At 36.6% G+C, this 57,671-nt stretch carries 50 protein-coding genes and 2 pseudogenes (2 of these 52 cut by a window edge); 32 read left to right on the top strand and 20 right to left on the bottom strand.

Annotated elements, in window-relative coordinates:
* On the bottom strand, positions 1 to 656 hold the 5' portion of the coding sequence (lpxD, locus tag OVA16_RS05515) for a UDP-3-O-(3-hydroxymyristoyl)glucosamine N-acyltransferase (protein WP_267764052.1). Its footprint begins 418 nt before the window's first position; the window shows 656 of its 1,074 coding nt (coding positions 1–656); it begins with the start codon at positions 654 to 656; its stop codon lies off the left edge, out of view.
* Positions 657 to 758: 102 nt separating this feature from the next.
* Complete coding sequence (locus tag OVA16_RS05510) at positions 759 to 1,982, bottom strand: HD domain-containing protein (protein ID WP_267764051.1); 1,224 nt, start codon at positions 1,980 to 1,982, stop codon at positions 759 to 761.
* 166 nt (positions 1,983 to 2,148) lie between these two features.
* Here OVA16_RS05510 and OVA16_RS05505 point away from each other — a divergent pair.
* From OVA16_RS05505 to OVA16_RS05490, 4 genes and pseudogenes are all read left to right on the top strand, one after another.
* Positions 2,149 to 3,701, top strand: a pseudogene (locus OVA16_RS05505) (PglZ domain-containing protein).
* Positions 3,702 to 3,771: 70 nt separating this feature from the next.
* Positions 3,772 to 4,197 carry a tRNA (adenosine(37)-N6)-threonylcarbamoyltransferase complex ATPase subunit type 1 TsaE gene (tsaE, locus tag OVA16_RS05500; RefSeq protein WP_267764049.1) on the top strand — a complete coding sequence of 142 codons (426 nt, stop codon included), beginning with the start codon at positions 3,772 to 3,774 and terminating at the stop codon, positions 4,195 to 4,197.
* A 74-nt stretch (positions 4,198 to 4,271) separates the two neighbouring features.
* Positions 4,272 to 5,496 (top strand): annotated as a pseudogene (locus tag OVA16_RS05495) (alanine dehydrogenase).
* Between the two features lie 11 nt (positions 5,497 to 5,507).
* On the top strand, positions 5,508 to 6,194 hold the full coding sequence (locus OVA16_RS05490; protein ID WP_267764048.1) for a M15 family metallopeptidase: 687 nt from the start codon (positions 5,508 to 5,510) through the stop codon (positions 6,192 to 6,194).
* Between the two features lie 85 nt (positions 6,195 to 6,279).
* On the opposite strand, the gene OVA16_RS05485 is transcribed toward OVA16_RS05490, so the two are convergent.
* The 6 genes from OVA16_RS05485 to OVA16_RS05460 all read right to left on the bottom strand — a co-directional run bounded on the left by OVA16_RS05485 (position 6,280) and on the right by OVA16_RS05460 (position 10,624).
* Positions 6,280 to 6,831: a SixA phosphatase family protein gene (locus tag OVA16_RS05485; protein ID WP_267764047.1), complete on the bottom strand. Its 552-nt coding sequence runs from the start codon at positions 6,829 to 6,831 to the stop codon at positions 6,280 to 6,282.
* 32 nt (positions 6,832 to 6,863) lie between these two features.
* A complete protein-coding gene (locus OVA16_RS05480; RefSeq protein ID WP_267764045.1) occupies positions 6,864 to 7,907 on the bottom strand; it encodes an aminotransferase class I/II-fold pyridoxal phosphate-dependent enzyme in 1,044 nt (347 codons plus the stop codon).
* On the bottom strand, positions 7,907 to 8,971 hold the full coding sequence (locus tag OVA16_RS05475) for a glycosyl hydrolase family 18 protein (RefSeq protein ID WP_267764044.1): 1,065 nt from the start codon (positions 8,969 to 8,971) through the stop codon (positions 7,907 to 7,909). Before OVA16_RS05475 ends, OVA16_RS05480 begins: the two co-directional genes overlap by 1 nt.
* 324 nt (positions 8,972 to 9,295) lie before the next feature.
* The gene (locus tag OVA16_RS05470; protein ID WP_267764043.1) at positions 9,296 to 9,505 is read right to left on the bottom strand and encodes a D-alanyl-D-alanine carboxypeptidase; all 210 of its coding nucleotides are present in this window, start codon (positions 9,503 to 9,505) and stop codon (positions 9,296 to 9,298) included.
* The gene (locus tag OVA16_RS05465) at positions 9,502 to 10,284 is read right to left on the bottom strand and encodes a D-alanyl-D-alanine carboxypeptidase (protein WP_267764042.1); all 783 of its coding nucleotides are present in this window, start codon (positions 10,282 to 10,284) and stop codon (positions 9,502 to 9,504) included. Before OVA16_RS05465 ends, OVA16_RS05470 begins: the two co-directional genes overlap by 4 nt.
* Entirely contained in the window at positions 10,229 to 10,624 is a 396-nt protein-coding gene (locus tag OVA16_RS05460) for a D-alanyl-D-alanine carboxypeptidase (protein WP_267764041.1), read from the bottom strand. Before OVA16_RS05460 ends, OVA16_RS05465 begins: the two co-directional genes overlap by 56 nt.
* 99 nt (positions 10,625 to 10,723) lie before the next feature.
* Here OVA16_RS05460 and OVA16_RS05455 point away from each other — a divergent pair, with 99 nt between their 5' ends.
* From OVA16_RS05455 to OVA16_RS05440, 4 genes are all read left to right on the top strand, one after another.
* The gene (locus OVA16_RS05455; protein WP_267764040.1) at positions 10,724 to 11,962 is read left to right on the top strand and encodes an aspartyl protease family protein; all 1,239 of its coding nucleotides are present in this window, start codon (positions 10,724 to 10,726) and stop codon (positions 11,960 to 11,962) included.
* A 5-nt stretch (positions 11,963 to 11,967) separates the two neighbouring features.
* On the top strand, positions 11,968 to 12,834 hold the full coding sequence (locus OVA16_RS05450; protein WP_267764038.1) for a phosphodiester glycosidase family protein: 867 nt from the start codon (positions 11,968 to 11,970) through the stop codon (positions 12,832 to 12,834).
* A 32-nt stretch (positions 12,835 to 12,866) separates the two neighbouring features.
* On the top strand, positions 12,867 to 13,796 hold the full coding sequence (locus OVA16_RS05445; protein ID WP_267764036.1) for a hypothetical protein: 930 nt from the start codon (positions 12,867 to 12,869) through the stop codon (positions 13,794 to 13,796).
* Positions 13,797 to 13,882: 86 nt separating this feature from the next.
* Positions 13,883 to 14,074 carry a cold-shock protein gene (locus tag OVA16_RS05440; protein WP_097133796.1) on the top strand — a complete coding sequence of 64 codons (192 nt, stop codon included), beginning with the start codon at positions 13,883 to 13,885 and terminating at the stop codon, positions 14,072 to 14,074.
* Positions 14,075 to 14,142: 68 nt separating this feature from the next.
* On the opposite strand, the gene OVA16_RS05435 is transcribed toward OVA16_RS05440, so the two are convergent.
* From OVA16_RS05435 to OVA16_RS05420, 4 genes are all read right to left on the bottom strand, one after another.
* Complete coding sequence (locus OVA16_RS05435) at positions 14,143 to 14,898, bottom strand: DUF3575 domain-containing protein (protein WP_267764034.1); 756 nt, start codon at positions 14,896 to 14,898, stop codon at positions 14,143 to 14,145.
* A 135-nt stretch (positions 14,899 to 15,033) separates the two neighbouring features.
* Positions 15,034 to 15,855: an alpha/beta fold hydrolase gene (locus tag OVA16_RS05430; protein ID WP_267764032.1), complete on the bottom strand. Its 822-nt coding sequence runs from the start codon at positions 15,853 to 15,855 to the stop codon at positions 15,034 to 15,036.
* A gap of 191 nt (positions 15,856 to 16,046) precedes the next feature.
* Positions 16,047 to 16,478, bottom strand: a complete 432-nt coding sequence (locus OVA16_RS05425) for a glycerophosphodiester phosphodiesterase family protein (RefSeq protein ID WP_324288597.1) — start codon at positions 16,476 to 16,478, stop codon at positions 16,047 to 16,049.
* Complete coding sequence (locus OVA16_RS05420) at positions 16,381 to 16,833, bottom strand: glycerophosphodiester phosphodiesterase family protein (RefSeq protein WP_267764030.1); 453 nt, start codon at positions 16,831 to 16,833, stop codon at positions 16,381 to 16,383. Before OVA16_RS05420 ends, OVA16_RS05425 begins: the two co-directional genes overlap by 98 nt.
* Positions 16,834 to 17,023: 190 nt before the next feature.
* Between OVA16_RS05420 and OVA16_RS05415 the strand changes: the two genes are divergently transcribed.
* The 7 genes from OVA16_RS05415 (at position 17,024) to OVA16_RS05385 (ending at position 29,034) form a co-directional block, all read left to right on the top strand.
* A complete protein-coding gene (locus OVA16_RS05415; protein WP_267764029.1) occupies positions 17,024 to 20,344 on the top strand; it encodes a DUF4175 family protein in 3,321 nt (1,106 codons plus the stop codon).
* 180 nt (positions 20,345 to 20,524) lie between these two features.
* Positions 20,525 to 20,947, top strand: coding sequence for an rRNA maturation RNase YbeY (gene ybeY, locus OVA16_RS05410; RefSeq protein ID WP_267764027.1), 423 nt, complete (start codon positions 20,525 to 20,527; stop codon positions 20,945 to 20,947).
* Positions 20,948 to 21,231: 284 nt separating this feature from the next.
* Positions 21,232 to 21,864, top strand: coding sequence for a GIN domain-containing protein (locus OVA16_RS05405; RefSeq protein WP_267764026.1), 633 nt, complete (start codon positions 21,232 to 21,234; stop codon positions 21,862 to 21,864).
* Positions 21,865 to 22,447: 583 nt separating this feature from the next.
* Positions 22,448 to 23,134, top strand: a complete 687-nt coding sequence (locus OVA16_RS05400; protein ID WP_267764024.1) for an MCP four helix bundle domain-containing protein — start codon at positions 22,448 to 22,450, stop codon at positions 23,132 to 23,134.
* Between the two features lie 228 nt (positions 23,135 to 23,362).
* On the top strand, positions 23,363 to 25,225 hold the full coding sequence (locus OVA16_RS05395) for an ABC-F family ATP-binding cassette domain-containing protein (protein WP_267764023.1): 1,863 nt from the start codon (positions 23,363 to 23,365) through the stop codon (positions 25,223 to 25,225).
* 79 nt (positions 25,226 to 25,304) lie between these two features.
* Positions 25,305 to 27,167, top strand: coding sequence for a tRNA uridine-5-carboxymethylaminomethyl(34) synthesis enzyme MnmG (gene mnmG / locus OVA16_RS05390; protein WP_267764022.1), 1,863 nt, complete (start codon positions 25,305 to 25,307; stop codon positions 27,165 to 27,167).
* A gap of 121 nt (positions 27,168 to 27,288) precedes the next feature.
* On the top strand, positions 27,289 to 29,034 hold the full coding sequence (locus tag OVA16_RS05385) for an Ig-like domain-containing domain (RefSeq protein WP_267764021.1): 1,746 nt from the start codon (positions 27,289 to 27,291) through the stop codon (positions 29,032 to 29,034).
* Here the strand turns inward: OVA16_RS05385 and OVA16_RS05380 are convergent, their stop codons facing one another.
* The gene (locus OVA16_RS05380; RefSeq protein WP_267764020.1) at positions 29,035 to 29,544 is read right to left on the bottom strand and encodes a gamma carbonic anhydrase family protein; all 510 of its coding nucleotides are present in this window, start codon (positions 29,542 to 29,544) and stop codon (positions 29,035 to 29,037) included. It abuts the gene before it with no gap.
* Between the two features lie 61 nt (positions 29,545 to 29,605).
* Positions 29,606 to 31,192: an L-aspartate oxidase gene (gene nadB / locus OVA16_RS05375; RefSeq protein WP_267764018.1), complete on the bottom strand. Its 1,587-nt coding sequence runs from the start codon at positions 31,190 to 31,192 to the stop codon at positions 29,606 to 29,608.
* Between the two features lie 475 nt (positions 31,193 to 31,667).
* On the opposite strand from nadB, the gene nadA reads away from it, so the two are divergent.
* From nadA to OVA16_RS05355, 4 genes are all read left to right on the top strand, one after another.
* Positions 31,668 to 32,660 (top strand): quinolinate synthase NadA, encoded by a 993-nt coding sequence (gene nadA, locus OVA16_RS05370; protein ID WP_267764017.1) that lies wholly within the window; start codon positions 31,668 to 31,670, stop codon positions 32,658 to 32,660.
* 31 nt (positions 32,661 to 32,691) lie between these two features.
* Positions 32,692 to 34,215, top strand: coding sequence for a S41 family peptidase (locus tag OVA16_RS05365; RefSeq protein WP_267764016.1), 1,524 nt, complete (start codon positions 32,692 to 32,694; stop codon positions 34,213 to 34,215).
* A complete protein-coding gene (gene thiL, locus OVA16_RS05360; protein ID WP_267764014.1) occupies positions 34,215 to 35,255 on the top strand; it encodes a thiamine-phosphate kinase in 1,041 nt (346 codons plus the stop codon). The genes OVA16_RS05365 and thiL overlap by 1 nt, the downstream gene beginning before the upstream one ends.
* 91 nt (positions 35,256 to 35,346) lie before the next feature.
* On the top strand, positions 35,347 to 36,594 hold the full coding sequence (locus OVA16_RS05355) for a hypothetical protein (protein WP_267764012.1): 1,248 nt from the start codon (positions 35,347 to 35,349) through the stop codon (positions 36,592 to 36,594).
* Here the strand turns inward: OVA16_RS05355 and OVA16_RS05350 are convergent.
* The gene (locus OVA16_RS05350) at positions 36,589 to 37,866 is read right to left on the bottom strand and encodes a DNA recombination protein RmuC (RefSeq protein ID WP_267764011.1); all 1,278 of its coding nucleotides are present in this window, start codon (positions 37,864 to 37,866) and stop codon (positions 36,589 to 36,591) included. The genes OVA16_RS05355 and OVA16_RS05350 overlap by 6 nt on opposite strands.
* A gap of 165 nt (positions 37,867 to 38,031) precedes the next feature.
* Here OVA16_RS05350 and purU point away from each other — a divergent pair, with 165 nt between their 5' ends.
* Positions 38,032 to 38,871 (top strand): formyltetrahydrofolate deformylase, encoded by an 840-nt coding sequence (gene purU, locus OVA16_RS05345; RefSeq protein WP_267764010.1) that lies wholly within the window; start codon positions 38,032 to 38,034, stop codon positions 38,869 to 38,871.
* 66 nt (positions 38,872 to 38,937) lie between these two features.
* Here purU and OVA16_RS05340 read toward each other — a convergent pair whose 3' ends face one another.
* Positions 38,938 to 40,080 carry an NAD(P)/FAD-dependent oxidoreductase gene (locus OVA16_RS05340; RefSeq protein WP_267764009.1) on the bottom strand — a complete coding sequence of 381 codons (1,143 nt, stop codon included), beginning with the start codon at positions 40,078 to 40,080 and terminating at the stop codon, positions 38,938 to 38,940.
* An 83-nt stretch (positions 40,081 to 40,163) separates the two neighbouring features.
* Between OVA16_RS05340 and OVA16_RS05335 the strand changes: the two genes are divergently transcribed.
* The 3 genes from OVA16_RS05335 (at position 40,164) to OVA16_RS05325 (ending at position 43,764) form a co-directional block, all read left to right on the top strand.
* Positions 40,164 to 40,859: a zinc metallopeptidase gene (locus tag OVA16_RS05335; RefSeq protein WP_267764007.1), complete on the top strand. Its 696-nt coding sequence runs from the start codon at positions 40,164 to 40,166 to the stop codon at positions 40,857 to 40,859.
* A 134-nt stretch (positions 40,860 to 40,993) separates the two neighbouring features.
* Positions 40,994 to 41,284 carry a hypothetical protein gene (locus tag OVA16_RS05330; protein WP_267764006.1) on the top strand — a complete coding sequence of 97 codons (291 nt, stop codon included), beginning with the start codon at positions 40,994 to 40,996 and terminating at the stop codon, positions 41,282 to 41,284.
* A gap of 2 nt (positions 41,285 to 41,286) precedes the next feature.
* Positions 41,287 to 43,764, top strand: a complete 2,478-nt coding sequence (locus OVA16_RS05325) for an Hsp70 family protein (protein ID WP_267764005.1) — start codon at positions 41,287 to 41,289, stop codon at positions 43,762 to 43,764.
* Here OVA16_RS05325 and OVA16_RS05320 read toward each other — a convergent pair.
* The 3 genes from OVA16_RS05320 to dusB all read right to left on the bottom strand — a co-directional run bounded on the left by OVA16_RS05320 (position 43,756) and on the right by dusB (position 46,287).
* Entirely contained in the window at positions 43,756 to 44,676 is a 921-nt protein-coding gene (locus tag OVA16_RS05320; protein WP_267764004.1) for a hypothetical protein, read from the bottom strand. The two genes, OVA16_RS05325 and OVA16_RS05320, sit on opposite strands and share 9 nt — an antisense overlap.
* Before the next feature lie 182 nt (positions 44,677 to 44,858).
* Positions 44,859 to 45,245 carry a Co2+/Mg2+ efflux protein ApaG gene (gene apaG, locus OVA16_RS05315; RefSeq protein ID WP_267764002.1) on the bottom strand — a complete coding sequence of 129 codons (387 nt, stop codon included), beginning with the start codon at positions 45,243 to 45,245 and terminating at the stop codon, positions 44,859 to 44,861.
* A 34-nt stretch (positions 45,246 to 45,279) separates the two neighbouring features.
* A complete protein-coding gene (gene dusB, locus OVA16_RS05310; protein WP_267764001.1) occupies positions 45,280 to 46,287 on the bottom strand; it encodes a tRNA dihydrouridine synthase DusB in 1,008 nt (335 codons plus the stop codon).
* 54 nt (positions 46,288 to 46,341) lie between these two features.
* On the opposite strand from dusB, the gene OVA16_RS05305 reads away from it, so the two are divergent.
* From OVA16_RS05305 to OVA16_RS05275, 7 genes are all read left to right on the top strand, one after another.
* Positions 46,342 to 47,283, top strand: a complete 942-nt coding sequence (locus tag OVA16_RS05305; protein WP_267763999.1) for a CPBP family intramembrane glutamic endopeptidase — start codon at positions 46,342 to 46,344, stop codon at positions 47,281 to 47,283.
* Between the two features lie 54 nt (positions 47,284 to 47,337).
* Positions 47,338 to 48,144: a phosphatidate cytidylyltransferase gene (locus OVA16_RS05300; protein ID WP_267763997.1), complete on the top strand. Its 807-nt coding sequence runs from the start codon at positions 47,338 to 47,340 to the stop codon at positions 48,142 to 48,144.
* Positions 48,145 to 48,310: 166 nt separating this feature from the next.
* Positions 48,311 to 48,526 carry a hypothetical protein gene (locus OVA16_RS05295; RefSeq protein ID WP_267763996.1) on the top strand — a complete coding sequence of 72 codons (216 nt, stop codon included), beginning with the start codon at positions 48,311 to 48,313 and terminating at the stop codon, positions 48,524 to 48,526.
* Complete coding sequence (locus OVA16_RS05290; RefSeq protein WP_267763994.1) at positions 48,523 to 48,774, top strand: DUF4920 domain-containing protein; 252 nt, start codon at positions 48,523 to 48,525, stop codon at positions 48,772 to 48,774. Before OVA16_RS05295 ends, OVA16_RS05290 begins: the two co-directional genes overlap by 4 nt.
* A 259-nt stretch (positions 48,775 to 49,033) precedes the next feature.
* Positions 49,034 to 50,233: a copper amine oxidase gene (locus OVA16_RS05285; protein WP_267763992.1), complete on the top strand. Its 1,200-nt coding sequence runs from the start codon at positions 49,034 to 49,036 to the stop codon at positions 50,231 to 50,233.
* Between the two features lie 10 nt (positions 50,234 to 50,243).
* Positions 50,244 to 51,047 carry an alpha/beta hydrolase gene (locus tag OVA16_RS05280; RefSeq protein ID WP_267763991.1) on the top strand — a complete coding sequence of 268 codons (804 nt, stop codon included), beginning with the start codon at positions 50,244 to 50,246 and terminating at the stop codon, positions 51,045 to 51,047.
* A gap of 4 nt (positions 51,048 to 51,051) precedes the next feature.
* Complete coding sequence (locus OVA16_RS05275) at positions 51,052 to 52,899, top strand: beta-N-acetylhexosaminidase (RefSeq protein ID WP_267763990.1); 1,848 nt, start codon at positions 51,052 to 51,054, stop codon at positions 52,897 to 52,899.
* 370 nt (positions 52,900 to 53,269) lie between these two features.
* On the opposite strand, the gene OVA16_RS05270 is transcribed toward OVA16_RS05275, so the two are convergent.
* Entirely contained in the window at positions 53,270 to 54,484 is a 1,215-nt protein-coding gene (locus OVA16_RS05270; RefSeq protein ID WP_267763988.1) for an ROK family transcriptional regulator, read from the bottom strand.
* A gap of 214 nt (positions 54,485 to 54,698) precedes the next feature.
* Between OVA16_RS05270 and OVA16_RS05265 the strand changes: the two genes are divergently transcribed.
* Together OVA16_RS05265 and OVA16_RS05260 are read left to right on the top strand one after the other, a co-directional pair.
* On the top strand, positions 54,699 to 56,552 hold the full coding sequence (locus tag OVA16_RS05265; protein WP_267763987.1) for an FAD-dependent oxidoreductase: 1,854 nt from the start codon (positions 54,699 to 54,701) through the stop codon (positions 56,550 to 56,552).
* A gap of 26 nt (positions 56,553 to 56,578) precedes the next feature.
* Positions 56,579 to 57,671 carry the beginning of a SusC/RagA family TonB-linked outer membrane protein gene (locus OVA16_RS05260; protein WP_267763986.1) on the top strand. It continues 2,087 nt past the right edge of the window, so 1,093 of the gene's 3,180 nt are visible here — the first part of the coding sequence; the start codon lies at positions 56,579 to 56,581; the stop codon falls past the right edge of the window.

Below are 57,671 nucleotides of genomic sequence, written 5' to 3'. Positions count from 1 at the left end.
CTGGTATTGGCACCAATTTCTACATCATCTTCTATTACTACATTTCCAATTTGAGGAATTTTGTTGTAAGAGCCATCTTTTTGTGGGGCAAAACCAAACCCATCGCTACCTATTACGGTATTAGAATGTACGGTTACCCTATCGCCAACAATGGTGTGCTTATATAGTTTAACACCCGGAAAAAACCTACAGTCTTTACCTATTTTACTATCGGCACCAATGTAAGTTTGCGGGTAAATTTTCGTGTTATCGCCAATTACTACATTTTGTTCGATACAGCAAAAAGCGCCAATGTATACGTTTTTACCTATGGTAGCTGTGGGATGAACAAAAGACGAACTATGAATTCCTACTTCCTCGCTGTTCATGCTCGCAACTTCGTTGTATTTATCTAACAGTACCGAAAAAGCACTGTAAGGATCTTGTACCTTAACCAAAGTTGCTGCTGTAGGTTGCGTGGGCACAAAATCTTTAGCTACTATAACCACAGACGCAGCGGTTGTATAAAGAAAGTTCTCGTATTTTGGATTAGATAAAAAGCAAAGTGCGCCAGCTGTGCCGTCTTCTATTTTAGAAAGCGTACTCACTTGAGCGTTTTCATCGCCTTCTATTGTTCCGTTTAAAAATTCGCCTATCTGCTTGGCAGTAAATTGCATGTTACAAAGTTAAATGTTAAATTGATATGAACAAATTATCAATCTTAGGTATTAGTAAGACGAATTAACGGCGAATTTGTCTCATTATTTTGTTAAAAAATGCTAAATCCCTCTTAGGTAGCACAGTATATGTTTCTTAACCGTTCTATCTAATGATTCTAAATTAGATAAATCTGATGCCTTTGCAATATCAGACAATGTTCCGTTTTTCATTAAAATATTGATATTGCTACTCTCTGCATTATAAGCCCTATTGGTAATGCTATCTGTAAATACGAAGTAATGTATGTTTTCGCTACCGATGCCTAGAAATTTCGCAGTTTCTGTTTTCAGATGAGCTAATCTTTCTGCACTTGGCGCTTCATTAGTAATCTCAACCTTATAAAGCTTACGTGCATTTAACATTTTGCAAAGCTGCGATAAAACAAAATCTTCACTGTCTTCCCAAACTTTTACCGAAGCGTAAATATCCTGATCATCCAGCTTAGAGAACTGCTGCAAATGAATTTCTTCCTTAAAAAAACTTTCTTCGCTGATATCGTTTTGAAGAAAATGCTGTAAAGCAGGCGTAGCAAATAACTTAACTCCTTGGTGAGCCAATTCTTTTGCACGCTCTAATATTTTTACCAACAGCTGCTCGCCCGCAATCACTGTTTTGTGTAAATAAACTTGCCAGTACATTAACCTACGGGCAATTAAGAACTTCTCTACCGAGTAAATTCCTTTTTCTTCAACCACCAATTGGTCATCAACAATGTTGAACATTTTAATGATCCGATCAAAACTGATTACACCTTCGCTAACGCCGGTAAAAAAGCTATCGCGATTAAGGTAATCCATCCTGTCTAAATCTACCTGACCAGAAATCAACTGACAAAAGAATTTCCGGTGGTATTTCCCTCTAAAAATTTGGATGGCCAAGGTTAACCTACCTCCAAACTCTTCGTTCAGCTTGTCCATCATTAACAAAGAAATATCTTCGTGCTTAATACCTTGAGCCAAAGTATGTTCTAGGGCATGGGAAAATGGCCCGTGACCAATATCATGTAATAAGATGGCTATGGTTGCCGCCTCTTCTTCTTCTGCGCTAATCTGGTGTCCCTTACTTTTTAACACTTCTAGTGCTAAACTCATTAAATGCATCGCACCCAAAGCATGATGAAACCTTGTATTTAATGCTCCAGGATATACAATGTGCGTCATCGCTAGCTGCTTAATGTACCTTAAACGTTGGAAATAGCGATGAGAAATAAGATCAAAAACAAGTTCTGAAGGTATAGTGATGAACCCATAAACTGGGTCGTTAATGATTTTCTTTTTGTTCATTCTGTAATCTGTTGGAACGTTGAAAGGTTATTAATGTTGGAACGTTGCCAACTGCAAACTAAAAACTGCCAACTGTAATTATTGCGGTACAAAAATTGCTAAATTTATCGACAGTAGAAAAGCCGAGCGCTTTTTAATCTCTTAAATTACACAAAAACGATATAAAATGCAGGAAACGAAGATATTATGGGCTGATGATGAAATTAACCTACTAAAACCTCATATTTTGTTACTGAACGAAAAAGGCTACGCTGTTAGCACTTTTACAAATGGTAACGATGCCTTAGAGGCGTTTGGAAAAGAACATTTCGATTTGGTTTTTTTAGACGAAAATATGCCTGGACTAACAGGTTTGGAAACGCTTTCTGCCATTAAAAACATCCGTTCTGATGTGCCAGTAGTGCTGATTACCAAAAGCGAAGAAGAAAACTTAATGGAAGATGCCATTGGTTCTAAAATAGATGATTACTTAATTAAGCCGGAAACCCTAAGCAGGTTTTATTGACCATCAAAAAGCTGATCGACAACAAACGCTTGGTAAGCGAAAAAACTTCATCGGCTTATCAGCAAGATTTTAGGAACATTGGAATGACCTTAAATGACAAATTGACTTACGAAGAATGGGTAGATGTTTATAAGAAGCTGATTTTTTGGGAACTGGAACTCGAAAAACTAGATGACCCACAAATGCATGAAATTTTAACCATGCAAAAGGCAGAGGCGAACAAGCAGTACTCGAAATTTGTAGAAAATAATTACATAGATTGGATTAATGGAAGTAGCGATGCACCGTTGTTTTCTCATGAGCTGATCAAGAAAAAAGTGTTTCCGTTGATTAATGATAGTACGCCGGTATTTTTTATATTAATTGACAACCTAAGGTACGACCAGTGGAAAATTATTAATCCGCTGATAGCAGAACATTTCCGTTTAGAAGAAGAAGACACCTATTCTAGTATTTTACCCACAGCTACACAATATGCTAGAAACGCGATTTTCTCTGGTTTAACACCTTTGGACATGGAGAAAAAGTTTCCGTCCCTTTGGCAAAATGATGACGATGAAGGCGGTAAAAACCTGCACGAAGAAACTTTTTTGGGTGAACAGATCAAGCGTAGCTTAAGGAAAGACTGCAAGTTTAGCTACCATAAAATCCTCACGTTTGACCAAGGAAAGGACTTAGTAGATCAAGTGAACAACTTAATGCATAATGAACTAAATGCCATCGTTTTCAACTTTGTTGATATGCTTTCGCATGCAAGAACAGATATGCAGATGATCAGAGAACTGGCTAACGATGATGCCGCTTACCGTTCGTTAACCCTATCGTGGTTTGAGCACTCTCCTTTGTTAGAGTTGATTAAAAAATTAGCCCAACAACGTGTTAAATTAGTAATCACTACAGATCACGGCACCATTCGTGTTAAAAATCCTAGCAAAGTAATTGGCGACAGAAGTACCAATACCAACCTACGTTACAAACAAGGCAAAAACCTTAATTTCAATGCAAAAGAGGTATTTCTGATTAAAAACCCTCACGAAGCCAAATTACCAAAAATCAATATCAGTTCTAATTATATTTTTGCTAAGGAAGATCAGTATTTCGTTTACCAGAACAACTATAACCAGTTTGTGAATTATTATAACGAAACATTCCAGCATGGCGGTATTTCTATGGAAGAAATGATTATCCCGATAGTGACTTATGGTAATAAATAGCCATCAACCACATAGGCGCATAGATAATTGTCTTATGTATCTATGTGGTTAAAGTATATCTTTGTATAGAATGAAATCTATTACTATCAATAGCCTAGCAGAATTACCTCATGTTGCCGAAGAATTATTAAAATTTGCCAACGATCAAAAGTTTTTCATTTTTGAGGGAGACATGGCAGCCGGGAAAACTACCTTTATCAAATCACTTTGTGAGGCTTTAGGGGTGGAAGATGTGGTTAGCAGCCCAACTTTTTCTATTGTTAACGAATACGATAGTGCTAAAGGTGCTGTTTATCATTTCGATTTCTATAGATTGAAAAACCTACAAGAAGCCTACGATATTGGCTACGAAGAATATTTTTACAGCGGTAATTATTGCTTAATAGAATGGCCATCTAAAGTGGCCGAATTACTGCCCGAAGAATATGTAAAAGTTGAAATATCCGTTAATGGTAATGAGCAACGGATATTTCAATTCACTAAAATTGAAGTATAAAGGTTGATATCACGCATAGTTAAGATTTTCATTATCTTTTCGTATCTTCATTTTCTTAAACTACACCATAAATAATGGCTACAGGACTACGCGATGAAATGGCGGCAATTGCCCAAAGAGGTTTAATGCAAACCCAAGAAGCAATGCTAGAAACTGGAAAAAAAGCAACAGCTTATTTATTGGAATACCGAAGGAAACTTCTCATCAGGAATGTAGAATTGCGTTAACGCCACTCTCTGTAGCGCTTTTGGTTAATAACGGCCACAAAGTGATAATGGAAACTGGTGCGGGCGATGGCGCTAATTTCAGCGACAAAGATTATAGCGAGCAAGGTGCACAAATATCTTTCGACAAAAAAGATGTTTGGGCTGCCGATATCATTGTAAAAATTGCTCCGCCAACGATAGCAGAAATTGCTCTAATGCACAAAGGCCAAACATTGATTTCGGCACTACAAATTGGCACATTAAAAGCAGAAATATTGAAAGCCTTGCTAGCAAAAAAATTAATGCTTTGTGTTTCGAAAACATCCGCGATGAAGGCAATGTACTTACCGTAGTACGTGCCATGAGCGAAATTGTGGGTGCCACTTCTATTTTTATTGCAGCCGAATACTTGAGCAGTGCTTTTGGAGGCAAAGGCTTAATGCTAGGTGGTTTTACAGGCGTACCACCCACCGAAATTGTAATTTTAGGCGCTGGTACCGTTGGCGAATACGCAGCTAGAACAGCCCTTTCTTTGGGCGCCGAGGTAAAAGTGTTCGACAGCTCCATTTTCAAGCTGAGGCGACTGCAAAACAACTTAGGAAGCAGGGTTTTTACATCGGTAATGCAGCCCATAGTGTTAGCAAAAGCCATTACCACTTGCGACGTAGTGATTGGAGCCATACGCTCTGATCATGGCCGCAGCCCTTGTGTAGTAATGGAAGAAACCGTAGCCAAAATGAAACCGCACTCTGTGGTGGTTGATGTAAGTATAGACCAAGGCGGTTGCTTCGAAACTTCGGAAGTAACCAGCCATAAAGACCCTGTTTTTGTAAAGCACGATGTGATACATTATTGTGTGCCTAATATAGCTTCTAGAGTGCCTCGCACAGCTTCTTATGCGCTAACCAATATCTTTGCGCCTATACTGGTAGATATTGGCGACATGGGCGGTTTAATGAATATGGTATGGAATAGACCAGGAATTAGAGATGGCCTTTATTGCTACCAAGGACACTTGACCAATAAAGATTTAGCCAATATGTTTAACCTACCCTATAAAGATTTAGAGCTGCTGGTGCTTTCTAACCAATAACCGTCAGGAAAATGAAAAGGCTTTTGTTATTTTTATTACTGCTTACAACCTGTGTAACTGCATGCGCTCAAAAAAATGCACAAAGCAAGTATGGTTTAAAGATTGTCGACGACTTTGAGGTTTACAAGGCAGATGTAGCCCAAAATCCAAATTTGGAACTGGTTGATATCAAAAAAGCCATCCCATCTGTTGTGCTTGATATCCGCTATGCAACAAAAAACAACTTCATGAAGCAGGTAATGTACAAGCAGGCCCGTGCTTTTGCCCGCAAACCAGTGGTAGAAAAGCTAAAGTTGATACAAGCAGAGCTGAAGAAAAAGGGCTACGGTCTTAAAATTTATGATGGATACAGGCCTTACGCGGTAACCGTTTCTTTCTATGAAAAAGCTAGTGATAAAAACTTTGTCGCTAATCCGGCGAAAGGATCTAAACACAATCGCGGTTGTGCGGTTGATTTAAGTATCATCGATTTAAAAACGGGTAAAGATGTGCCCATGCCCACCCCTTATGATAGTTTTGAAGCTGCTGCAGCGGCACATTACACCAACCTTCCGCCTCAAATCATCAAAAATCGAGATTTATTGATCAACACCATGCAAGCAAATGGTTTTAAAGTGATCTATAACGAGTGGTGGCACTTTGATTTTATAGGCTGGCAAGATTATCCTTTAATGGATATTCCATTTGAAAAACTGTAAAACGCTACACAAGTTGGCATTATGATAAGGCAAACCCGTTAAACCAATAAAGGATAATATTCCGAAGATTTAGCCCGGCTAAATCCTACATTTTCATTTCTTTCTGCTCTGCTCCCGGCTTACTACGGCTTTCTTCGCCATAATGATCCGTTTTTACATCCACTTTATCGCCCTTTATAGTAAGCTCAAAAATATAGTCATAATCATCATCAGAGAGCTTAGCTACAGGTCTTTTGCCTCCAAAAGCTTCTATCAATTCTAAAACAGTGTTAGAGTGTCCAACAATCAGTATTTTCTTACCTCCGGCATTTGCTTTTAGGTTGGCCGAAAGCTCTGAAGCCTTGCTTGGCTCATAGGTTTTCAACGAAATGCCAATCCTATCGGCCAACGGAAAACCTGTAAGCTTTGTTCTTTTGTAGTCTGTAACAAAAATTGAATCTATCTTCTGCCCTTTTAGCCTTTTCATTAAAGCTTCAGCTCTTTTTGCCCCGTCTGCCGATAAATCCGGATCTTTATCTTGAGGGTCTAAAGCATCTTTTTCAGCGTGTCTTACCACCCAAACTTTTAGCGTTTTTTGAGCATACAAAACCTGCTGTAAACTAAGAGCCAACACAAATAACAAAAGTAATTTCTTCATTTCAATTTTTATGTAACGTAAGTAAAAGCCGGCTATAATGCTGTAACCAGCTGCAAAATATCTGTTTCGCTATGCCAACTAGAAAGTACAATTCGGTTTAAATTCTTTCCGTTTCTATCTGGATAAGGGAAAGAAGAAATCAGAATTTTTTGCTCCAATAACCGCTGCTCAATAGCTGGCTGCTTGCACAAAAATACAGGAAAGTCATCAACAAAATACCATTCATTTTTATTGGCCAGCTGTTGTTTAAATATTTTTACGTTTTCTTGAAGCTTTTTGTAGCTATCACGATAAATATCTTGCGCCTGAATGAAGGCGTATAAACCCGCGGCGGCAGGCGGAGAAGCTCCATAAAACTCATCGCTTTGCTTTAATTCTGAGATTGATTTGGTGGAGCCTAAAACCACTCCAGCATCTAGCCCCAATGCTTTGGCCATCGACGCTACCACTATAACCTCAACGTTTGTGCTTTTCGGTAAGCTCTGCAACACCGAATTACCTCCGTTAAGCAAGCCAATTCCATGAGAATCGTCGATAATTAAAGTGATGTTTTTATCCGTACTAAAATTATTGATGAAACTGAAATCGTATATCTCTGGATAAAGATTGTTCATCGAATTGCTCAACAACACCCAATCTTTGCTTTTACTGCCATTAATTTCCGTTACAATTTCTTTACTCCATTGCGCAAAATCTAAGTAATTTTCTGGATTACCATTTAGCCACAAAGCAGGATGCGTATTTGGTGCATAACGGATTTCGCCACGTTGCGTATGTAGCCGCACCGTTAATTTAGCTGCCAAATAGCCACTAGAAGTTATCAAAGCGGCTTCGGCACCAAAACGGTTGGCCGCAAAGGTTTCGGCTTCGTTATAAACGCCAAGCTGCACGTTGTTACCACGACTTGTGCCATTGTTTAAGCCATAAAGCGCTATTCCTTCGGTATACAACTTAATAAAGTTGCTGTTTTGGGGAATACCCAAATAAGCCGTTCCTCCAAAATAAAGGTATTCATCGCCCTTGGCTACAATTTTATTAGCCAAGGGCGATGTAAGAAAATTAAATTTTTGTTGCATTAATTATAGTTTCTTCCTAATTGGTCGTTTGCTGCTCTGATTAAAGATTTCGATGAATTCGAATCAAATGAAAACTCCCAGAACATAATTCCATTAGCCCTCTCTTTAGCCAGTTGTGCTTTTTTCCATATCAATTCAATTCCGTTGTAACCATAATCTACCGAACCAATCGTGGCAACATTCAAATATACGTTAGCTCCGCTGGCTTCAATGTCACGATATCCCTTTGCACTTCCACTCGCGGGTTTGCCATATAACGGAATACCAACAACGGCTTTTTCTTTAGGCATCTTTTTGGTGTCTATCCAAGTATTTAGGCTATTAACGCTCATTTTATACGTTGCATGGTTTAACGGATCAGTGGTGTCGTAATTTACGCCGCCATCATACTGCATAATGTTAAAGAAATCTACATATTGATAAACATCCGCCGAAATAGCGTCTTTATTTGTAGAAGCGTAAACAGCTGGCGTTATAGCGGCACTCAAAAACTTGTTCTCGTTGTGTAAAGCTACAGATAATTGTGCCATCAATGCCGTAAAATCGGGATTGGGATTTCCGCCAACCGTTCTCGGGTATTCCCAATCAATATCAACCCCATCTAAACCATTTACTTTTGCGAAATTTACCACATTGTTAACGAAATTAGTTCTTGCTGTTGGCGATGCCGCTATAGTTGCAAATACTGCTTCTGCACCCATTACCGAAATCCCAAATTTTACGTTATTAGCCAAGGCCTTAGCTTTTACCGTATTAAACCTGGCATTTTCAGTAGCTGTTAAAGGATTTACAGACCCATCGCCAGTTGGATTTACATTTAAAAACGCAAACAACAAATGGGTAATCATTTTGTATTTGCTGTCATCTATCGTTGCCGGATCTCTATAGCCAGGCATGTATGCCACTATTTTGAACGTACCGGCCACCCACGGCGTTCTAGCAGGTGGCGTTGGAATATTTGTTGTTGGTGGCGTTATTGGTTCTGGTGTGGGCTCTGGATTATTTTTTTTACAGGCAGCAACAAAAAGAGATAGGCTTAGGAGATAGGGTAATAATTTCTTCATCTTGGTTGGGCTTTAAGGTTTTGGTTAAGGCAATTTACTTGATAGTGAAACGCTTAGTAATATTAACAAATAAATCACAAAACCGCAACAAGCCGCACAAAAACAAATTAAATCTTAGTAATTATTGCCAAATCCTTTAATACAAGTCAAGAAACCGCAAGCCTAATTTGATAAAGTTAAGGAGAAAAACCTAAAATATTGTCAGTCTGAGCTTGTCGAAGGACAAATAGTTTGGAGTTTTCGACTGTTTGAAAAAGTCTTCGACAAGCTCAGACTGACACAAAGTTCCTTGACTGAATAACAGTGACCGCAAATTTATGCTCCCTAAAAATTATCATGAAGGTAGGTTACTACCCTAACCATTTCTTTTCTTACCTCTGCTGTAGATTGAACGTAGTTGTTGTTCATAAACGAATAAAGTAACAACTTTCCTTTTTTGGTAAGTACATAGCCGCTTTGGTTATGAACGCCAGATAATGTGCCTGTTTTTCCATAAACAAAAGGGGTATCTGTTTTTGGATAAGCGTTTCTCAAAGTTCCCGATTTCCCTCCTGCTTGGGTAACATGCTGAACAAGCGATCTCGGTTATTCACTTCTTTATAAATTAAATCTAACAACTTAATTAACGAGCGTGGCGTAAACAAATTCCCTCTCGAAAGTCCAGAGCCATCTACCCATTTTGGCTGGTCTGGAAGCTCGGCCAAATACTTCTCTTTAATTGCGGCAATTACCTTTGGCGTACTTAGTTCTAAACCCAATTTATCTGCGTAGGTAAGCAGCAACTGCTCGGCAACAAAGTTGTCGGAAGGCAGCATCAATTGCCTAAAAACATCATCGCTCTTAGTGCTGTAAATGGTTTTTGCCTCTTTAGGCAGCTCGTAGTTAATCAGCTGAACTTCCTTCTTTAGCGTATCTGTTAAAAGTGTAAGTGTAGTACCCGTTGATGTTTTAAAAGGAATTTGCTGCTCGTAATTGGCGGTAGTTTTTACCGGTGGATAATGAAATTTGTTAGTCAAAAACTCTCGCTGTACACTAAATTTCGTTGCTTTACTCGTGCTATCTAAACTAAAGCAAGAATTAAAAGCCTTTGGCGTAATGGTCATTTCGCCAGCCTGCTTGGCCGTTACCAGTACTACATTATCAAACAAGGGCAATTCTGTAATTTCTGGCTGATAATAATCATTATAGTCATCCCAGCTCCAGCCATTTCCAAAGAAATCTCCTTTGTATCTGCCATGCGCAAAAAACAACTTCTTATCACTGTTTTTTAACAGCTCTACAGCTTTTGTTCCCTTTAATACGGTGTGTAACAACGATGGGTCGCTTAGTACCCCAAAAAATTAGCGAATCCCCTTTTTCTATATAACGTAACGAAGGGATAGAATCTGGTGTAATTTTTAAACCTGCATAAAACGTGAATAATTTAGTGTTAGATGCTGGCGTAAAATATTTATCGGCATCTTTTTGAAAAATCATTTCGCTGCCCGCCATATCGTACAAAGCAAAGCCAACTTGGTATTTGTTCAGCATTGCCGAATTTTTAAATTCTTTAGCTACTTTTTTAGCGATGATTTGGTTGGGTTTGCAAGCGTAAAATGCCGAAACCAAACACATAGCGCCTAATACAATAATTTTCGTTTTAAGTTTATTCATCTAAATTGCGGCTAAACAATGGTGTTTTGTTAGCTCTTGTTTTTTGAATTTAATTTTTAGACTCAAGGTTTGTGACCACTAATTTATTAATTTAGTTTCATGAACAGCCGCAAACCAAGCATTCATTTCAAAATATACCATATCTTATTTATCTGCTGTGTACTAGCTGCACCAGGTTTGGCATTTGCGCAAGACTTTAAATTTGCTAATGGTAGAAAAGCACAAACCATGGGCTTTGATCTAAAGAAAAGCCTCATCATTATACCAATATACATTAACGACAAAGGCCCTTTTGATTTTATTTTGGATACCGGCGTTAACCCAATGATCATTACCGATACAACTTTAAAAGAAAGCTTAAAAGTACCATATCCGCGTGCCATTAAAATTAGTGGTTATGGTAATTTTAATGGTATTGATGCTTTTTTAGGTGCTACCAGTGTAAAAATTGGCGATTCCGAAGCAGAAAATATACCCACTGTATTTTTAAAGGACGATATACTGCCAATTTCGGGCTTTGTTGGCAAAAAAATTTACGGCTTAATTGGCTACAATTTCTTCAACAGCTTTGTGGTAAAGGTAGATTATACCAACAGGATGTTAAGGTTTGCTTCGCACCCTAAAAAAATTAAACTAAAAGGAGAGAAAATACCTTTAGAGCTTATAGAAAACAAGCCTTATGTTAAGCTTAAGGTTGAGCAGGAAGGCTTGGCAACCCAAACCTTAAAGGCATTGGTAGATTGCGGTGCAAGCCACGCTATCTCTCTTGAAGCCTTAAACGGCAAACCTTTTCCGAAGCCAGCGTTTACAATGGAAGCCAATTTAGGCAACGGATTAACTGGAAGCATAAAAGGCAGGATTGGCAGAGTTGCTTCGCTAAGTTTGGGCAAATTTGTTTTCAGAGATATAATTTCGAGTTACCCAGAGTACAACATAGATTCGTTAAAAAATAAAGACCGTAATGCCAATTTGGGAGCCGAAATTTTAAGCCGATTTAATACCATATACGATTATCAAAATCGATACATGTACATTAAGAAAAACGAAAAGTTTAATAGGCCTTTTGAGCACGACATGTCTGGAATTGAGCTTTATGCAGAAAGTGGCCCGCCGTCTAAAACGTTTATCAATAAAATTGAGCCGCAATCGCCTGCAGACTTAGTTGGATTAATGGTGGGAGATGAAATTATCTCTATCAACTTCAAGAAAGTAGATGACTATTCTTTAGACGATATTGGCGCCATATTTAAAGCCAAAAGTGGCTACAGCGTAATTGTTGAGGTTTGGCGAGACAAAGCCTTTATCATTAAATTATTAAAACTTAAAAAACGAATATAACCGCAATGAAATTTCTTATACGAATATTCTTACTTACCCTTGTTTCTGGCAATATTTATGCTCAAAATGCAGACTCTTTAGTTTTTACCAAAGCAAAATGGAGCAAAAGCTCCGTAGCTAAAAAAACAAAAGTTTACACCTATCAGTTTAGCGACAGTAGCTTATTTAATGCTAACCAGTACATCAGCTTTGTAGAAGTAAAAAAGCATAAAAAAGCGCCTGGGTTTTTTATAGGCTATGATAAGAAAGAACTGATCACAACATCGGCATTTGCCAAAAAACATAAAGCTATTGCAGCGGTAAACGGCACTTTTTTCGATATTAAAAACGGAGGCTCGGTAGACTTTGTTAAGGTTAACGATACAATCATCAACCAAAACAGACAAGAAAAAAACAACAAGAGAGCCCTGCACCAACAAGCGGCTGTGGTAATAAACGATTATCTACTGGCTATTAAAAAATGGGACGGCACCGATAAGTGGGAAAATAACTTGAGCGATAAAAATATCATGTTAAGTGGACCCTTGTTGCTTTTGGATAACCAAAAGGAGAAACTAGACTCGGTTACTTTCAACAAATTGCGCCACCCACGTACGGCTATTGGCGTTAAACCCAACGGTAGCGTGTTGTTATTAACCGTAGATGGCCGACAAGGAAACTCTGCTGGAATGAGCCTTTTTGAGCTTGCAAAAATCATGCAATGGCTGGGCTGCACCAGCGCTATTAACCTAGATGGTGGCGGCTCTACCACACTTTGGGCGAAAGATTATGGAGACAATGGCGTGGTCAATCATCCATCTGATAACAAAAAATGGGACCATGAAGGCGAAAGAAAGGTGGCCAACGTTATTTTTATCAAAGGCAAACCCTAAATTTGCCACCTAATTTCAGATGATTTTAACAAATGAGTTTTAAACGTATATTCTTCATCCTAGCTACAATTTTAGTTACACTTTATGCCTGTGGTGGCGGTTCTGGCCAAAAAAATACAGCAACAGATGCTGGCCTTACTTTTAAGGATGTTGATGGCATAAGGTTTTATGAAGTAAAGCGTAGGTTTAGCAACGGCCTTTCTTTTAACAAAGATGGATTTATGTTGCAACCAAATTGGATTTTAGAATTTAAAGCTCCAGATACCATGTTGGCTTACAGCCCCGAAAAAAAGGGAATGGAAGCTTTCTTTTTATTACATGACCATGCAAAAATTTACAATTTTGCCCGCGAGTACTTTAGAGCAAAGCTGATTACCAAAGATAGCCTAATCTTACAGCGCTTACAAGTAGAAGCGCTTGTTGTTGCCAAAGGCGAAGTGTCTGACGTAAATTGTACCTATTACACTAAAAATTACATAGAAAAAGTGCTTAAAACCACGGTTGGCGAATTACAACGGCCTACCAAAGCCGATACTGCGTTTATTAAACAGCTGGCTGCAAAAACCTACAAACACCCCGCTAACCCCGATACGGCATTTGCGGCAACCGAGATTGTAGATTTAAAGCCAAATAGCAAAAACGTATCATTAAAATTAATTGGCTATGCCGATAGTGGTGCCCACAGAAAATCTTATGCTTACATGTACCCAGAGTACAGAATAGAGATCAACAAATCGTATAAAGAGTTTAGTTACCGTTTTTCTGTTGTAGTAGATGTAAAAGGAAATTTGTACGTAAACCGCATACAAGGTGTTTTACCAGAAGATGTGCCGCATCGTAGAAAATTAATTCAGGGCATAGCCGATGTTTATTTGAAAAACCTACTACATATTAAACCAGGCACAACATTAGGTATACCCCACTCTAGCGAGATTACCATAAGCCTAATTGGGAATAAGTAGACCCAAAAATAAAATCCTTAAAAAAGAGGGTATTTGCTTGTAATTAAATTTTAATCTGTACCTTGCAACTTTAATAAAATAATACAATGCAAGAAGGAACAGTAAAATTTTTCAATGTAACTAAAGGTTTTGGATTTATCGTGCCAGCAAATGGCGACGCTGAAATCTTTGTACATTCAACAGGCCTTATCGACGAAATTCGTGAAAACGACAAAGTTCAGTACGAAGTTGAAAACGGTAGAAAAGGCTTAAACGCCGTTAATGTGAAAGTAATCTAATTATTATCATATTTTACCAAAAAAGTCCCGACAAAATCGGGACTTTTTTAGTTTTATACATTTTGGTTTTAAAACCTAATACCTAACGCTAAGCCTGCTCTTACGCCTGCCCAAGGGCCTTTAATATCTACATCTGCTCCATTTCCATCCACTTTTGTAGTAACTTTAACTAGCGGCAGATCGGTAATATCAGCCAGCTGATCTCTCAACTCTTGCTGTTCTCTCGCGTCTAGGGTTTTACGGCCCGCTATATTTCCTTTAGAACTGCCATACTGTGGGCCAAGTATCCACCAATCTAACGTAACCATTTTACCCAGCCTAAACTGCGAACCAATTTGCAAACCACCTGTAATGGTAGTTAAATTACCTTCTAACGGTATAACTTCGCTGTATTCGTTCCCCATGCCATCGTCTACTGTAAAATCGAAAGGTAGCGAAGCTGTGTAACGAGAGTACCTAGCAAATGGCGCAATGTAAAACCCTTTCAAAGCAGCCTTTCCAAGATAAAAGCGAATTTCTGGCGTAACGGCAAAATTCCCTGTTTTAAGATTGGTCAAATGTTTTTCAGCATCAGCATCGTCTATCAAATCTAATACTGTAGATTTTAGTGGTATATTTCCTTCTGGCATATACCTTACTCCTAAAGCAACAGAGGTTTTTTTACCAATTTGCCTTTCGTACTGAAGGTGTAAATTATTGAATGGCAAGCTTAATAAATTGATTTTGATTACGTTTTTACTCTGCTTGGTAGAGTCTGCTTGCTGGGCATAGGTTTGATTAGCAAATAGCGAAATCAAACCACAAAATAGTACTAGTTTTTTCATAAATTGTATTTTTTGGTTTATGGCAAAGATGTAATTTATATATAGGTACAGCAATACCTTGAAATAGGTATTTTATAAAAAAAGCTAAATCATTATTGATGACTTAGCTTTTTTAAACTAGCTATACCGCTTTTGTTAGGCTTTAAAAAAAGCTAACAAATCTTTATTTATCGTATCTGCTTCGGTTGTAGGCATACCATGCGGAAAACCAGGATAAGAAATTAGCTTTCCATTTTTTAACAAAGTGGCCGCTATTTTCCCTGTAGTTTCAAAAGGTACAATCTGATCGTCTTCGCCATGCATTACCAAAACCGGAACATCAACAGATTTAAGGTCTTCAGTAAAATCGGTCTCCGAAAAGGCCTTGATGCAGTCGTAATGAGCTTTGATAGAACCATTCATTCCTTGTCTCCACCAGTTTCTTTGAATACCTTCAGATACTTTAGCACCCTCTCTATTGTAACCATAAAATGGAAAAGTAAGATCGATATAGAACTGTTGCCTATGGTTGGCTGTATTGTTTCTGATATCATCAAAAACAGACATAGGTACACCATCCGGATTGTTTTCGGTTTTAACCATAATTGGCGTTACCGCACTTACCAAAACAGCTTTTGCCACTTTTCCTTGCCCGTGTTTTGCTACGTATCTTATTACTTCGCCACCTCCAGTAGAGTGCCCTACATGAATTACATCTGTAAGGCCTAATGCCTCAACAATTTCCGCTACATCGGCAGCGTAAGTATCCATATCGTGTCCATAAGGTGTTTGTTCAGATCTACCGTGGCCTCTTCTGTCGTGGGCAATAACCCGATAGCCCTGCTCCAAAAAGAATAGCATTTGCGCATCCCAATCGTCGCTAGAAAGCGGCCATCCGTGATGAAAGAATACAGGTTGACCTTTTCCCCAATCTTTGTAATAAATTTCTGTTCCGTCTTTTAATTTTAGTGTGCTCATGGTTTAGTTATTTTAATGTCGTTATAAAATTTACTTCGTTTATTGTTATAACAAAATTAGGCCGCACTTGCTTTTTAATTATTGACATAAGATAAGAAATAAAGGAGGCACATGGTGACTTAAACCTAACGCTTTAAAAAACAGAAAGCCCCATCCGAAAGCGAATGGGGCTCCATAATTTTAACTACATTTTACTTCTTTATTTTAGTAAATAGCAGTTCTGGTTCGTTGGTGGTAATATAATCGGCCTTTTGTTCCAAAAACCAATCCATGTCTTTTGCAGCATTTACCGTCCAAACATTAATAATTACACCTAAATCTTTAGCTTGCTTTATCCAATCAGGATTTTTCTTCAATACACCTTGGCTGTAATCTAAACCATAAAAACCTTGTTCTTTCAGCTTTGCTGGTTCTATTTCTCCATTTAAATAAGAAACTTTGGCTCCAGGCACATTGGCAATTAAGTGTTTACCAATAAAATGGCTAAAAGTGATGTACTCTATCCAAGGTGCCGCTTTTAATTCGTTAACTGTGGCAATTACCGCATTGGTTAAAGCCTCTTCCCTTTCTTGTGTTTTTTGAGGCTTTATTTCCAATATCAACTTTGTTTTCTTCTGCTTCATGCCAGCTTTCAGATATGCTACCAATGTTGGTATGCTTTCGCCGTTGCTTAGTTTTTTGTAATCTACTAACTCCTGGTAAAGTACTAGAGGCAATATCTTTACCTAAAAAATCGCCATTGTGATTTACTACCGCAATATTGTCTTTCGTAAACTGTACATCGAACTCGCTGCCAAAACAGCCAATCTTTATGGCCTCTTTTAACGAAGCTATAGAATTTTCGGGAAGATTTTGTGTTTTCCAGGCACCACGATGGGCAATTACCAAGTTTTTATTCCAAGATTTAATTTGTTTTTGCGCTAATGCAGTTCCTGTAATCATGATAGCTAAAATAGCTACAAAAAATCTTTTGTTCATTGTGTTACTTTTAGTTATTAGTTAAACTTGCCGTAATATACAGCAGTTTGGTTATTTTTTGTTTTTATTGATTATATTTTATTTCTAAATTACACTTTAATAGATTTTATTCAAAACAAAATGAAAGCTTTTTGCTAATTTTTAATCCCTTTCATTTTAGGCGCACATTTTCTACCTTTATTGTCGTTAAATGGCTATGGGCAACAACTACAACTTACTGCTATTAAAAATCAATGAGTTTACCCGAAAGTTCTATCTCAATAAGCTTTTAAGAGGTAGTATTTACGCTGCTGCCCTAATTTTAACGCTTTATCTTTTTCTATTTATCTGGATTTTCTATAGCTACCCAAGCATAGCTACCAAAACACTGCTCTTCTATTCGTATGTTGCCATTTCGCTTATTGCTGTTCTTTTTTGGATTGTAAAACCAGCACTATCATACTTTAAATTAAGCAAAACTTTAAGTTTAGAAGAAGCTGCAAACTTAATAGGCAACCATTTCTTTAATGTTAAGGATAGGTTATTGAATACTTTACAGCTAAAAGAACTGGCGGATAGCGCACCTCAAAACAGTGCTTTAATTTTAGCTGGCATAGATCAGAAAATCAACGAACTAAAACCTATCCCATTTTCTACGGCAATTAATCTCGGCGACAATAAAAAGCACATCAAATACATTGCGCTGCCACTTTTCATCATTTTATTGATAGGGATTATTGCCCCTGCAATTTTAAGAGAAGGTACCAATAGTTTTATTAGGTACAACGAAGAAGTATTACCCAAAGCGCCTTTTGATTTTGTGATAGAAAACAAAAACTTAACTATTACGCAGGGCGATGATTTGACCATCAAAGTGAAATTAACAGGCGATGAATTTCCGCAGGACATTTATTTGGAAGACGGCGTAAACAGCTATAAGTTGGAAAAACAGGATATCAGCCATTTTACCCACACATTTAAGAACGTTCAAAAAGATAAATCTATCCGCTTTAGCGGCGGTGGTTTTAATTCTGCAAGCCATACCGTGAATGTAAAACCACGCCCCTCTTTATTGAACCTAAGCGCCACGTTAGTTTACCCGGCTTATCTTAACAGAAAAACTGAAGAAGCTCCCAATGTGGGCGATTTGTTGATCCCCGAAGGCACCAAAGTAAATTGGAAGTTAAAGACCGAAAACAGTGAGCAAATCAGCTTTGTTTTACAGCAAAAAGTTCATCAGCTTAACGTGGTTAATAACAATGCTAATTTTAGTGCCGTGATTAAACAGAATGGCAACTATCAAATTGTTCCAAAAAACCAGTTTGTAAGTTTACGCGATTCGCTAAGCCATCAGCTCACGGTAATTAAAGATCAATTTCCTAGCATTAATGTAACCGAAACACCAGATAGTTTAAGTAGCAAAGCGCTGTATTTTACTGGCGTAGTTAATGACGATTACGGATTTTCTTCCCTAAAATTCAGGTATCAAATTAAAGATAAAAATAAAGTTGTAGGCCAAGGCGTTAAAGCCATTGCTATTAAAAACCAACAAACGGAGAATAATTTTTTCTATCTCTGGAATCTGAATGAGATCCCTGTAAAATCGGGTCAAACCATCGATTACTTTTTTGAAGTAGCCGATAATGATGGCGTAAACGGAGCAAAAGTTACCCGCTCAGAAATTAAAACTTACCAAGCGCCAACGCAACAAGAAATTGCAGCCAAATTAGCCGAAGGCAGTCAATCGCTAAAACAAAAAATGGAACAGACCATTAAACTAGCCAACAGCATTGAGAAAGATAGCAAAAAACTGAGCGAAAGTTTATTGGATAAAAAACAGCTCAACTTTGAAGACAAAAAGCAGATTGAGCAATTGCTAGACAAACAGAAACAACTGGATCAAGCGGTTAAGGATATCAAAGACCTGAATGAGAAAAACAATTTCGAAAAGCAGGAAAACGGGCAATTGACGGAAGAACTGAAAGAAAAGCAGAAAAAAATAGACGAGCTGTTTAACAATGTATTGGACGAAAAAACGAAAGAGCTTCTGCAAAAGCTCCAGCAATTGATGGATCAAAATAGGAAAGACCAGACCAGAGAAGAGCTTTCTAAAATGCAGCTAGACAATAAATCTGTAAAAAATGAGCTAGACCGTATTTTGGAACTTTACAAGCAATTGGAATTTGAACAGAACCTGCAAAATAAAATCGACCGCTTGAACGAGATGGCCAAGGCGCAAAAGGACTTATCCAATCAAACTAAAGACAAAAATTCATCTCCACAAGATTTAAAAAGCAAGCAAGATCAGCTCAATAAAGATTTCAAGGATCTGAAGAAAGAATTGCAAGATCTGGACAAGAAAAATCAGGCTTTGGAAAGGCCCAACGATTATAAAAACCCAGAAAAAGAAACCAATGAAATAGAGAAAAACCAACAAGAAAGCCAAGAACAGCTGAACCAGAACAACAAGCAAAAAGCTGCCGAAAAACAGCAGCAGGCTAGCGAGCAAATGCAACAATTGGCGCAAAAAATGCAAGAGCAACAACAAGCTGGGGCCGAAGAAGAAAGTAAAGTAAACGCCCAAGAGCTACGTAAGTTGCTAGAAAACTTGTTGAGCACTTCTTTTGAGCAAGAAAAGGTCATGTTGAACCTTCGCAAAATGGGACCATCTGATCCGGCTTATGTTTCGCAGGCACAAAAACAGAACATGATTCGCGATAACATGAAAACCATTGCCGATAGCTTGTTTTCGTTGAGCAAACGTGTACCACAAATAGAAAGCACGGTAAATACTGAGGTAGAGAAAATCAACTTCAATATTGGCAAAGCCATAGATTTTTTAGGCGATAGAAGAACTGGCGAAGCCAACCGTTCGCAGCAATTTGCTATGACCTCGCTCAACAATTTAGCCTTGATGCTGAACGAGGCTTTAGAGCAATTGCAAAATGCCATGAAAAATGCAAAGGGAGGCAAAGGCAAACAAAAACAGAGCATGCAACAGTTGCAACAAATGCAAGAACAGCTCAATAAAAATATGCAGCAGGCCAAAGAGAAAATGGAACGCGAAGGCAACATGGGTACTGTTCCAAAAGGCCAAATGAGTCAAGAATTTGCTAAAATGGCGCAGCAACAGCAAATGATTAGAGAAGCGCTAGAGAAAATAAACAAAGAAGACAATAAAGATGGCAAAGGTGGTTTAGGCAATTTGAACCAAACCGTGCAGGAAATGAAACAATCTGAACTGGATTTGGTAAACAAACGAATTACACAAGAAACCATTAACCGCCAGAAAAATTTAATGGTAAAACTGCTAGATGCAGAAAAAGCCCAACGAGAGCAAGAGCAGGACGAAAAGCGTGAAAGTAATGCCGCAAAACAGTTCCCTCCTTCCTATCAGCAAATGCTAGAAAAGTTTAATAAGAGCATGCAAAGCGAAAGTGAACTCATCCAAAAACTGCCACCAAACTTAAATTACTATTATAAGAACAAGGTTGCCGAGTATTTTAGGCTGCTAAATTCGACTAAAAAGTAACCTTACTCGTCATTGCGAGGCTAGGAGAAATCTGTTAGTCTAGTTCTGCTTACTTGTAGATTCTTCCTGTCGTTCACAATGACAAAAATATTTGAAAAATGTAGCAAAAAAGCAATCTCTTAGTATTCTTTGTACCTTAGTGGTTAATCTTTTTTACTTTTGCCCTTTAACTTAAATCCAATGGCAAAAATCAATTTCTTTACAGAAGACGTTACCTATAACCTAAAAGGAAAAATCGCCATTAAAAAATGGATGCAAGAAACCATAGAAGCAGAAGGATATCAACTAGCAGAGCTGAATTTTATTTTTTGTTCTGACGAATATTTATTGCGTGTAAACCAAGATTTCCTTCAACATGACTATTATACCGATGTAATCACTTTTGACAACTCAGAAGAGCTTAAAACCATTTTGGGAGACATATTCATCAGTATTGATAGAGTTAAAGATAATGCCAAGCAAAATAATGCCACCACTCACGATGAACTATGCCGCATCATGATCCACGGAACGCTTCATCTGCTAGGTTACAGAGATAAAACCAAAAAAGCCAAGCTAGAAATGACAGCGAAAGAAGATTTCTATTTGGCAACTAGGAACTAATACGATACGCTATTTTCTGTTAACACACCTTTACCAATCCTAACTTGCACATTCTTTGTGCAACACCAATCGGCTTCCCCTACTCTACTTAAACCAATCTTTTTTCATTTTACTTGAATTTTTCGGTGCCTGTTGGTCGAAAAATTACTGGCGTTGGTCGAACCTTTACTCCTAATGGTATAAAACGCTAAGAAGCGGTGCAACCTTTTGTAATTGTTGCAGTCTTATAGATGTAACAAGTTTAAAAACAGAAAAATAATTACAGACATTAAAATATTTAAGATATGAAGACTTCTATTAAAAATCTATTCGCAGCCATCTTAACAGTAGCCATTAGCGCAAGCGCTACATCTTTAGTAAATGCTACAACAACCAAAAAAGTAACTGTTGTAGGCGAGGTTAAAAAATTCAACAAATTAAACGTTGCCGGTAACGTAGAGGTAATTTTGGTACAAAGCCCAAATCAAAGTGTACAGGTTTACGATAGCTACTATTCGAAAAATGCTTTGGTGCAAGAAAAAAATGGCGAACTAAGAATTAGCTCTTTCGATAAAGAAACCTTAACCGTAGTAGTTTACGCAAACCAGTTAAACGAAATTACCGCTAGCGATAATGCTGTAGTTAAAACCAGTGGAAAATTCAGTGCACTTAGCTTAGCCGTTACTTTAAAAGACCAAGCTAAAGCAATTTTAAATACCAATACTATCGATTTGTTCGCTAACGTAAACGGACTATCTAACTTAACATTAAGCGGTAAAACAACAGATTATATTGCTGCTATCAACAGCACATCATCTATCAACATGGATAAATTTACGGCAGAGAACAGCAGCATTCAAGCTAAAAATACTGCAGTAGCACAAAAGCAGTCAGTAAGTGCTGAGCTTCCTAGTGGCGATGTGCTAACCATTTTTTAAAATTCATATTCACATATAAATTTAGTTTAGTTTTAGTTAATCAAGCGGGTGGATGCCCGCTTTCTTTTTGCCTTAGCTATTTTACAGCTAGCAAAACAATACCGCTTTTTCATAGGCTCTTCAACCCCGCTTTACACTTTACTTTTTGGCAAACCTATGTGTTTGCCAAACGTGTTCGTTCCAATCGGATTTAATTAACTAAGAGCTGTGGTGCTAAGCCGCTTTGACAAACTCCTAGCAAATGGGATAGAAATTTGTCAAAGCTAAGCCTTTGGTATAATCTCGAAGATTAGAAGTTGATAAATAAAGAAAACGATATAACCTTTGCGTTCTTAGCGTAGCTCTTTTTTTACTTTGCGGCTAATTTAAAACAAATGGATCACGAAACATTCGCAAAAACCTTTTTACTTTCAATTTATACAACAACACAGAAAACAGCTTTATAGAACCTATACTTCAGTGCATTTCCTCCCTTAAGTATAATATTTTTTGGTGCCAACCAATAAAACATAGTTACTAGGGCTTATCAAAACACTTATCCTATCGAAAATTTAGCTATCTTGTGAATTTATAACAACCAGATATGAAATTCTCTTATTCGCTAAAGCAAAAAACCAAGATTGCCATTTTGCTTTTCTTAATTATGGCCTGTACTATCCTCATCCGTCTATTAGAAGATAGAAGCATTAAGAATATGGAAAAGGCATTTACTTCGCTTTATAACGACAGATTGGTACCTGCTACAGATCTTTTCTACATTTCCGAAAAACTGTATGCAAAGCGCTTCCTTCTAGAAACCTTTGTTTACAGTGATCAAAATAAACTATCTGCACAACAGCTTAACGCTAAGCTTAAAACTTACGATAAACATATCGATACGCTTTTAGCCAAGTATGAACAAACGTTTCTGGTTAAGAATGAAAAAAACCACTTAACCGAGTTAAAAGCTAAGCTGCTAGAGAACAAAATAATAGAGAAAAACATGCTATTAAATGCAAATTCATTAGATAAAACTGCGCTAAGAAGGCTTTATGATAGTGATGCCGAAAAATCATTTTCAGACATTTCTAATACCCTTTCTCAGCTTACCAAAGTACAAACTGTAGTAGGCGAACAATTGAAAGAAGAATCACAAAAAATTGTAAGAGGAACCAACTTGTACTCTACCTTACAATTACTTATTGCTATAGTTATTGGAGCTTTAATTGTGTCTATCCTAGCTGCATCAAACGTAATGAATATCAGAAACGATAACTTCAATTTGAATTAAAACGTAAAGCATTAAATTTAACTACCACACACTTTCGTAATATTTCTTCGTTTAATAACTAATCTACTAGCCGCAAAAGCATTAAGCAGTTTATAATCCGTACTTTTGCAACAATTTTCATTATAATTTATAATTGTTTTTTAAAAATGATTAAACAACTTATGATTTGCCGAACTACATTATACGGCAATCATAATAGTTTGATTATATAAATAGTTTCGAAATACATTGAGTACACTAATTGCAGCAGAAGGGCTTGGCCACGCCTATCACGACGAATGGCTTTTTAAAAATTTAACATTAGGAATTAATGCTGGGCAGCGTGTGGCACTAGTTGGCGTTAACGGCGCTGGTAAAAGCACCCTAATGAAACTACTGGCAGAGCGCTTTGCTCCGCTAGAAGGAAAAGTAGTGAAAAATAAATCTACCAAAATTGGTTTCTTAGACCAAGAACCTTCTTTTCCAGAAAATGCTACCATTAGCGACTTTATTTTCTCTACCGAAAATAAGCAACAACAACTCATTAAAGAATATGAAGAATTAATTGAGGAAGAGCACCCTGATGAAAAGAAGCTCAATAGATTATATGAAGAATTAAGCGAACACAATGCTTGGGAATACGAGCACCAGATCAAAACTATTTTAAGCAGAATGGGCATCAATCATTTGCAGCAAAAAATAGATACTTTATCTGGTGGTCAGCGTAAAAGGCTAGCTTTAGCTAAACTTTTAATTGAAGATCCAGAAATTTACGTTTTAGATGAGCCAACCAACCATTTAGACATTGATACCATTGAATGGCTAGAAAAAATACTTACTTCTGGAGCCAAAACGTTATTATTAGTTACTCACGATCGGTATTTTTTAGATAATGTTTGCAACACCATAGTAGAGCTAGAAAGAGGGAAAACTTTTACTTATAATGGCAACTATGCCTATTTCTTAGAAAAGAAAGCAGAAAGAGAAGCACAAGATGATGCTACCTTTCAGAAAAATAAAAATCTTTTAAAGAAAGAACTAGAATGGATGCGCAGGATGCCCCAAGCTAGAGGAACAAAATCTGTTGCTAGACAAAACGCTTTTTATGATTTAGAAGAAAAAACTAAACAAAGAGTAGATCATCAAAAAGTTACTTTAAATGTAAAAATGGCCCGACAGGGAAACAAAATTTTAGAGCTTGACCACATTAACCAAAGTTTCAATAATGTAACTATCATCAATGATTTTTCTTATGTTTTTAAAAAGGGAGATAGAATTGGCTTAGCGGGCAAAAATGGAACTGGAAAATCCACACTTTTAAATATCATCACAGGAAACTTAAATCCTGACAAGGGTAAAGTTGATATTGGAGATACCACTCAATACGGATATTACAAGCAAGGTGGATTAAGTTTTAACGAAAAAGAAAGAGTAATTGATATCGTGAAGGCAGATGCTGAGTATATCAAAATGGCGGATGGACAAACAATTTCCGCTTCTGCCCTACTTACACTATTTCTATTTCCTCCAAAAAAGCAACATGGTTTGGTAGAGAAATTAAGTGGTGGCGAAAAAAAGCGTTTACATTTAATGAAAGTTTTAATGCAAAATCCAAACTTTCTAATTTTAGATGAACCAACTAACGATTTAGATATTGATACCCTAAATGTCTTAGAAGAATTTTTAGAAAATTTTCCAGGCATATTAATCCTCGTTTCTCACGATAGGTACCTGTTAGATAAAATGAGTGATCAGTTATTTATTATGGAAGGAAACGGAAATGTAAAAATATTTAATGGTAACTATTCTGAACACAGAAACAGTTTAGAACAAGAAAAAGAAGCCGCTTCAAAGAAACAAAAAGTAGAAGAACAAAAACCAACCCAAGCATCAAGCGGCAATAAACTTAGCTTTAAAGAGCAACAAGAATTTAAAAAACTAGAAGAGGCTTTAGCAGAAAACGAAAATAAAATTAAAACCTTAACGCAAGAACTAAATCAAACAGACCCATCTAATTATATCCAAATCCAAGAAATATCAGAAACGATAACCAACATCAATAAAACTATTGAAACAGATATGGAAAGATGGATGGAGTTATCTGAAAAATAAAAATTAATCATGTTTCACGTGAAACATGATTAAAAAAGCAAAATAAAACTAATGTTTCACGTGAAACATCGAAAAATATATGTTTAAAGAATACGACGTAATTGTAGTTGGCGCCGGCCATGCAGGCTGTGAAGCTGCTGCCGCTGCTGCAAATTTAGGTTCATCGGTATTATTGATTACCATGAACATGGAAACTATTGCTCAAATGAGTTGCAACCCTGCAATGGGTGGTGTTGCTAAAGGTCAAATAGTTAGAGAAATTGATGCTATGGGTGGCTATTCGGGTATCATTGCCGATAAAACTACCATCCAATTTAGGATGTTAAACAAATCTAAAGGCCCTGCAATGTGGAGCCCACGCACGCAAAATGATAGAAAAAGATTTGCTGAAGAATGGAGACTAACGTTAGAAAGCTTACCAAATGTAGATTTTTGGCAGGAAATGGTTAGCTCATTATTGATTAAAAACAATACTGTTATTGGTGTAAAAACTAATTTAGGTGTAGAGATAAAAGGTAAATCTGTAGTGCTTACCAATGGTACTTTTTTAAATGGTATCATTCATATTGGCGAGAAAAAAATGGGCGGTGGTAGAACTGGAGAAAAATCTGCCACAGGCTTAACCGAACAATTGGTAGAATTAGGCTTCGAAGCTGGAAGGATGAAAACAGGTACCCCTCCTAGAATTGATGGCCGTTCATTGAATTATAGTTTAATGGAAGAGCAATGGGGAGATGAAGAAAGAGGCAGATTTTCTTATACCAACGTAGCACTTCCAACAGATCAACGTTGTTGCTGGATTACCTATACCAACGATAAAGTACACGAAACTTTAAAAGAAGGCTTTGAAAAATCGCCAATGTTTACGGGTAGAATTAAAGGCTTAGGCCCTAGATATTGCCCATCTATCGAAGATAAAATTAACAGATTTGCAGAACGGGAACGTCATCAAATTTTTGTAGAACCCGAAGGATGGAATACCTGTGAGATTTACGTCAATGGATTTTCTACTTCATTACCCGAAGATGTACAATACAAAGCATTAACTCAGATACCTGGTTTCGAAAATGCGAAGATGTTTAGGCCTGGATATGCCATAGAATATGACTATTTTCCACCTACCCAGCTTTCGTTAACACTAGAAACCAAATTAATCAGTAATTTGTTCTTTGCAGGTCAAATAAATGGCACAACTGGCTATGAAGAAGCTGCTAGTCAAGGTTTTATAGCTGGAATAAACGCACACCAGAAGGTATATGACAAACACGAGCTCATTATGAAGCGTTCAGAGTCTTACATAGGCGTTTTGATAGATGATTTAGTAACCAAAGGTACCGAAGAACCCTATAGAATGTTCACCTCTAGGGCAGAGCATCGCTTATTATTACGTCAAGATAATGCTGATATTCGCCTCACTCCTATTGCTCACGAATTAGGTTTAGTAAACAATGAACGTTTAGAACTGGTAAAACAGAAAGTAAAAGATTCGGACGATATTGTAGCTTTTACAAAAAAACAGGGCATAGAAATGGCAGAAGCTAATTCATTAATGGAAGAATTGGGTACTTCGCCTTTAACGCAAAATGTAAAATTATTTAGTGTACTAAGCCGTCCGCAAGTTAACATTAGCGATATTAGAAAAGTGAGTGAACCTTTTAATGAGCTGCTAAATAAATTTGAAATAGAAACTGTAGAGCAAGCAGAAATTAAAATTAAATATGAAGCTTATTTTGAGAAGGAACAAGAGATTGTAAACAAAATGCAGAAGATGGAAGACAAAGCAATTAATCCTGATTTTGATTATAACACATTAGTATCTTTATCAAAAGAAGCCAGAGAAAAGTTATTGAAGATTAAACCACGTACGCTTGGCCAAGCTTCTCGAATTTCTGGTGTTTCTCCATCAGATATCTCTGTTTTAATGGTTCATATAGCTAAATAATTGAAAATCAAATTATTAAACATATAAAATAATCAATTAAAATAAAGCGTTATAAACGTATAACTAAAAATTTTAATACAATTATTCCAAAAAAGGTAAAAATCGCTTAAAACGCTTATAAATGCTAAAAAACAGAAATTACCATTTTTACTTCATTTTTTTTGTGCTTGTTGGCGCAATTAGCTTGATCTATGGTTGCGCCGCTATGAAATCTCCAGAAGGCGGACCAAGAGATACTACTCCGCCGAAAGTATTGAAAATGACTCCAGAAAATTTAACTACAAATTTCACAGCTAAAAAAATTATTATAGAATTTGATGAATACATTAAGTTAAGTAATGAGTTTAAAGAATTTTCAATTTCTCCGGAATTAGAAAAAGTACCAGAACTTAGAGCTAAGCTGAAAAGACTTGAAATTAATTTATCAGATTCTCTAGAGAAAAATACTACCTATACTTTAAATTTCGGAAAATCAATTGTAGATCTAAATGAAGGCAATGTACTTAAAAACTTCAGCTATGCTTTTGCCACTGGACCTACCATAGATTCGTTAAGCTTAAGTGGAAATGTAACCAATGCACTAACCGGAGAAGCAGAAATAGAAAGTACGGTATTTATACTTCCCTTATCTAGGGATAGTTTATTTGGCAAAAAAAGAGCACCTATTTTTACGTTAACAGATAGTAGCGGAAACTTTAAACTTAACAATTTAAAAAAAGACACCTATAAAGTTTATGCGTTAAAAGAAAAAGGTGGTGGCGACAGAATTTACCAGCAAATAAGTGATGAAATTGGTTTCATTAAAGACCCTATTGTATTAGATAAAAATATTGATAGCCTACGCTTAAGTGTTTTTAAAGAAATTGCACCAAATTTTAGAGTTAACGATAGAAAGTTAAACGCAGATGGAAGTATTTTTATGAGCTTTAACAAAAAGCTAAATAACCCCGATTTAACTGTAATCTTCCCTCCTAGCGTAGATCAAGACAAACTATTTCAATTTAACAAAACTAAAGATTCAGTAAGCTTATGGCTAGCAGATTTATCTTTTGACTCGGTAAAAGTTGCTATAAAAGATGAGGGAAAAACTTTAGATACCGTAAAATTCAGTAGATCAAAAAGAGATACTTATAATAGAGTAGTTAATGCATCTGACAACTTAGAAAGTGGTACTTTAAATCCAAATAAAGACCTTACAATCAGCTTCAATTTTCCCATCAAAAGTATCGATGAAAGTAAAATTATATTGTTAGAAGACAGTATACCAAGGAAATTTACCTTAGAAAAAGATAGTACCAACTTCCTAAAATACCATATCAAATATAAATGGAGAGCTAAAGAAGATTATATCTTATTAATTAGAGAGAATGCGGTAAATGCTATTTTTGAAGCAAAAAATAAAGAACTAATTAAAAAATTCACGCTTGGAGACGCCAACGAATACGGTTCGTTAGTACTACAAGTTGAAACTCCAGACTCTGCTAAAAGTTATATTCTTGAGATTGTAAATAAAGATAATCAAATCATCGCCAGTTTCCCCGTTACAAAGAAATCTTTAGTTAAATTAAGTAACTATAAACAAGGCGTTTACTACGGAAGAATTGTGTATGACGAAAATAAAAATGGTATTTGGGATACCGGTAATGTAAAATTGGGAACGCAGCCAGAAGCGATATGGTACTACCCTAAAGAACTATCTATTAGGGCAAATTGGGATAGGAACGAAACCATAACTATCCCTTTGGTGGCTCCTATCCCTGTACCTAAAATAAAAGAAAAGCCGATAAATGATAACAATACAACTAGGCCTGCTCCTTCTAACAACAATCAGCCTACAGGTAACGTGGGTGGTTTCAGGAGAATGTAGCTACTTAAACCAATCTGCATACATGATATAATTATCAGGCAGTTTATTCAATAAAGCCCGTTGCTCTTCAGTAATGGGCTTTATTTTTTTTGCAGGAGTACCAGCGTAGATATAACCACTCTCGCAAATGGTATTCTCTAAAACCACAGCTCCAGCAGCTATGATACAATATTCATCAACAACCGCATTATCCATTACTATTGCACCCATACCTATTAACACATTGTCTTTTACCGTACAACCGTGTACAATTGCATTGTGACCCACGTTTACTCTATTACCAATAATTGTTGCTGCTTTTAAATAAGTAGCATGAATTACTGCACCATCTTGAATATTGCTTTCGTTGCCAATAGTTATACTGTTCACATCTCCCCTAACTACGGCATTAAACCAAATGGAACAGTTTTTTCCTACTTTAACATCGCCAACAATTGTGGCATTAGGAGCTATAAAACAATCACTTCCAAACTGTGGATTAACTCCTTTTACTGGTAATATAATAGACATGAGATAATTAGTAGTTAGTATTTAGATATTAGACTGTAAACTGATTATTGAAAACTGTAAACTAGATGATAGTATCAACCAATTCGCTTGCATGTTGTGGATAATCTGTGGTATAATGTAATCCCCTACTTTCTTTCCTGGCTTTGGCCGATTTAATTACCATATACGCCACCTGAATCACGTTACGTAACTCACATAACTTCACTGATACCTTATTATTTTTATAAAATTCTTCTGTTTCTTCGAACAATAGATACAACCTCCTTAAGGCCCTATCCAGCCTAAAATCAGAGCGTACGATACCGACATAATCACTCATAATTTTCTGAGTTTCTCTCAAATTGTGTGTAACCAGAATATCTTCGTTAGATTGAATTACACCTTTATCATCCCATTCTGGAATGTTATCTGGAATCACATTATGTTGATAAGTCTCTATCGCTGATAAGAAAATACGATGTGCAAAAACAGTAGCTTCTAATAATGAATTGGAAGCCAAACGATTAGCACCATGTAAACCAGTTGACGAAACCTCGCCACAAGCATATAAATTGTTAATAGATGATTTTCCGTTTTCATCTACCAAAACCCCTCCACACATGTAATGGCAAGCTGGCGTTACCGGTATATAATCTTTAGTCATATCTATACCAATAGATAAACATTTGGCGTAAATGTTAGGAAAATGAGTCAAAATATCCGCTTTCTTGCGCATTGTAATGTCTAAATACACAAAATCATCGCCCGATTTTTTCATTTCATTATCTATAGCACGAGCTACGATATCACGAGGAGCTAAAGAACCACGTTCATCGTATTCGTACATAAATTCTTCGCCATTTCTCCTACGTAAAACACCACCAAATCCCCTAACCGCTTCAGATATTAAGAAGGAAGGATACTCTCCTGGATGATACAAAGCTGTTGGATGAAATTGGATAAATTCCATATTTCTCACTTTACCTTTTGCACGGTAAACCATCGCCATACCATCGCCTGTGGCAATAACTGGATTGGTAGTATTTGCATAAATATGCCCAGCTCCACCACTTGCCAACACAGTAACGTTGGCCAAAATCTTTTCTACATGGTTATTTTCAGTGTTAAAAGCATAAATACCATAACAATTAATATCTGTACTACTTTTATCCACATGTTTACCCAAGTGATGTTGAGTAATTAGTTCTAAACAGAAATAATGGGTTAAGATCTCTATATTCTCATTCTGATGGATTTGCTTCAACAAAACACTTTCAATTTCGTAACCTGTAACATCCTTATAATGAAGCACTCTGTGTTCAGAATGTCCTCCTTCTTTTGCCAAATCATAAACGCCAGCATTATTTCTATCGAAGTTAATTCCATAATCAATAATCTCTTGAATACGCTCTGGCCCTTCTTTTACTACGATTTCCACAATATCCTTATCACACAAACCATCTCCCGCAATTAGCGTATCTTGTATATGTTTTTCGAAGGAATCGGACTTATCCACAACTACAGCTACACCACCCTGGGCATACTTCGTATTGGATTCGTCTTCGTTAGATTTGGTAACTATCAGTACCTTACCATATTTAGCTGCTTTAAGTGCAAAACTTAATCCCGCTATCCCCGATCCTATGACTAAAAAATTGACTTTCTTCATTAAATTATAAAATATGTAATAAGTATGTGGATAACGTTAACAACCCTGTGAATTGATTGTATAAATTATCATAACAACTATTTTTGATTGTTTAAAGCTAAGTAAAAAGCCAAGTTTGACACAATCTTTTGCAGATTTTTTAAGCACATTTATGTAGGTTATCAACTTTTAACAACATACTTAACAATACACATTTTGATATTGATAATTTAAAACACAAAAAAGTATAACATTGAGAATCAACGTAAGTTTAAATTAAAAAATCATAAAATTTGTGGATAACTATGGGATAAGTCATTTTACAACATTTTTTTATGATTCTTTCTAACAGTTTCAACACACTAATAAAGAATAAGAATCTATTTATTTAATTAAATTATATTTTGTTTGAAGCGTTGATAAAGTGGAAAGCTCTGTATCTTTACAAAAAAATTAACGACTACTTAAAAAGCATTTGTAGCTAAAAAGCACAGTAATGGAAATTTTAGAAGAACTGAATAGAAAAGGTTACGTAGAAGAAAAAATAGATCCAACGTTGGATTTATTTGCGGAAATAGAGCGACTAAAAAAAGAAAAAAATGCGATTATTTTAGCGCATTATTATCAAGATCCTGATATACAAGATATTGCAGATTACATTGGCGACAGTTTAGGTTTATCGCAAGAAGCTGCTAAAACAGAAGCTGATGTGATTGTTTTTGCTGGCGTGCATTTTATGGCAGAAACAGCCAAAATTTTATCGCCACAAAAAAAGGTTTTATTGCCTGATTTAAAAGCTGGATGTTCGTTGGCAGACAGTTGTCCACCGCATTTGTTTAAAAAGTTTAAGGAGAAATATCCTGATCATTTGGTAATTACCTATGTGAATTGTACCGCTGAGCTGAAGGCTTTGAGTGACATTGTGTGTACATCAACAAATGCGGTACAAATTGTGGAAAGCTTGCCAAAAGATCAAAAAATTATCTTTGGTCCGGATAAAAACTTAGGTGCTTGGGTAGCCAAAAAAACAGGTAGAGATCTAGTTTTGTGGAATGGCGCTTGTATGGTGCATGAAATTTTTTCTCGTGAAAAAATCACGAAACTAAAAGAGCGTCACCCGAATGCGAAGTTTATTGCACATCCAGAGTGTGAAGAATCTGTGTTGCAAATGGCAGATTACATTGGTTCTACCACCGGATTGTTGAAATACAGCATCAACAGTGATGCAAAAGAATTCATTGTAGCTACAGAAAGTGGAATTATCCACCAAATGCAGAAGGCTTGTCAAGATAAAACTTTTATTCCGGCCCCTCCTACCAACGCTTGTGCCTGTAACGATTGTCCTTACATGAAACGCAATACTTTAGAAAAACTCTACTTGTGTATCAAAAACGGAATGCCAGAAGTTACTGTACCAGCAAATATCATTGAAGAAGCTAGAAAACCCATTGAAAGAATGTTAGCAATTTCTGCACAATTGGGCTTGTAGGATGTTTAAGCGACGCTTTTTTAGAAATTTATTGTTAATAACTGCAGTTTCGTTTGCTGCTTGCTCTTCTGTAAAGGATTATAATTTTGCCATTACAGAGAAAAAGCACAGCATAGAAAGTTTACGGCAAGATGTAGAGCTAGCTCATCAAATTTTAAAAGATGGACACCCAGGTTTGTATTGGTATATTTCAAAAAATCAACTCGATTTTAAATTCGATAGCTTAAAAAATGCTATTAATGAACCACTTACAACTAATCAATTTTATCAACAACTTTCGCCAGTAGTTGCTGCCATTAAATGTGGGCATACGGCTTTACGTTTTCCATCGGTAATTGTAAAAGATAAAGCAGAACGAGAAACTGCGAAAAATAAAGTTTATCCGCTCCATCAGTTTACTTATGCAGTTGCTGATGATAAATTGATAGTGATTAACAACAAAAGTAAAAACAGGCAAATAAAAACAGGTAGCGAGATTTTGGAGATCGATGGTTTGGCTCCAAAAGAGATATTCAACATTGTTTCCACAGGTTTTAGTTATGATGGGTATAACTCACTATCAAGAAATAAGCGGATAGAAAGAAATTTTGCAAGTCTTTACAAAATCTATTTTTCAGAGCAAGATAGTGTAGCCATCAAGTTTAAAACTGATAGTGCAGTGATCAACACTTTTGTTTCTTTTTATGATAAGAAGAAAGATGCTGAAGAAAAAAAGAAATTAGATTCGGCTAAAAATGTTGCGAAAGCACCTGTTAAAAAGATAAAAGAAACGCTAAAACATAGAGGTGCGAAAGTAAATGGAGAATATCAGCTAGATTTTAAATTTTTAGACCAAGAAAAAGATATTGCTTACCTAAAAATTAAGAGTTTTAGTGTAGCTGGTGCTAATTTTACACTTTTTTATAAACAGGTTTTCGATAGTATCTCTTTATCAAAAAGTAAGAATTTAGTCATAGATATTAGGAACAATCCTGGTGGACTTTTGAGCTCTAGTTTGGACTTGTTTGCATACTTAACAGATAAAGAATTTGTGTATTTAGCTAAGCCAATTAACAACGGTGGTTTTAATGCAGACAAATATCAAACTGGCTTAAAAAAATTGAGGTATTACCTTACTGGCTTTAACGATAACAGTAATATTTATGAAGATAAGGAAGGTAACTTCTTTTCTTTCATGAAAGGATATCAACCTCAAAAGCCTCACAAAAATAATTACAAAGGCAAGGTATATGTATTGATAAACGAATTTAGTTTTTCTGCATCTTCTTTGCTAAGTGCTAATTTAAAAGGAATAAATAGAGCTACTTTTGTAGGTATAGAAACCGGCGGCGGATTTAATCAATGTACAGCTGGTAGAATGCCAGTAGTTACTTTGAAAAATAGTAAATTAGCTTTAAGGTTCGGATTAAACAGGATGGCTCCTATTTATCAACAAGATTTGTATGGTAGAGGCGTTTTTCCAGACGTAGAAATACAATCGACCTTAAAAGATAGAATAAGTAACTACGATAGAGAGTTACAATGGATTTTAACAGATATTAAAGGAAAAATATAATGTTCGAGAATAAAGAGCGTACTTCATTAGAAGAATTAGGAGAATTTGGACTGATTAAACACTTAACAGATCACTTTAAAGTTAAGCATGAAAGTTCGGTTAAAGGAGTTGGCGATGATGCTGCAGTGCTTGATTTTAAGGATAAACAGACTTTAATCTCTACAGATTTATTGCTAGAAGGTATACATTTTGACCTTTCTTACGTTCCGTTAATGCACTTAGGTTACAAAGCGGTGCAGGTTAATTTAAGCGATATTTATGCCATGAATGGTATAGCAACGCAGATTACTGTATCCTTGGGGGTTTCTAGTAAGTTTCCCTTAGAAGCTATCGAAGAAATTTACAAAGGTATTGAGTTGGCCTGCAATAAATTTAATATAGATTTAATTGGCGGCGATACTTCGGCAAGCAAGCAAGGTTTGGTCATTAGCATTACTAGCATCGGCTATGCCGCAAAAGAAGATGTAACCTACAGAAATGGTGCCGGCGAAGGCGATTTACTTTGCGTTTCTGGCGATTTGGGCGGTGCTTATGTGGGCTTGCAAATTTTAGAAAGAGAAAAGCAGGTTTTCTTAGAAAATCCGCAAATTCAGCCAGATTTAGAAGGTAAAGATTACATCATAGAACGCCAATTAAAACCCGAAGGACGTAGGGATGTGGTAGATTTATTAGCTCAATTAAAGATCAAACCTACTTCAATGATAGACGTTTCGGATGGTTTAGCTTCTGAAATTTTGCATATTGCCACGCAAAGCGATAAAGGCTGTACCATTTACGAAGATAAATTACCAATTGATCCCGTAACTTACGAAACCGCTAGAGAATTGGGTCTAGACCCAACGGTTTGTGCACTCAATGGCGGCGAAGATTACGAATTGCTTTTTACCATTAAACAATCCGATTACGAAAAGCTTAAGAATGATGTAGATATCAGTATCATTGGTCATATCACTGATAAAAACTCGGGTGTAAAAATGATATCAAAATCTGATGTAGTACATGAGCTAAAAGCACAAGGATGGAACGCTTTTAAAGGATAATGGGCTTTTATCAACTCGGGATTACCTTTCATATATTTATTTTTAAATATTTACCACATATTCAATATATTGGCTTTCTAAAACCAAACTGTTGAAGCGTATTTTTATATTTTCTTATCATGGCAAGGAAACTTACCAAACCGGATTCAATAGGTTACTGAGTATAGCCGAAAATTTAGCTCAATCTTACGAAGTACATTTTGTTTACGGAAATAGAAATAAGGTAGAAAGACCAATCAAAATAAAGGGAAATTTAGTAGAAATACCGCTGAGTTATACACAAGGTTTTTTTCATAATATTTATAAAAATTTGATAGAGAGTGGGCGCCGGATACCTGCTAAATTTTGGTTGGCGCTCTATTTTTTTTTCGCTGGTAAAGAAATTTTTGATCTAGGAAGAGAGTTTGATAACTATAAAAAGAAAACAAATATTCAGCTTACTACAGAAGACATCATCTTTGTTTCGTTTCCATCAATTGCTATACACAATTTAGGTTATACACTAAAACAAGAGTTTGGTTGTAAATTAGTTTTAGATTATAGAGATCCAGGAGTTTTTGGTTATAAGCAAATAGAAGACAATAAAATATTATCGTTTCTAAGAAAAAGGTTCTTGAAAAGAAAAGAGCTTAGAAATTTAAAAGCGGCAGATTTAATTGTCACCATTTCAGACTCTATCAAAAATCTTTTTCCAGAAAAATACAAGCCCTCTATAGCGGTAATTAGAAATGGCTACGATTTAAAGAAAATCAATTTTAATTTAATTAAACACCACCCTTATACTTTTAAATTGGTTTACCTTGGAACGGTTTATAATGATCAGTTAGAGGATATTACTTTTTTTAAAGCGCTGAGAAGGCTGATAGATTTGTACGTTATACAGCCAAAACACTTTCAACTAAAATTTATTGGTTCAGAAAGCTCTTTAAAACTAAAAGAAATAATTAAACAATTTAATTTAGAGCCTTATACACACATTACTCCTAAAATGCCTATTGCACAGGCTTATTCAGAATTATATAGTGCAACTATGTTTTTTCATTTAAAATATGGTAAAAGACAAGAAATTATTACTACAAAGCAATATGAATATTTAGCTTTTCAAAAACCTATTTTACTGCCATTAAATGATGCCGGCGATTTAGAAGAAAGTATAAAGAAATATGATGCTGGTTTTGTTTGTGAAAATGAGGAGGAAATTATTGCAGTGCTTAAAAATGAGATAGATAATAATTTAAAGGAAAATCCGACGAAAATTAATAGAACGCCAGAAGAACTTTACGAACTGAGCAGGCAGGGGCAAGAAGAAAAATTAGTTAAGTTGATAGAAAATCTATAAGTCTTCGCTATCTAAAAATTTTTGATCTATCTGTTTGTTTGTTTTGGCACCAAGCTTTTTTATTTTCTCGGCTCTAGTAATTAGGTTTCCAGAGCCATATTGTAGTTTTTTAAAAGCTTCGTTATAAGCTTTTTGCGAATTTGTTAAACTCCTTTCTATATCTTCCATATCTTTAATAAAACCAACAAATTTGTCATACAAACCGCCAGCTTCTTTAGCAATTTCAAATACGTTTTTGTTTTGTCTGTCTACTTTCCAAATGCTGGCAATGGTGCGTAAAGTGGCTAATAGCGTGGTAGGGCTAACCAAAACCACTTTTTTATTCCAAGCATAATTAAAAAGTTCGGTATCTGCCTGCACAGTTACACTAAAAGAAGCCTCAATGGGTATAAATAACAAGACAAAATCTGGCGAGTTAATGGCATACAAATGCTGATAATTTTTAGCCGACAAACCATCGATATGATTTTTGATAGAAATTAGGTGCTGTTTAAGGTAAAGCGTTTTTTCCTCTTCGGTTTCTGCATTAATCATTCTTTCATAGGCTACCAACGATATTTTAGCGTCTACAATCAAATTTTTATCGTCGGGAAGGTTGATGACCACATCAGGTTGAAAACGTTCGCCCTCGCTGTTATTTAAGCTTTTTTGGATGGTATATTCTCTGTCTTTAACCAAGCCCGATGTTTCCAACACTCTTTCCAAGATAATTTCGCCCCAACTGCCCTGTTTTTTATTATCTCCTTTTAGGGCCTTGGTTAAATTATTGGCATCGGTTTGTATCTGTTTACTTTGATCCATCAACTGAAAAATAACACCTTTCAGTTGGCTACGTTCGGCTGCCTCGGTCTGGTAAACTTTATCTACTTTCTCTTCAAAAGCTTTGATATTTGCTTTTAGCGGATTAAGAATTTGATCTAAATTGCTTTGGTTTTGCAAAGTAAACTTCGCCGATTTTTCATCTAAAATTTTGTTGGCGATATTGGAAAATTCTATATTAAACCTTTGCTGTAGTTCTTCTAAATTTTGTTGCTGTTTAAAGGCAATTTCGCGTTGTGCTTTTAGGTTTTCTTCGGCACGGGTAGCCCTGTTATTTTCATTAATATAATTGGCTCTTAATTGGGTAAGTTCTTGCTGCAAACGTTGATTTTCATCTTTTAGAATAGCCACAGCAGGTAATTCTTGCTCATTTGGTTTACTCGATTTTTTGGTAAGCAAAACCACCAAAAAAATAATAATGATTGCCAATAAAGCAACAATAATGATTTCCATATTAATTTTTTTAAGCCACAGATGCACAGATTTTATTGTAACTCATATTTCCAAATAGCTGTGCATCCCGTAATCGGGACAGGTACTGTGACAAATCTCATACAAAATAACAAAATTAACGACGAGGGCTATATTTCATTTCTACCTAAATGCTATATTTAGCTCATGAATAAGCTTTTAGTTTTAATACAATGTAAAGATGAAGTGGGCTTGGTAGCCAATATCACTCGTATTTTGGCAAACCACAAGCTCAATATCATCGCTATGCGTGAGTTTGTAGATGAAGAAGAACAACGTTTTTTTGCTAGGATTTCTTGTGGCAACCTCATAGAAAATGCGGAAGAATTAAAATTAGAATTACAAAACGCATTGCCAAAAAATGCTTTGATAGAGGTAGTACCCAAAGCAGATAAAAGTATTGCGGTATTGGTAACTAAGGAGTTTCATTGTTTGTCGGATATTTTGATAAGAAATTATTTTAAAACGCTAGGAGCAGAGGTTAAATGTGTAATTGGTAACTATGAAAATTTAAAAGAACTTTCAGAAAAGCTAGATGTGCCATTCCACTACATCTCTCACGAGAATATCTCTAAAGAAGAGTTTGAAAGTGCAATTATAGCACAGCTAGATCAGTATGAATTGGACTATATTGTATTGGCGAAATTCATGCGGATCATTTCGCCTAGTTTTGTGGCCAAGTACAAGCATCAAATTATCAATATACACCATTCGTTTTTGCCAGCTTTTATTGGCGCTAGTCCGTACCAGCAGGCTTTTAAACGCGGTGTAAAAATTATTGGTGCAACGGCACATTTTGTTACTAACGATTTAGACGAAGGTCCAATCATTAATCAGCAAACCATACACGTAAACCATACTTATGGTGCTAAGCAAATGGCTATTGCTGGTAGAGAAATTGAAAAATCGGTGTTAAGCAAAGCTTTGGAGTTGGTGTTTGATGATCGGGTTTTTGTAGTGGGTAACAAGACCGTAGTTTTTGAGTAACTCAATTGTTAATTAGTGGAAGACTTACGAAGTTTCAAAAACTTCGTAAGCCTATTCTGCAAGAACTTAAAAACTCCTTAACACCATTTCTCCTGCTTCTTCGCCGGTTTGGCTGCCAATAGCAATACCCATTCCGTTGCAACGTACGGCACAAAACACATTAGGCTTTACTTCTTCAATAATTGGCGAAAGTTCTGGGCCAAAAGCCATAATTCCGCTCCATTTTTGTTCAATTTCGAAAGCCGTATATGGCAAAATTACTTCTTTCAGCAAGCGTAGTAAAGTGTTTTGCACCAATGGGGTTTCGCCAAACTGATGGGTTTCTTCAGTAAAAAAATCCAAGTTTCTACCACCGCCAAGTAAAACCCTATTGCCTACATTTCTAAAATAATAGTAGCCTTTATCGTAATGAAAAGTACCTTTCAATTTCAGGTTTTCGATAGGTTTGGTAATTAAAACTTGTCCACGGCCAGGTTTTAACTGTAAATCTGGAATGAGCTGATTAGCAAAAGCATTGGTACAAAACAGCAGTTTTTTAGTTTTAAAATTACCTTGCGAAGTAGCCACTAAAATGCGGTTTTCTTCTTGCTCAAACTGATTGACAGTACAATTGCTTAATATCACTACGCCCAATGAACTAGCAATTTCAACCAATGCTTTAATCATCTTTCCTGGATCTAGCTGCGCTTCCAGTTTATTCTCAATTAGGCAATCTATACCATCAAACCCAAAAGAATTAATTTGCTGATGAGCTGTATTAAAGACACTATCATTACTGGTAATATCCTTAATTAACTCGTTAAAATGGCTAATTTTTGATACACATTTTTCGCTCAAAGTAAAATCTTGTGGTTTAAAAAGCTCAAAACCACCATTAATTTGTAGGTCTAGTTTGGTATCGCCAACCATTGAGCGTAATTTTTGCAGCCCTTTCCAGCGTTTGCCAATGAGTTGATGCAGAGCGTTGGTACCACAAATTTTTTCTTGTTCTACCAGTTCTGATAGGCTACCAAAACAGGCAAAACCAGCATTCTTAGTACTTGCTCCAGAAGGCAAAAAACCTCTTTCTAATATGCTTACACTTAGATTTGGCTGCTGCTTTTTAATAATTATGGCTGCATTTAAACCAACTATTCCGCTACCAACGATGAGCACATCGGAACGGTAAAAATTAGCTTTTTCCCAATAAGATAAGTTGGTGGCTTGCATGAAAAATTGTAAAATTTTTATTTATTATAAATATGGGAACACTTTTTGATTTAGCGAAACAGGATAACACAAACAGTTAAAAAATGGAAACTTATTTAATATTGATTGTTCCGATACTTCTGCTTAGTATGTTTGTACAGTGGCGTTTCAGAAATAAGTTCGCGAAATATGCCGAAATGCAACTTAACTCAGGTTTTTCGGGCAAAGAGGTAGCAGAAAAAATGCTACACGATAATGGAATTTACAATGTAAAAGTACTCAGTTCAGAAGGTCAGCTTACCGATCATTATAATCCGAGCGATATGACTGTAAACTTAAGTACAGATGTTTATTACGGACGAAGCGTTGCAGCCGCCGCTGTTGCCGCACACGAATGCGGCCATGCGATACAGCATGCAAAAAGCTATACTTGGTTACAATTTAGATCTAGCATGGTACCTGTAGTAAGTATTTCATCTAATTTATTGCAATGGGTATTGTTAATAGGCGTTTTGCTTATCGGTTTTACCGGTAATCCAATTGTTTTAGGTGTGGGTGTAGTAGGTTTAGCAGTAATTACGTTATTTAGTATTGTAACCTTGCCCGTAGAGTTTGATGCCAGTAACCGAGCGTTGCTTTGGCTAAAAAACAACCAAGGCGTAATGCAAACAGCCGAAGAAAATACACAAGCTAAAGATGCTTTATGGTGGGCCGCTATGACTTACGTAGTAGCTGCGCTGGGTGCACTGGCCAACTTGTTATATTACGCTTCTATGCTATTTGGACGAAGTAGGGAGTAATAAGCTTATTTAGAAAAACAGAAAAAGGGATGGCGGAAGCTATCCCTTTTCTGTTTGAATCAAAAAGATAAAAATTAGAACAATCAATCAAATAATTTTAATTTAGTGACGATAACGAACTCAAAGAAAATCGTATGAAAAATATCATCAATCAAATCTTCGAAATAGAAACCAAGCTTGGTACAGAAAATGGACAAAATGTGAAGAGAAACTTCGAAAGATTGTACCACGAAATAGAACAAGAAGGTTATATGATCGTTAATCCGATAGGACAGCGATACGATGAAAGAGATGTGTCTGTTGAAGCGAATTTTCTAAGTGAAAATCATCAAAATAAAATATCAAAAGTAATCAAACCAGCCATTTATCTTCAGGCTGATGGCGAAAATACGCTTGTACAAAAAGCGGTGGTAATAGTAGAATAAGAATGGCAAATATAGATTTCGGGATAGACTTAGGAACTACTAATTCTGGTATAGGCAAGTTCCATAACGGCAAGGTAAATGTTTACAAAAATCCGGTAGGTTTTAGAGAAACTTTGCCCTCTGTGGTAGCTTACAGAAACGACAGAATTTTAATTGGAGATAAGGCAAGAGAGTTTACCAAAATACAGCCTGATCAGGTTTTTTCTTCGTTTAAAAGAAAAATGGGAAGCGATTATGTTTATCAAACCCCGTTAAACGAAAAGAAAACGGCTATAGATTTTTCAACCTTGATATTAAAAGAACTGCTAAATTTTGCCGGTGAAGAAAAGCCTAAGGCGGCGGTAGTTACTATACCCGCATCGTTTGATACGATACAATCTAATGCCACTAAAACAGCTGGTTACAATGCTGGACTAACCGAGGTTGCTTTGTTGCAAGAGCCTATTGCAGCTTGTTTGGCTTATGCGAACACCCAAAGTGTAGAAGTTACCGAAGAAAAAAAGTGGCTTGTTTACGATTTTGGTGGTGGCACATTCGATGTTGCTTTGGTAAATATTAGTGATAGAGACCTGAAGATAATAGATCACGAAGGAAATAATTTTTTGGGCGGTGTAGATATAGACCAACTGATGGTTGAACATTTATTATGCCCGCAACTAGAGCAGCTTTTTGTTGAAAATGGTCTTTGGAAAAAGATGGTAAATGGCGAAAGTGCCGATTACAATAAGCTATTTGTAGAATTGGTATATAAGGCAGAGGAAGCCAAGAAAGAACTTTCTATCAATGAAAACACTTATGTGGAGGTAGATTTTAACGGAAACTTTGCAGAAATAGAAATTAAGAGAGCACAGTTCAATACGCTAATACAACCTAAAGTAGAAGAAACTATCAAGCTAACGAAGTTGCTGTTGCAGAAAAATCACATCCAAAATGAGCAGATAGATAGAATTATCCTAGTGGGCGGCACTACTTATATTCCCTACATCAGAACCAGCTTAGCTAACAGCTTTAATTGCTATGTAGACTCTACTATAGACCCTACTACGGCTATTATTGTAGGCGCAAGTTATTTTGCAGGAACACGGATGCTCAGCCCAAATACGGAAACAAATGCGCAACAAGCCACAACGCCGGTAGAACAGCTAAAAGAGGTAAAATTAGTGTACGAAATCAATTCACAGGATCCAGAAGAATTATTAACGGGATTGGTGGCCAATGAGTTTTCGGGGTACTACAGAATAACCAGAACCGATGGAGGCTTTGATACCGGAATAATGCCATTTCATTCTCGCTTTAACGAATTTCTAAAGTTGCTACCCAAGTCTATCAATTATTTTAACGTAAAGATTTTTGATAAACAGCAGCAATTGGTCTTCGAAAAAGACCGCCTGTCCATTAACCACGGCATTTACAATATTTCTGGCCAACCTTTGCCAAACGACATCTGCATAGAAGTTGATGATACACTTGGAACCACGTTTTTAGAACGGATATTCAAGAAAAATGAAATCCTGCCTTTATCAAAAAAAATATACAAAACCATCTCTAAAACCATTTTAAAAGAAACGGAAGAAAAGCTAATTATCAATATAGTAGAGGGTAATGCGGCAACTTCGCCAGCAAGTAATCTTTGTATTGGTTATTTAGAGATCGCAGCAGCAGATTTAAAAGTAAACTTGCTGAAAGGAACAGATATAGAAATCAATTTTGCTATTAGCGAATCCAGAGATCTAACAATAAGCATATTTATCGATTCTATCAATTTAGAAAAACAAGAGCTATTTAATGCTTCGGCTAGAAAAGTCTCCATCGAAAAGATTAGAAAAGAACTAGAAGATGTATTGGGCACCATAGATGGAGAGATTGAAGAGTATAACTACCACCAAAATGATCATATTGTAGACCAACTTAATTTAATTAGAATTGAAATTATAGAACTACTAAGAGAATTGATAGAAATAGAAGATGATGTGGTAACGGATAAGATTTTTAATATTGACGAACGAAAAAGAAAGGTTTTCCAACAATTTGATCAATTGGTTAGAGGTAAAAATGTACTTGCCGAAATAGAAGAATATCAACTTTATAAGCAGGAAATTAAGGAAGAGCTCTTATTGCATCCTAATCCTAAAATAGATCGCACTTTTAGTAATGTAATTAAAAGCGAACAGCTTTTCCTTAACTCAGGTCAGTTGTCTATCATCAGGTCTAAAACAAAAGAATTGAAACGGCTGGCTAGAGAATTGTACTATCAAAATGATGAGGCTTACATTTCGCTGTTTTACGATTATGCACATACAGATTTGAACGATTACGACAATCACAGCCAAGTGAAAAAGCTGATAGACAAGGGCGAAGAAGCTATTGAAAAACGCAATTTTACAGAGCTTAAAGCAGTAATTTCTAGCCTGTACAACTTACTTAAAGTTAAACCAAAAGATTATTTAGAAGACCAAAACGGAACCTTGGGGCTAAGATAGCAAGGTTAATTTTTTTAAAAGTCGGAAAGCGATATTTCCTACAATTACAGCAATCCAAGCGCCACCACCTATGCCTGTCGGTAAGGCTAAGGCAAATATAATGGCGCCCAAAGCAACCGCTACCAAAATGGCAATGTTAGAGGCCGTCCAAGCGGTAGGTTTTTCGTGGTATGGGTATATCCAATGGTAAGCTACGTTTTGGTTATCTTTTAATACCGTTGATAATTCTTCTGTATAAGCGTTGTAATAAGTTGCAGCATATAATATTTTGCCTAGAGCGGTAATATTTGCTCCTTTTTCTTTTTGTTGAGCTACAGTGATGTTGTTGATCTGCCTAATGTCTTCCTCAAAATAATACTCGTCCATTTCGGCTAATAGCGCATAATAAGAAATATCAGACGCATAAGGGTTCCTATTCACAAAATCTGCATAGTTTCCTCCCACCAAAGCAGCTGCAACGGCTTTGTTTTTGAGGCTAAAGGCATCAAAGGTTTCTTGTACAATGTAATCATTCAGTAAAAACGGATAAACTTTGAACACGCTTTTAATACTAGACCACTTGCTTTTTGGAATGCAGGTTTTTAGATAGTTTAAAATGTTTTCTTCAAACAATTGTACAAACTCATCCAAAACATCAGCAGCTATGTTTTCTTTAAATGGCGCAAAGTTAATATAGTCGCCTTCTCCCTTTAAAATGAGAGCTATGTTTTTATGTTGTAATAGGGGTATAAATTTAGAGCCATGTAGATACAGAAAAGCTAACAAGTTCTCAATGTCATTAGTCTTAAAATTGGGGTTTAACTTTGCTTCTGCTTTAAGAATTTTTTCGATTTTGATTAGGTCTTTTTTATCGTCAAAATCTATGTTTTTTAACTGTTCTTCAACAAAAGTAAGATAGCCTAGCTGTATCATTTTTTAAGCGATAAATAGGCTAACAAGGTAATAAAATGCAATAAAAAACGAAAATTTTTTTGGTTTGTGTGTTTTATAGTGTAAAACGAGATTGTTGTGGCTTGCTTAGCTCTAAGCCAAACCAATTGGTAGTACACTAATACATCAGCCCGCCCAAGTAGTTGTCTTTAATTGAAGCAAAATTAATTTAACCTAAACGGGACAATCAATTGAAATTCTGGGATATCAACCATAAATTCGGTATTGTCTACGCTACGGTGCATTAAATAACGGCCACGCATACTACCTATATCGGTTTTTAGATTAGAACCAGACACATAAGAATAGCTATCGCCAGAAGCAATAACCGGTTGTGCGCCCACCACGCCTTCGCCTTCTACTTCTCTTACGGTACCATTAGAATCAAAAATAAACCACTGACGGCGCATTAACTGTATTTCGTAATCAGAAAGGTTTTCTATATGGATACGGTAGGCAAACATAAAATGTCCATTTGCAGGGTTAGAATGCTCATCTTGATAAATGGTATCTACCGATATTTTTACGTCTTGTGTAATTGCTGTTACCATAGCTATAAGTTCTAAAAAAACTTTCGCTCAATAATCAAGCCAGTTCCGTAATTGGCTCTACATTAATGTATTTATCTAAAATTTCGTCTAGTAAAGTATATATAGTGTCTATATTTTCTTCTTTAACTAGCTGAGTACGATAAGGTTTAAAATCTGGTAAGCCTTTAAAATAATTTGCATAATGGCGACGCATTTCGAACACGCCAACCTTTGGGCCTTTCCATTCTACAGATTTCGTGAAATGTGTTCTACAAGCCTCTACACGCTCGAGTAAAGTTGGCCCCGCTAAATGCTCTCCCGTGGCGAAAAAATGTTTCACTTCTCTAAAAATCCAAGGGTAGCCAATGGCGGCTCTTCCAATCATCATTCCGTCTACACCATATTCTAAACGCCAGTTGGCGGCTTTCTCTGGGCTATCAATATCGCCATTACCAAAAATTGGAATTTTGATACGCGGATTGCGCTTAATTTCTCTAATTAGTGTCCAATCGGCCTCGCCTTTGTATAACTGAGCTCTAGTTCTGCCGTGTACTGTTAAAGCTTGTATACCAATATCTTGTAAACGTTCGGCAACTTCTTCTATGTTTTTGGTATTATCGTCCCAGCCTAAGCGGGTTTTTACGGTTACAGGTAAATGCGTTGCTTTTACTACAGCTTCCGTCATTTTTACCATCTTATCAATATCTTGTAATAGAGCAGAACCAGCACCTCTACAAGCTACGTTTTTAACGGGGCAACCGTAGTTAATGTCCATCAAATCTGGGCCAGCCAAAGTAGCAATTTCGGTAGCTTCACGCATACTTTCTATATCGCTCCCAAAAATTTGGATGCCAATAGGACGCTCGTATTCAAAAATATCAAGTTTTGCCCTACTTTTTGCCGCAGAGCGAATTAAGCCTTCAGAAGAAATGAACTCCGTGTACATCATATCTGCCCCGCCTTGTTTACAGACGTAACGGAAAGGAGGATCGCTCACATCTTCCATGGGCGCCAATAATAGGGGGAACTCTCCTAAATCAATATTTCCTATCTTTACAGACATTTTTCTATATTCAAAGCCAATTAAAACGTTGCAAAGTTACACATAAAAATAAAAATGTATCAAAGTAGCCCCAACAAGCAAGAGAATAGCCCATTTGTGCAAATGCTCTACCTATTGTTATTCGCCATTGGCGGATTAATAGTTTTTGCCTTATTAGGCATGGTGCTGGTTTTTTTAACCAGTGGAATTGATGGGCTTAAAGGCGCAGCAATGAATGATATGCGATATATTGGCGCCTTTAAAATTTTGCTTGTAGCACAACAGATTGGCCTTTTTTTAGCGCCAGCCATTTTTTTAGCGGTAGTAGAGAGAAAAAAATTAACTACTTTTTACGGGGTTACAGCCCCAAAAATTAATTGGCTACTGTTGGTAGCCCTGCTTTCTATTTGTTGGATGCCATTAATGGGCCTTACCAACGAGTGGAACCAAAAAATGGTATTTCCAGATTTTTTAGCAAGTGTAGAAAGGTGGATGAGAGCAATGGAAGACTCTGCGGCAAAAGCTACAGAGGCCATTCTTAAAATGAAAAACGTTGGCGATTTGGTGGTAAACCTGTTGGTAATTGCCGTTACTCCGGCCATTTGCGAAGAATTAATTTTCAGGGGGGCCGTACAACGAACCGTTTTCCGTATCAAATCTAATCCTCATGTAGCCATTTGGATTTCTGCAATAATTTTTAGTGCCATCCATTTTCAGTTTTATGGTTTCTTGCCGCGTTTGTTGTTGGGCGCTGCATTTGGTTACGTTTACTATTTTACGGGCAGCATTTGGTATGCCGTTTTTGCACACTTTTTAAATAACGCCTATGCGGTTTGTGTGGCTTATTATCTGCAAATGAACAATCAATCTTATACCAATGCCGATGATATTGATATGCCTTGGTACGGTTATGTAATTAGTGCAATATTAACCTTAGCTTTGTTCGTTCAAATAAGTAAAAAGTTTAAAGTCAAAAGTGAAAAGTCCTACGATGAGCATTTGCAATCTGATGTTTAAAGTAGTGCATAACTCAGTATCTCATATCTCAATACTCACATCTCAATTCTAATAATGAAAACCAGAGCGATAACCGCCTTCTTTTTTACCATAGTAATGTTGGCATCTTTGCTAGAAGCCTACACTTTTTCTGCCTTTTACTTGCTGTTAAGTTTAGTGGCATTGTTAGAATTTTACAAAATGGTAAAAATAGGAGGGATACGCCCTCACAGGAATATAGGTGTAGCCGTTGCCGCATTGATCTTCTTAACTACAGCAGCTTATCACTTTTTTCAGTTTGAGCTTAAATACCTTTTATTAATTATTCCCTTGGTTTTTGCCGTATTTATTGCCGAGCTGTACAAGAAAAATAAAATTCCATTTGCTAATATTTCTTACACATTTGTTGGATTTATTTACGTTACCGTACCTTTCTGTTTTTTCTACTCATTGGGTTTTATTGTAGATTTTAATACCTACAGTTTCCATTTTCCTTTAGCATTTTTGCTGATGCTTTGGGCAAATGATACTGGCGCTTATTTATTTGGAATGAAATTAGGCAAGCGCAAACTTTTCGAAAGGCATTCGCCAAAGAAATCATGGGAAGGTTTTTTTGGAGGCGTTTTTACCAGTTTGGTGGTTTCAATTATCATCTCTTTTCAGTTTACAGAAGTAGAGCCTATAGTTTGGGCTGGTATGGCAGCTATTATTTCTTCTTTCGGTACGCTTGGAGATTTGGTAGAATCGATGTTGAAACGCAGTTTAGAAGTAAAAGATTCGGGAAGTTTTTTGCCAGGCCACGGCGGTTTTTTAGATCGCTTTGATGGCTTGTTAATTGCTGCTCCAATTGTTTACGTTTATCTTTATTTGCTGCTGCACTAATATTTTTCAGTTATTTTTAATGTTGGGATATTACCTCACAACCTAAAATTGACTTCTAACTTACCTTATTTAAAAGGTTTTAAATATCTTTGTACCTTAATCTTAACTAAATAGAAAATAGGCCTGCGTTAACAAAGGTCTTTTTAAAAACCAAAATTATATTCCAATGAAAAAATTAATTTTAAGTTTAACTTTTTGCGCTTTGGCCACTTTAGGTTTTGCCCAAGACAAGGTACAAGGACAATCTTTTGGCGAAGGTGTTACAGAAGGAAATATCATCCCGGCTACAGAAGTAAACAGCAAGTTAGGTAAAGAAGCCAAAGCCGATATGAAAGTAGTAGGCGAGGTAGTAAACGTTTGCAAGAAAAAGGGTGTTTCATGAACGTAAAAATTTCTGATACAGAAACCATGTTCGTGAAATTTAAAGACTACGGCTTTTTTATGCCTAAAGATATGGCTCCGGGAACCAAAGTTGTAATTGATGGTTTTGCAGAAAGAAAAGAAACGTCTGTTGAAGATTTACAGCACTACGCTAGAGACGCAAAAAAATCTGACGAAGAAATAGCGAAAATTACTAAGCCTAAAAAAGAAATCGTTTTTGAAGCGAAAGGCGCCGTAATTGTAAAATAATTAGAAAGGTTCTCCTTTTTAATATTGATTGATTGAAAAGCTCTGAGGTAACTCAGGGCTTTATTTTTGTTTGAACTTTAATTTGTGATAATTTTATTTAATTAATATTTAGTTATTAAATTTTTTTAATTAATAAATATTTAAACTATCTTCACTTCCTCAACAACTTAACCCTAACATTAGTAGTCTTCATTAGCCAGTTTGTAAGATGATTGATAAGATGAGGAACATCTGTCTAAGAAAATAATGTAATCAACAAATGAAACTTAATCAACAAATGAAATTGAACAAAACAGCATGCTTACTTACGGGTGCTTTTCTTTTAGGAATAAGTGCATCCGCACAACAACTTACAAAAGCTCAAAATCAAGAATTGTTAAAGGCTGGCCAAGGCGCTATTGTAAAGCTAGATGGCTTTTTAACCGAAAAAACTGCTCAAATTCCTTATCATAAATATCCTACTCCTGGGCCACAATACATTATCTCAGACGATCCAGAATACATTCGTGTGCCAGAAGCCATTGCTCTAAAAGAAAGTGTTGTTCCTGGAGCGGTTCGTTTCTATTTATACAACGTAAATGGCGTAAAGGAGCCTAAACAAATAGATAGAAAAATCATTGCGATGATTAAAAATACCGGCAAAGCTCCAATGCGTATTAAGATGCTAAAATATGTAACGCAAAAGCCAAGTACCAACTATTTTAAATTAGGTAAAGAAGGCTTGGCGGCATTTTTAGCGGCTCAGCCTAGCGAAGAAATAAGAACGGTGCAACCAGGCGAAGCAGTACCTATTGATGAAAAATTGGAACAATATGTAGTAAAATACGATGAGCTGGTTCATGGTTTTTATGAGTTCTTGGTAGACCAGCCGGCAGAAATTACCGTATTACAAACAGACCTTAAAACCAGTGGAAAAGATGCGCTGAAGAGAATTACTAATGTATTGCCTCCTAAAACTAAAAGTGGCGCTGGCAGAGGTTTATATGGTGTAAGCAATTACCATGTGAACAACACTACTGCTATCGATACCAAAAACGGAACTTCGGCTTTAATAGTGGCTGATGGTGCTACCGATCCATGGATTATTGGTAGGGAAGGCACTACTGGGCAAATGGCAAAACTTGCTGGAAACTATGGGGTAATGTACGATATTGAACTGAAATGGAAGAGTACAGACGGTAAAGGCTTGGCTTTGATTACATGGAACTCACGTTCTGCAGACAACCAATGGTGTAGCGGAATGGCTGCGGCTATGAAAGTGAGCGGAGGGAAGTTTAACGAAGGAATTATTCAACTGCCTAAAGATCAATTAGTAACCAAAGCAGCGCCAGAAGCGATTTTAATTCAAGTTTTTAAACCAAGTGCTAATGGCGAAGAGCAAACCATTAAATTAACTTACTCGCCACCGGGCGCATCTTGTTTGCCAACACCATTAATTTTTGTACCTAGGTTGATTTAAAACCGTAACAATGAGGTTTAAACTCATTTTTATGATATTGATCTTGGGCGTATCTCATTTGTACGCCCAAGATACGGTAACTGTTTTTTCGACTAAAAACCTAAAGCAAACAGACTCGGTTTTAGTTTTTAAACCACAGCAAACAAGCTTAAGTAAAAGTCCGGTTGTTTATCTTTTGCATGGCCATAATGCCAATTACAAAAGTTGGAGCAAGCTTGCCGACTTGCAAAAATTGGCCAACCAGTATCAATTTATTATTGTTTGCCCAGATGGATTGAAGAAAAGCTGGTACCTCAATTCTCCAGATAAAGATAGCTTACAATACGAAGCTTTCTTTTTAGATGAGCTAATGCCAACCATTAACCAGAAATACAAAGTTGATGCTAAAAATGTATTCGTTACTGGCGCAAGTATGGGCGGTTTTGGAGCCATGTACATGATTACCAAATATCCAGATTTGTTTGCTGGAGCGGGAAGTACCTCGGGTGTGTTAAACCTTCGTTATTCTGCTTTTAGAAAAACCACCATCGCTTACTTGCTTGGAGTTTACAGCGAGCAAAACAAGCTTTATGACGATTATTCTCCCGTAAGCCGTTTAAAAACGCTACAAGGATTAGATAAAGCTTTAATTTATGATACTGGCACTGAAGATTATCTCTACATTACCAGTAAGCAGTTTATGCAAAAGTGCGATGATCTAAAAATCAAAGCCACTTATATTGCGCAACCTGGTGGCCATACTGGTGGCTATTGGAGTAAATCTATTTTAAAACATTTTGAATTTTTTGCATCACATCTTTCACAAAGAAAATAGCTTTATGAAGTTTTTGTTATCTGTTCTATTTTGCTTTGTTGGTACTGTTTTCATAGCTAAATCGCAAGAGCTACCGTTAATACCGCAACCAGAGAAAATAACCTACGGCACCTCTTTTTTTAAGATCAATGATCAAACTAGCATTTCATTGCCAAGAGATAAAGCTGATTGGGAACTCGTTAAACTATTTGCTGAGCAATTTTCAGAAATTCTGAAAAAGAAGCTAATTACTACCGTAAAAGAGCCGAGTAAAAACACGATTATTTTTAAAATAAAAACAGATTTGGCAGATGAAGCCTATTTGCTCGACATCCGCAAGGATAAAATAGAAATTAGGGCAGCCAAACCTGCGGGCTGGTTTTATGGTTGGCAAACACTAACGCAAATCCTTAGGTTAAATCTACAGAGCGGCAAAGGCCCCAATATTCAAGAATTAAGGATTGCTGATGAACCAAAATTTGCTTGGCGAGGTTTGATGCTTGACGTGAGCAGACATTTTTTTAGCAAAGATGTGCTGAAAAGATATATCGCCCAAATGGCTAAATATAAGCTGAATGTATTGCATTTGCATTTAACCGATAACCAAGGTTGGCGGGTTGAAATTAAACAATTGCCAAAGTTAACCAGCGTTGGTGCTTGGCGGGTACCAAGAACTGGTTATTGGAGCAATATGCCTGCCCCAGAGCCTGGAGAAGCGGCAACTTATGGTGGTTTTTATTCGCATGAAGATATAAAGGAGCTTGTTAATTATGCTAAGCAGCGTTTTGTAGACATTGTTCCAGAAATAGATTTACCAGGCCATAGTTTGGCTTTTGTGGCATCGTATCCCGAAGTTTCTTGCACTAAAACCCCGCAACAGGTTTTAGCTGGCGATCCGTGGAATGCCAAAAGAACCAATGTGGTTTGTGTAGGTAACGATTCTACTTATACGATGATAGATCAAATTATTACCGAAATAGCGGCAATTTTTCCTTCAAAATATATCCACATTGGTGGCGATGAAGTAACCAGAAATTACTGGAGCAATTGCAATGTTTGCCAACAGCGCATAGCCACCGAAGGCCTTAAAAACGTAGACGAGCTACAAAGCTATTTTGTTAACCGTGTTGCAAAAATGGTTAAAGCCAAGGGTAAAACCCCAATTGGTTGGTACGAAACTTTAGAAAAAGGACTAGACACAAGTATTGTACAGATGAGCTGGAAGGATGAAAAAGGTGCTGTAAAATCTTCTAATGCGGGACAAAAAGTAATTTTAACACCTGCTTTCTTAACCTATTTAGATTTTTATCAAGGAGACCCGTATCTAGAAAATGCACCGTTTACAGTGAATAGGCTTAGCAACAGCTACAAATTTAACCCCTTGCCAGAAGGAATAAACGCACAAAATGTATTAGGCGGGCAAGGTAGTTTATGGACAGAACAAGTACCTAACGAACGCAAATTACAATTTATGACTTGGCCACGAGGTTTTACACTGGCAGAGAACCTTTGGTCTAAAGCATCAAAGCCAAATTGGGCAGATTTTGTCAAGAAAATAGAAGCGCAATTGCCTTTGCTAATTTTAGATGGTGTTAATTACAGCAACTATTTTTACGATCCAATTCCTATCGCAAAAAAAGATACAGCAGGAAATGTGGTATTAACCATAGATACAGAGGTGCCTGGCTTGGCTGTTTACTATGCTTTTGATGATACCGATCCCGACCAATTTTACCCAAAATATAAAAACGAGAGCATTCATATACCGAAAGGAGCAAAAACGATTAGAGCGGTTAGTTACCGTGGCGATACGCAAAAAAGCAGAATATTAAAACTTCCTGTCGCAGAACTGAAAAGAAGGGCAAAGCTTTAACAAAATAGTATTCGAGATGGCTTTGATAATCAACTTTTTCTTGATAAAAAGTTGTCAAAAATCAAGGCTGCTTAGCCTAGCTTGTTACAACTCGATAAAACTTTAACTGCGCTGGCTGAAACGTGTGAAAGTATTTAAAAGACTCGAAAGTGACTACCACACTTCTGCAGCCAGCTTGTACTTCAAACGATGTATGTGACTACTTCCGTTTTATCGGCTTCCACGGCGCTATGCCAAGAGGCCGATATCCGCTCTTAGCAATGTATCAGCTGGCTTTAAGGAACTTGCCTGCGTATTAAGGATCTATTTTAGACACACAGCGCTAGAATAGATGTTATAAAATTTTCTTAGAATGCACACTTAACAAGCTTTAAACCAAGCCCAGTAGTCGGTTTCTTACTAATAAACAAGCGCCAACTACTCCTGCTGATTCTCCTAATTTAGACATCTTTACTTGGGTATCGTTATTTACTAAACTTAGCGAATACTTGTTTAGGGCACTTTTAATAGGCAAACGAATGTACTCTCCGGTTTCGGCCAAGCTTCCACCTAATATAACCATCTCTGGGTTAAAGATATTGATGAGCACAGCAATTCCTTTACCTAACTTTTCTCCCACCTCTGCTACTAATTCAATAGCCAAAACATCGTCATTAATAGCGGCAGCAATAATATCGTTAAGCTTTATCTCGTTTACAGGCATGTTAGATAAGATCGATGTTGATCCTTCGGCAAGCTTTTCCTTGAATTTCCTAATCAAAGCCCAACCAGAAACTTCTGTTTCTAAACATCCCTTTTTACCACAGCTACAGATAATTTCGTTATTAAAAAATGGAATGTGACCAAACTCGCCAGCAAAACCAGATTTACCATAGTACAGCTGACTGTTGATCATGATACCTACGCCCATGCCGTAATCCATATTTAAGAAAAGCACATTCTCTTCTTCGTGTACCACGCCAGCAGAGAACTCTCCAAAAGCCATTGCCCTCGAGTCATTTTCTAAAAATATGCGTAAGCCAATATTTCTTTCTATTACCTTACTTAAGGGTTCTTCATTAAAATGAAAAAAACTATAACTATAACCAGTAGCGTAATTGATGCGGCCAGACAAATTTAAACCAGCACCCAATATCTTTTCTCTTTTAATTGGGCTTTCTTTTATAAAATTATTAATAAGCTCGCAAAGCTGATTTAAAGACTCTTCGCTATTGTTTAAACTATAGGCAATGTTAGATTGTACATGCACCAGGTTTTTCTGTAAATCGGTTAGCCCAATATTGATATGCGATTTTTTTACATCAACACCTAAAAAATAGCCAGACTCCATTACAAGGCCATAAATATTTGGCTTTCTGCCCCCCCTAGATTGTAGTTTTCCAAAATCTTTTACCAAACCTTCGGCAATTAGGTCGCTTAAAATATTATTGATTTTAGGCGTACTTAAGCCGAGTTCGGCACATAGATCTGCAATGGTACAATTACCGTTTTTACTAAAATAAGCGATAATCGCTTTCTTTAGCGTAAGGTTTTTGTAAGCTACTCCAGAGCTATTTTCATTATTTAATTCAGCGAAAAACGTCATCTTCTTAAGAAATATTAAAAATCAAAATTAAAATAATATCTCGTGTAACCTATTATAAAAGAGCTTTTTTATGCGAAAACAAATCAACTTAAAAAAATAAAATTAAAAAATAATCGACTACTTATTAATATTTTTAAAAAAGTATTTATATTTACGGTGCAACTAATGTAGTTAGAAATGAGAAATACTCTTTTCCAATTCAAAATAACCAAGTATGAGTATAAAGTTTACCAAGCTTATTTTTTATAGTGCTTTGCTAACCTGCTATCAAGCGGTGGCGCAAGTAAAAACAGATGTATTAATTATTGGAGGCGGAGCCAGCGGTACCACGGCTGCCATCCAATCTGCAAGAATGGGAGTAAAGGTTTTAGTGGTAGAAGAAACCGAGTGGCTGGGCGGTATGCTCACTTCGGCGGGAGTATCGGCAATAGATGGCAACCACAACATGCCATCGGGTTTGTGGGGAGAATTTAGGCAACATCTTTACGATTACTACGGCGGACCAAAAGCGGTAGAAACAGGTTGGGTAAGCAACACACTTTTTGAGCCTTCTTTCGGCAACAAGACGCTGAAAACAATGGCTCAAAACCCAAATCTTACCGTTTGGTACAAAAGTTCGTTGAGCAACATTATTAAAGATGGCAAAACTTGGAAAGCAGAAATTAGCAATAAAGGCAAAAAACAAAATGTAGAAGCTAAAATTGTAATTGACGCTACCGAGCTAGGCGATGTAATGGGCAAATTGAAAGTTCCTTATCGTGTGGGTATGGATAGCCGTTATGATACTGGAGAAAGCTTTGCACCAGAGAAAGCCAACAACATCATCCAAGATTTAACCTATGTAGTGGTGTTGAAGGATTTCGGCGCTAAAGCCAATAAAACCATCAAAAAACCCGTAGGATATGATCCAAGTGAGTTCGATTGCTGCTGCGATGTTCAAGATCCTGCTTCGCATGATAATACACCTAAAATAGATTGCAGCCAAATGATTACCTATGGCAAATTGCCCAACGGGAAATACATGATCAACTGGCCAAAATGCGGTAACGACATCTACATGAACATTATTGAGATGAGCGATGCAGACCGCAAAGCTGCCTTGGAAAAAGCAAAATTGCACAGCTTGCGTTTTATCTATCATTTACAAACTAAACTTGGCTTTAAAAACTTAGGCATAGCCGATGATGAATTTCCAACGGCAGATCATTTACCGATGATTGCCTACCATAGGGAATCTCGTCGATTAGATGGAAAAGTAACTTTGACTTTAAACGATGTAACTTCTCCTTACACACAAAAAACGGCGCTTTACAGAACTGGTATTGCGGTTGGAGATTATACGATAGATCATCACCACCTTAAAAACCCAGATGCACCACAAATTGATTTCGTAAAAATTAAAGTGCCATCTTATAACATCCCTTTGGGAGCATTGGTACCAAAAAACACCGAAGGTTTAATTGTTGCGGAGAAAAGTGTGAGCGTAACCAACATTGTGGCTGGTGCCAGCAGGTTACAGCCAGTGGTTTTAGGAATTGGCCAAGCAGCAGGTGCTTTAGCGGCAACCGCGGTGCTAAGCAATACCGATCCGTCAGAAATCAACATTAGATCGGTACAAAATGCTTTGCTAGAAAGCAACGCCTACTTAATGCCTTTCATCGATGTTAAACCAAACGATGCTTCTTTCAAAACCATCCAAAAAATTGGAGCTACAGGCATCTTAAAAGGTACAGGTTTATCGTACAAATGGGCAAATCAAACTTGGTTCTATCCAGAACTACAGGTTAGTGAATGGGATTTAGTCAATGGATTGAAGTCTTTTTATCCAGCATTTGCCGAATTACATCCTTCTGGAAATTTAGTTAACGCAAGCTTTATGGCTGGAGCTATCAAAGCTATTGGTCAAAAAGAAGTAAGCATAAGTCAAATTCTCGATTTCTTGAAACAACAAAAATTTAATGGATTAACAGCAGAAAGCCAGTTATCAAGAAGAATGGTGGCGCATGTGCTAGATCATTTTCTAGATCCATTTAAAACGGAGATAGACTTTACAGGAAAAACAAAGTAATCAACAACCTAACAACAATAATAACCATGAAGAAACGATTTTCAATTAGAAAAGGAAGATTTCTCGCTTTGCTCGTTTTATTGATGCTGGCTTTTTCTGCGCAAGTAATGGCGCAGACCAAAGTTAGTGGAACGGTAAAAGACGATCAGGGCGAAATTTTAACCGGCGTAAGTGTATTGGTAAAAGGAACAAAAGTAAGCACCACCACCAATCAGGATGGTAATTACCAAATTACCTTGCCCGCTGGATCAAATACCTTAGCATTTACTTACCTAGGCTACGAAAGCAAGGAAGCTGCCGTTAGTGGTAATGTAATTAACGTGTCGCTTAAATCTAGCGTATCTACCCTTAATGATGTGGTAGTTATTGGTTATGGTACAACCACTAGAAAAGATTTAACGGGCTCGGTAGGTACAGTGAATATATCCGATTTGCAAAAAGCTCCTGTAAAAACTTTCGACGAGGCACTAGCTGGTCGTGTGGCTGGTGTGCAGGTAACCTCAAGCGAGGGGCAACCAGGATCAAGCATTAACATTACTATTCGTGGTAATAACTCGGTTACACAAAGCAATTATCCACTGGTGGTAATTGATGGTATCATTTTCGAAGATCCAAACAACCTTTCTGTAAACCCATTAAACACCATCGACCCGAACGATATCGAATCTATTAGCGTTTTAAAAGATGCATCTTCTACTGCTATTTATGGCGCAAGGGGTTCTAACGGTGTAATTATGGTAACCACTAAAAGAGGTAAAGAAGGGTTGCCAACAATAACTTACAATGGTTGGTATGGCTTACAAGAAAATACGAATAGAGTAGAATCTTTGTCGCCTTACGAGTTTGTGAAATTGCAAAATGAAATAGACCCAGTTAGAACCAAAAGCTTATACTTTGCCAACAATAAAACCTTAGAAAGTTATGCAGGCTTAAAGGGAATTAATTGGGAAGACGAAGTAACCCGTGTTGCCCCAATGCAAAATCATTATTTGAATTTACAAGGAGGTAATAAAAAGACTAAATATACTGCTTCGTTGTCTTACAATGGCCAAGATGGTATTTTATTAAATTCGGGCTTTAGCCGTTTGCAGGGTAAATTTGCATTAGATCAAGAAGTTT

Source organism: Pedobacter sp. SL55 (assembly GCF_026625705.1).
Lineage (GTDB): Bacteria > Bacteroidota > Bacteroidia > Sphingobacteriales > Sphingobacteriaceae > Pedobacter.
The sequence above is the reverse complement of the archived record's forward strand: the minus strand, read 5'-3'. Positions and strand labels throughout refer to the sequence as shown.

Coding starts and splice junctions, on each gene's coding strand:
- OVA16_RS05430 (WP_267764032.1), bottom strand. CDS start 15,855: ATGAGCACACTAAAATTAAAAGACGGAACAGAAATTTATTACAAAGAT.
- OVA16_RS05400 (WP_267764024.1), top strand. CDS start 22,448: ATGAAATTCTCTTATTCGCTAAAGCAAAAAACCAAGATTGCCATTTTG.
- nadA (WP_267764017.1), top strand. CDS start 31,668: ATGGAAATTTTAGAAGAACTGAATAGAAAAGGTTACGTAGAAGAAAAA.
- OVA16_RS05420 (WP_267764030.1), bottom strand. CDS start 16,833: ATGAACAAAAGATTTTTTGTAGCTATTTTAGCTATCATGATTACAGGA.
- OVA16_RS05480 (WP_267764045.1), bottom strand. CDS start 7,907: ATGCAACAAAAATTTAATTTTCTTACATCGCCCTTGGCTAATAAAATT.
- apaG (WP_267764002.1), bottom strand. CDS start 45,245: ATGGTAACAGCAATTACACAAGACGTAAAAATATCGGTAGATACCATT.
- OVA16_RS05450 (WP_267764038.1), top strand. CDS start 11,968: ATGAAATTTCTTATACGAATATTCTTACTTACCCTTGTTTCTGGCAAT.
- OVA16_RS05330 (WP_267764006.1), top strand. CDS start 40,994: ATGAAAAATATCATCAATCAAATCTTCGAAATAGAAACCAAGCTTGGT.
- OVA16_RS05350 (WP_267764011.1), bottom strand. CDS start 37,866: ATGGAAATCATTATTGTTGCTTTATTGGCAATCATTATTATTTTTTTG.
- OVA16_RS05280 (WP_267763991.1), top strand. CDS start 50,244: ATGAGGTTTAAACTCATTTTTATGATATTGATCTTGGGCGTATCTCAT.
- OVA16_RS05405 (WP_267764026.1), top strand. CDS start 21,232: ATGAAGACTTCTATTAAAAATCTATTCGCAGCCATCTTAACAGTAGCC.
- OVA16_RS05270 (WP_267763988.1), bottom strand. CDS start 54,484: ATGACGTTTTTCGCTGAATTAAATAATGAAAATAGCTCTGGAGTAGCT.
- OVA16_RS05435 (WP_267764034.1), bottom strand. CDS start 14,898: ATGAAAAAACTAGTACTATTTTGTGGTTTGATTTCGCTATTTGCTAAT.
- OVA16_RS05295 (WP_267763996.1), top strand. CDS start 48,311: ATGAAAAAATTAATTTTAAGTTTAACTTTTTGCGCTTTGGCCACTTTA.
- OVA16_RS05305 (WP_267763999.1), top strand. CDS start 46,342: ATGTATCAAAGTAGCCCCAACAAGCAAGAGAATAGCCCATTTGTGCAA.
- purU (WP_267764010.1), top strand. CDS start 38,032: ATGAATAAGCTTTTAGTTTTAATACAATGTAAAGATGAAGTGGGCTTG.
- OVA16_RS05380 (WP_267764020.1), bottom strand. CDS start 29,544: ATGTCTATTATATTACCAGTAAAAGGAGTTAATCCACAGTTTGGAAGT.
- OVA16_RS05460 (WP_267764041.1), bottom strand. CDS start 10,624: ATGAATAAACTTAAAACGAAAATTATTGTATTAGGCGCTATGTGTTTG.
- thiL (WP_267764014.1), top strand. CDS start 34,215: ATGTTCGAGAATAAAGAGCGTACTTCATTAGAAGAATTAGGAGAATTT.
- mnmG (WP_267764022.1), top strand. CDS start 25,305: ATGTTTAAAGAATACGACGTAATTGTAGTTGGCGCCGGCCATGCAGGC.
- OVA16_RS05425 (WP_324288597.1), bottom strand. CDS start 16,478: ATGAAGCAGAAGAAAACAAAGTTGATATTGGAAATAAAGCCTCAAAAA.
- OVA16_RS05335 (WP_267764007.1), top strand. CDS start 40,164: ATGGAAACTTATTTAATATTGATTGTTCCGATACTTCTGCTTAGTATG.
- OVA16_RS05485 (WP_267764047.1), bottom strand. CDS start 6,831: ATGAAGAAATTACTTTTGTTATTTGTGTTGGCTCTTAGTTTACAGCAG.
- OVA16_RS05320 (WP_267764004.1), bottom strand. CDS start 44,676: ATGATACAGCTAGGCTATCTTACTTTTGTTGAAGAACAGTTAAAAAAC.
- OVA16_RS05285 (WP_267763992.1), top strand. CDS start 49,034: ATGAAACTTAATCAACAAATGAAATTGAACAAAACAGCATGCTTACTT.
- dusB (WP_267764001.1), bottom strand. CDS start 46,287: ATGTCTGTAAAGATAGGAAATATTGATTTAGGAGAGTTCCCCCTATTA.
- OVA16_RS05445 (WP_267764036.1), top strand. CDS start 12,867: ATGAGTTTTAAACGTATATTCTTCATCCTAGCTACAATTTTAGTTACA.
- OVA16_RS05440 (WP_097133796.1), top strand. CDS start 13,883: ATGCAAGAAGGAACAGTAAAATTTTTCAATGTAACTAAAGGTTTTGGA.
- OVA16_RS05325 (WP_267764005.1), top strand. CDS start 41,287: ATGGCAAATATAGATTTCGGGATAGACTTAGGAACTACTAATTCTGGT.
- OVA16_RS05415 (WP_267764029.1), top strand. CDS start 17,024: ATGGCTATGGGCAACAACTACAACTTACTGCTATTAAAAATCAATGAG.
- OVA16_RS05290 (WP_267763994.1), top strand. CDS start 48,523: ATGAACGTAAAAATTTCTGATACAGAAACCATGTTCGTGAAATTTAAA.
- OVA16_RS05265 (WP_267763987.1), top strand. CDS start 54,699: ATGAGTATAAAGTTTACCAAGCTTATTTTTTATAGTGCTTTGCTAACC.
- OVA16_RS05385 (WP_267764021.1), top strand. CDS start 27,289: ATGCTAAAAAACAGAAATTACCATTTTTACTTCATTTTTTTTGTGCTT.
- OVA16_RS05275 (WP_267763990.1), top strand. CDS start 51,052: ATGAAGTTTTTGTTATCTGTTCTATTTTGCTTTGTTGGTACTGTTTTC.
- ybeY (WP_267764027.1), top strand. CDS start 20,525: ATGGCAAAAATCAATTTCTTTACAGAAGACGTTACCTATAACCTAAAA.
- OVA16_RS05340 (WP_267764009.1), bottom strand. CDS start 40,080: ATGCAAGCCACCAACTTATCTTATTGGGAAAAAGCTAATTTTTACCGT.
- OVA16_RS05300 (WP_267763997.1), top strand. CDS start 47,338: ATGAAAACCAGAGCGATAACCGCCTTCTTTTTTACCATAGTAATGTTG.
- OVA16_RS05490 (WP_267764048.1), top strand. CDS start 5,508: ATGAAAAGGCTTTTGTTATTTTTATTACTGCTTACAACCTGTGTAACT.
- OVA16_RS05510 (WP_267764051.1), bottom strand. CDS start 1,982: ATGAACAAAAAGAAAATCATTAACGACCCAGTTTATGGGTTCATCACT.
- nadB (WP_267764018.1), bottom strand. CDS start 31,192: ATGAAGAAAGTCAATTTTTTAGTCATAGGATCGGGGATAGCGGGATTA.
- OVA16_RS05455 (WP_267764040.1), top strand. CDS start 10,724: ATGAACAGCCGCAAACCAAGCATTCATTTCAAAATATACCATATCTTA.
- OVA16_RS05475 (WP_267764044.1), bottom strand. CDS start 8,971: ATGAAGAAATTATTACCCTATCTCCTAAGCCTATCTCTTTTTGTTGCT.
- tsaE (WP_267764049.1), top strand. CDS start 3,772: ATGAAATCTATTACTATCAATAGCCTAGCAGAATTACCTCATGTTGCC.